General features: G+C 70.7%; 57 protein-coding genes (2 of these 57 cut by a window edge). 46 read left to right on the top strand and 11 right to left on the bottom strand.

All coding sequences use genetic code 11. The features are described 5' to 3' along the window. A protein-coding gene (locus tag AB8O64_RS16140) for a hypothetical protein (protein WP_370419773.1) crosses the window boundary here: on the bottom strand, positions 1 to 185 show its 5' portion. 493 nt of this gene lie to the left of the window's left edge; the window shows 185 of its 678 coding nt (coding positions 1–185); the start codon lies at positions 183 to 185; its stop codon lies off the left edge, out of view. 264 nt (positions 186 to 449) lie between these two features. On the opposite strand from AB8O64_RS16140, the gene AB8O64_RS16135 reads away from it, so the two are divergent. After that, positions 450 to 773: a hypothetical protein gene (locus AB8O64_RS16135; RefSeq protein ID WP_370419772.1), complete on the top strand. Its 324-nt coding sequence runs from the start codon at positions 450 to 452 to the stop codon at positions 771 to 773. An 89-nt stretch (positions 774 to 862) separates the two neighbouring features. Here the strand turns inward: AB8O64_RS16135 and AB8O64_RS16130 are convergent, their stop codons facing one another. From AB8O64_RS16130 to AB8O64_RS16120, 3 genes are read right to left on the bottom strand one after another with little or no spacing between them, the layout of a single operon-like run. Then, positions 863 to 1084, bottom strand: a complete 222-nt coding sequence (locus AB8O64_RS16130; protein ID WP_242626155.1) for a hypothetical protein — start codon at positions 1082 to 1084, stop codon at positions 863 to 865. After that, complete coding sequence (locus AB8O64_RS16125; RefSeq protein ID WP_370419771.1) at positions 1081 to 1782, bottom strand: hypothetical protein; 702 nt, start codon at positions 1780 to 1782, stop codon at positions 1081 to 1083. Before AB8O64_RS16125 ends, AB8O64_RS16130 begins: the two co-directional genes overlap by 4 nt. Before the next feature lie 46 nt (positions 1783 to 1828). Beyond that, on the bottom strand, positions 1829 to 2146 hold the full coding sequence (locus AB8O64_RS16120) for a WhiB family transcriptional regulator (protein ID WP_366683807.1): 318 nt from the start codon (positions 2144 to 2146) through the stop codon (positions 1829 to 1831). A 289-nt stretch (positions 2147 to 2435) separates the two neighbouring features. On the opposite strand from AB8O64_RS16120, the gene AB8O64_RS16115 reads away from it, so the two are divergent. The 8 genes from AB8O64_RS16115 (at position 2436) to AB8O64_RS16080 (ending at position 21035) form a co-directional block, all read left to right on the top strand. Continuing rightward, complete coding sequence (locus AB8O64_RS16115; protein ID WP_370419770.1) at positions 2436 to 2894, top strand: helix-turn-helix domain-containing protein; 459 nt, start codon at positions 2436 to 2438, stop codon at positions 2892 to 2894. Between the two features lie 697 nt (positions 2895 to 3591). Next, complete coding sequence (gene rpsL, locus AB8O64_RS16110; protein WP_003948652.1) at positions 3592 to 3963, top strand: 30S ribosomal protein S12; 372 nt, start codon at positions 3592 to 3594, stop codon at positions 3961 to 3963. Positions 3964 to 3965: 2 nt separating this feature from the next. Next, positions 3966 to 4436: a 30S ribosomal protein S7 gene (gene rpsG, locus AB8O64_RS16105; protein WP_130878978.1), complete on the top strand. Its 471-nt coding sequence runs from the start codon at positions 3966 to 3968 to the stop codon at positions 4434 to 4436. A gap of 38 nt (positions 4437 to 4474) precedes the next feature. After that, positions 4475 to 6598, top strand: a complete 2124-nt coding sequence (gene fusA / locus AB8O64_RS16100; protein ID WP_130878979.1) for an elongation factor G — start codon at positions 4475 to 4477, stop codon at positions 6596 to 6598. Positions 6599 to 6766: 168 nt separating this feature from the next. Beyond that, positions 6767 to 7960 (top strand): elongation factor Tu, encoded by a 1194-nt coding sequence (gene tuf, locus AB8O64_RS16095; RefSeq protein WP_130878980.1) that lies wholly within the window; start codon positions 6767 to 6769, stop codon positions 7958 to 7960. A gap of 202 nt (positions 7961 to 8162) precedes the next feature. After that, positions 8163 to 8936, top strand: coding sequence for a thioesterase II family protein (locus tag AB8O64_RS16090; protein ID WP_370419769.1), 774 nt, complete (start codon positions 8163 to 8165; stop codon positions 8934 to 8936). 299 nt (positions 8937 to 9235) lie between these two features. Then, positions 9236 to 10777: an SDR family NAD(P)-dependent oxidoreductase gene (locus AB8O64_RS16085; protein ID WP_370419768.1), complete on the top strand. Its 1542-nt coding sequence runs from the start codon at positions 9236 to 9238 to the stop codon at positions 10775 to 10777. Beyond that, positions 10770 to 21035, top strand: a complete 10266-nt coding sequence (locus AB8O64_RS16080) for an SDR family NAD(P)-dependent oxidoreductase (RefSeq protein ID WP_370419767.1) — start codon at positions 10770 to 10772, stop codon at positions 21033 to 21035. Before AB8O64_RS16085 ends, AB8O64_RS16080 begins: the two co-directional genes overlap by 8 nt. On the opposite strand, the gene AB8O64_RS16075 is transcribed toward AB8O64_RS16080, so the two are convergent. Both AB8O64_RS16075 and AB8O64_RS16070 read right to left on the bottom strand, forming a co-directional pair. Next, positions 21023 to 22159: an acyltransferase domain-containing protein gene (locus tag AB8O64_RS16075; RefSeq protein WP_370419766.1), complete on the bottom strand. Its 1137-nt coding sequence runs from the start codon at positions 22157 to 22159 to the stop codon at positions 21023 to 21025. The two genes, AB8O64_RS16080 and AB8O64_RS16075, sit on opposite strands and share 13 nt — an antisense overlap. 109 nt (positions 22160 to 22268) lie before the next feature. Then, the gene (locus tag AB8O64_RS16070) at positions 22269 to 24410 is read right to left on the bottom strand and encodes a PIG-L family deacetylase (RefSeq protein ID WP_370419765.1); all 2142 of its coding nucleotides are present in this window, start codon (positions 24408 to 24410) and stop codon (positions 22269 to 22271) included. A 647-nt stretch (positions 24411 to 25057) separates the two neighbouring features. On the opposite strand from AB8O64_RS16070, the gene rpsJ reads away from it, so the two are divergent. The 31 genes from rpsJ to truA all read left to right on the top strand — a co-directional run bounded on the left by rpsJ (position 25058) and on the right by truA (position 42435). Further along, positions 25058 to 25366 carry a 30S ribosomal protein S10 gene (rpsJ, locus tag AB8O64_RS16065; protein WP_003948644.1) on the top strand — a complete coding sequence of 103 codons (309 nt, stop codon included), beginning with the start codon at positions 25058 to 25060 and terminating at the stop codon, positions 25364 to 25366. A gap of 13 nt (positions 25367 to 25379) precedes the next feature. After that, the gene (gene rplC / locus AB8O64_RS16060) at positions 25380 to 26024 is read left to right on the top strand and encodes a 50S ribosomal protein L3 (RefSeq protein WP_086567349.1); all 645 of its coding nucleotides are present in this window, start codon (positions 25380 to 25382) and stop codon (positions 26022 to 26024) included. A gap of 7 nt (positions 26025 to 26031) precedes the next feature. Further along, positions 26032 to 26706 (top strand): 50S ribosomal protein L4, encoded by a 675-nt coding sequence (gene rplD / locus AB8O64_RS16055; RefSeq protein ID WP_130878984.1) that lies wholly within the window; start codon positions 26032 to 26034, stop codon positions 26704 to 26706. After that, the gene (gene rplW, locus AB8O64_RS16050; protein WP_130878985.1) at positions 26706 to 27038 is read left to right on the top strand and encodes a 50S ribosomal protein L23; all 333 of its coding nucleotides are present in this window, start codon (positions 26706 to 26708) and stop codon (positions 27036 to 27038) included. The genes rplD and rplW overlap by 1 nt, the downstream gene beginning before the upstream one ends. Positions 27039 to 27077: 39 nt before the next feature. Then, a complete protein-coding gene (gene rplB, locus AB8O64_RS16045; protein ID WP_130878986.1) occupies positions 27078 to 27914 on the top strand; it encodes a 50S ribosomal protein L2 in 837 nt (278 codons plus the stop codon). A gap of 12 nt (positions 27915 to 27926) precedes the next feature. Further along, positions 27927 to 28208: a 30S ribosomal protein S19 gene (rpsS, locus tag AB8O64_RS16040; RefSeq protein WP_030890751.1), complete on the top strand. Its 282-nt coding sequence runs from the start codon at positions 27927 to 27929 to the stop codon at positions 28206 to 28208. A gap of 41 nt (positions 28209 to 28249) precedes the next feature. Continuing rightward, positions 28250 to 28597, top strand: coding sequence for a 50S ribosomal protein L22 (gene rplV, locus AB8O64_RS16035; RefSeq protein ID WP_370419764.1), 348 nt, complete (start codon positions 28250 to 28252; stop codon positions 28595 to 28597). Next, the gene (rpsC, locus tag AB8O64_RS16030; RefSeq protein WP_130878987.1) at positions 28597 to 29427 is read left to right on the top strand and encodes a 30S ribosomal protein S3; all 831 of its coding nucleotides are present in this window, start codon (positions 28597 to 28599) and stop codon (positions 29425 to 29427) included. Before rplV ends, rpsC begins: the two co-directional genes overlap by 1 nt. 5 nt (positions 29428 to 29432) lie before the next feature. Next, positions 29433 to 29852 carry a 50S ribosomal protein L16 gene (gene rplP, locus AB8O64_RS16025; protein ID WP_130878988.1) on the top strand — a complete coding sequence of 140 codons (420 nt, stop codon included), beginning with the start codon at positions 29433 to 29435 and terminating at the stop codon, positions 29850 to 29852. Then, the gene (rpmC, locus tag AB8O64_RS16020) at positions 29852 to 30076 is read left to right on the top strand and encodes a 50S ribosomal protein L29 (protein ID WP_030368408.1); all 225 of its coding nucleotides are present in this window, start codon (positions 29852 to 29854) and stop codon (positions 30074 to 30076) included. Before rplP ends, rpmC begins: the two co-directional genes overlap by 1 nt. Next, positions 30076 to 30357 carry a 30S ribosomal protein S17 gene (gene rpsQ / locus AB8O64_RS16015; protein ID WP_030026328.1) on the top strand — a complete coding sequence of 94 codons (282 nt, stop codon included), beginning with the start codon at positions 30076 to 30078 and terminating at the stop codon, positions 30355 to 30357. The genes rpmC and rpsQ overlap by 1 nt, the downstream gene beginning before the upstream one ends. A gap of 132 nt (positions 30358 to 30489) precedes the next feature. After that, positions 30490 to 30858 (top strand): 50S ribosomal protein L14, encoded by a 369-nt coding sequence (gene rplN / locus AB8O64_RS16010; protein WP_099199421.1) that lies wholly within the window; start codon positions 30490 to 30492, stop codon positions 30856 to 30858. Between the two features lie 3 nt (positions 30859 to 30861). Beyond that, on the top strand, positions 30862 to 31185 hold the full coding sequence (gene rplX / locus AB8O64_RS16005; protein ID WP_130878989.1) for a 50S ribosomal protein L24: 324 nt from the start codon (positions 30862 to 30864) through the stop codon (positions 31183 to 31185). After that, positions 31185 to 31745, top strand: coding sequence for a 50S ribosomal protein L5 (gene rplE / locus AB8O64_RS16000; protein WP_130878990.1), 561 nt, complete (start codon positions 31185 to 31187; stop codon positions 31743 to 31745). The genes rplX and rplE overlap by 1 nt, the downstream gene beginning before the upstream one ends. 5 nt (positions 31746 to 31750) lie before the next feature. Beyond that, complete coding sequence (locus AB8O64_RS15995) at positions 31751 to 31936, top strand: type Z 30S ribosomal protein S14 (RefSeq protein WP_030368403.1); 186 nt, start codon at positions 31751 to 31753, stop codon at positions 31934 to 31936. 229 nt (positions 31937 to 32165) lie between these two features. Continuing rightward, positions 32166 to 32564 carry a 30S ribosomal protein S8 gene (gene rpsH / locus AB8O64_RS15990; protein WP_087927570.1) on the top strand — a complete coding sequence of 133 codons (399 nt, stop codon included), beginning with the start codon at positions 32166 to 32168 and terminating at the stop codon, positions 32562 to 32564. A 21-nt stretch (positions 32565 to 32585) separates the two neighbouring features. Further along, positions 32586 to 33125 carry a 50S ribosomal protein L6 gene (rplF, locus tag AB8O64_RS15985; protein WP_130878991.1) on the top strand — a complete coding sequence of 180 codons (540 nt, stop codon included), beginning with the start codon at positions 32586 to 32588 and terminating at the stop codon, positions 33123 to 33125. A 3-nt stretch (positions 33126 to 33128) separates the two neighbouring features. Next, on the top strand, positions 33129 to 33512 hold the full coding sequence (gene rplR, locus AB8O64_RS15980) for a 50S ribosomal protein L18 (protein ID WP_130878992.1): 384 nt from the start codon (positions 33129 to 33131) through the stop codon (positions 33510 to 33512). Between the two features lie 46 nt (positions 33513 to 33558). After that, positions 33559 to 34161 (top strand): 30S ribosomal protein S5, encoded by a 603-nt coding sequence (rpsE, locus tag AB8O64_RS15975; RefSeq protein WP_116212431.1) that lies wholly within the window; start codon positions 33559 to 33561, stop codon positions 34159 to 34161. After that, positions 34161 to 34343 carry a 50S ribosomal protein L30 gene (gene rpmD, locus AB8O64_RS15970; protein WP_087927574.1) on the top strand — a complete coding sequence of 61 codons (183 nt, stop codon included), beginning with the start codon at positions 34161 to 34163 and terminating at the stop codon, positions 34341 to 34343. The genes rpsE and rpmD overlap by 1 nt, the downstream gene beginning before the upstream one ends. A 1-nt stretch (position 34344) precedes the next feature. Beyond that, positions 34345 to 34800: a 50S ribosomal protein L15 gene (rplO, locus tag AB8O64_RS15965; protein WP_130878993.1), complete on the top strand. Its 456-nt coding sequence runs from the start codon at positions 34345 to 34347 to the stop codon at positions 34798 to 34800. Positions 34801 to 35003: 203 nt separating this feature from the next. After that, positions 35004 to 36317: a preprotein translocase subunit SecY gene (secY, locus tag AB8O64_RS15960; RefSeq protein ID WP_130878994.1), complete on the top strand. Its 1314-nt coding sequence runs from the start codon at positions 35004 to 35006 to the stop codon at positions 36315 to 36317. After that, positions 36317 to 36967, top strand: a complete 651-nt coding sequence (locus AB8O64_RS15955) for an adenylate kinase (protein ID WP_370419763.1) — start codon at positions 36317 to 36319, stop codon at positions 36965 to 36967. Before secY ends, AB8O64_RS15955 begins: the two co-directional genes overlap by 1 nt. Before the next feature lie 246 nt (positions 36968 to 37213). Beyond that, positions 37214 to 38050, top strand: coding sequence for a type I methionyl aminopeptidase (gene map / locus AB8O64_RS15950; RefSeq protein WP_370419762.1), 837 nt, complete (start codon positions 37214 to 37216; stop codon positions 38048 to 38050). Between the two features lie 218 nt (positions 38051 to 38268). Continuing rightward, entirely contained in the window at positions 38269 to 38490 is a 222-nt protein-coding gene (gene infA / locus AB8O64_RS15945) for a translation initiation factor IF-1 (protein ID WP_003956442.1), read from the top strand. Between the two features lie 60 nt (positions 38491 to 38550). Beyond that, positions 38551 to 38664 carry a 50S ribosomal protein L36 gene (gene rpmJ, locus AB8O64_RS15940; protein WP_003956441.1) on the top strand — a complete coding sequence of 38 codons (114 nt, stop codon included), beginning with the start codon at positions 38551 to 38553 and terminating at the stop codon, positions 38662 to 38664. Positions 38665 to 38844: 180 nt separating this feature from the next. Continuing rightward, entirely contained in the window at positions 38845 to 39225 is a 381-nt protein-coding gene (gene rpsM / locus AB8O64_RS15935) for a 30S ribosomal protein S13 (protein WP_130878997.1), read from the top strand. Between the two features lie 69 nt (positions 39226 to 39294). After that, positions 39295 to 39699 (top strand): 30S ribosomal protein S11, encoded by a 405-nt coding sequence (gene rpsK / locus AB8O64_RS15930; protein WP_003948617.1) that lies wholly within the window; start codon positions 39295 to 39297, stop codon positions 39697 to 39699. Between the two features lie 143 nt (positions 39700 to 39842). Next, on the top strand, positions 39843 to 40865 hold the full coding sequence (locus AB8O64_RS15925; RefSeq protein ID WP_004946635.1) for a DNA-directed RNA polymerase subunit alpha: 1023 nt from the start codon (positions 39843 to 39845) through the stop codon (positions 40863 to 40865). A 168-nt stretch (positions 40866 to 41033) separates the two neighbouring features. After that, positions 41034 to 41498, top strand: a complete 465-nt coding sequence (gene rplQ / locus AB8O64_RS15920) for a 50S ribosomal protein L17 (protein ID WP_130878998.1) — start codon at positions 41034 to 41036, stop codon at positions 41496 to 41498. Positions 41499 to 41580: 82 nt separating this feature from the next. Further along, entirely contained in the window at positions 41581 to 42435 is an 855-nt protein-coding gene (gene truA / locus AB8O64_RS15915; RefSeq protein WP_365372477.1) for a tRNA pseudouridine(38-40) synthase TruA, read from the top strand. Positions 42436 to 42513: 78 nt separating this feature from the next. On the opposite strand, the gene AB8O64_RS15910 is transcribed toward truA, so the two are convergent. Beyond that, the gene (locus AB8O64_RS15910; RefSeq protein WP_370419761.1) at positions 42514 to 44628 is read right to left on the bottom strand and encodes a glycosyltransferase family 4 protein; all 2115 of its coding nucleotides are present in this window, start codon (positions 44626 to 44628) and stop codon (positions 42514 to 42516) included. 151 nt (positions 44629 to 44779) lie between these two features. Then, entirely contained in the window at positions 44780 to 46954 is a 2175-nt protein-coding gene (locus AB8O64_RS15905; RefSeq protein ID WP_370419760.1) for a glycosyltransferase family 4 protein, read from the bottom strand. Positions 46955 to 47165: 211 nt separating this feature from the next. Here AB8O64_RS15905 and AB8O64_RS15900 point away from each other — a divergent pair, with 211 nt between their 5' ends. Next, positions 47166 to 47927 carry a hypothetical protein gene (locus tag AB8O64_RS15900; protein WP_370419759.1) on the top strand — a complete coding sequence of 254 codons (762 nt, stop codon included), beginning with the start codon at positions 47166 to 47168 and terminating at the stop codon, positions 47925 to 47927. A gap of 148 nt (positions 47928 to 48075) precedes the next feature. Beyond that, positions 48076 to 48879, top strand: a complete 804-nt coding sequence (locus AB8O64_RS15895; RefSeq protein WP_370419758.1) for a hypothetical protein — start codon at positions 48076 to 48078, stop codon at positions 48877 to 48879. Between the two features lie 22 nt (positions 48880 to 48901). Here the strand turns inward: AB8O64_RS15895 and AB8O64_RS15890 are convergent, their stop codons facing one another. Next, positions 48902 to 49924 (bottom strand): hypothetical protein, encoded by a 1023-nt coding sequence (locus AB8O64_RS15890; protein WP_370419757.1) that lies wholly within the window; start codon positions 49922 to 49924, stop codon positions 48902 to 48904. A 54-nt stretch (positions 49925 to 49978) separates the two neighbouring features. On the opposite strand from AB8O64_RS15890, the gene AB8O64_RS15885 reads away from it, so the two are divergent. The 4 genes from AB8O64_RS15885 to glmM all read left to right on the top strand — a co-directional run bounded on the left by AB8O64_RS15885 (position 49979) and on the right by glmM (position 54488). Beyond that, positions 49979 to 51598, top strand: a complete 1620-nt coding sequence (locus tag AB8O64_RS15885; protein WP_356449076.1) for an ATP-binding cassette domain-containing protein — start codon at positions 49979 to 49981, stop codon at positions 51596 to 51598. Positions 51599 to 51946: 348 nt separating this feature from the next. Then, positions 51947 to 52393, top strand: a complete 447-nt coding sequence (rplM, locus tag AB8O64_RS15880) for a 50S ribosomal protein L13 (RefSeq protein ID WP_130879005.1) — start codon at positions 51947 to 51949, stop codon at positions 52391 to 52393. 44 nt (positions 52394 to 52437) lie between these two features. Beyond that, entirely contained in the window at positions 52438 to 52950 is a 513-nt protein-coding gene (gene rpsI, locus AB8O64_RS15875; RefSeq protein WP_130879006.1) for a 30S ribosomal protein S9, read from the top strand. A gap of 179 nt (positions 52951 to 53129) precedes the next feature. After that, on the top strand, positions 53130 to 54488 hold the full coding sequence (glmM, locus tag AB8O64_RS15870; RefSeq protein ID WP_370419756.1) for a phosphoglucosamine mutase: 1359 nt from the start codon (positions 53130 to 53132) through the stop codon (positions 54486 to 54488). Between the two features lie 75 nt (positions 54489 to 54563). On the opposite strand, the gene AB8O64_RS15865 is transcribed toward glmM, so the two are convergent. Together AB8O64_RS15865 and coaA are read right to left on the bottom strand one after the other, a co-directional pair. Further along, entirely contained in the window at positions 54564 to 55499 is a 936-nt protein-coding gene (locus AB8O64_RS15865; protein ID WP_370419755.1) for a DUF389 domain-containing protein, read from the bottom strand. Between the two features lie 11 nt (positions 55500 to 55510). Then, positions 55511 to 55852 carry the end of a type I pantothenate kinase gene (gene coaA, locus AB8O64_RS15860; protein ID WP_130879009.1) on the bottom strand. It continues 651 nt past the right edge of the window, so 342 of the gene's 993 nt are visible here — the last part of the coding sequence; the start codon falls outside the window, past its right edge — the gene reads right to left on this strand; its stop codon occupies positions 55511 to 55513.

Below are 55852 nucleotides of genomic sequence, written 5' to 3'. Positions count from 1 at the left end.
GTGTTCACCGGCAGCCCGTCGCCGAAGCCGAGCGTCGCCGAGACCTGGTTGTGGGCATCCTCGAGCCGGACGCGCGCGCCCCGCAGCAGTTCGTGGGCATCTTCCGCCACCTGCATCACATACGCCAGCGTCTCCCCGGCTTCCGTCAGCAGCCGGGCTTCCGCGTTGCGCCGTCGTCCCCACATACCCTCTCCCCACCCCCCATGCGTGCCCCCTGCACGCATGAAACGATCTCATGTTCGGGAGAAGTCGGGCGGGCGATGTCGCGGACTGTCCCCCTGAGGGGACGGAGTGTCAGACCAGCGGGTTAGATTAATGGGCGATCGCGCACACTCCCGGGTATCTCACGACAGATGCACTGGAGGCGTCACGGAGGGGCATATGAGTCGGCCAATAGCACCTGGGGGTGGCATGAGCGAGTCGGTCGTGGGGTGCGGAGGGGTCACGCGGTGAGTGTCCACAGCGAGCGGCTCGCGGAGGTCGTGGCCGCCACCGTGGAGGTGGCCGCCGAGTCCGGGTCCGCCGGAGTCTTCACCGGTGAGGTCGCCCAGGCGCTGGCCGCCGTCGTCGGCAAGGTGGCCGACAGGGCCGTCGATGCCGCCGAGCTCAGTGGGTTTGTCAGTGGGTGGCAGGAAGCCATCGAGGCTGTGGGGGAGGACGCCTCGGCGGGTGCTCAGGTGGTGCGGATGGCCTCGTGGGGCTCCATGGGTGGGGGCGGCTCCTCCGGTGGTAACCCCAGCGGGAACGATTCTTCGCCGCCCCGGGTCCGTTAGGGACGGCCGTACGCAAGGAGCGCCCCGCAGCCTTCTCGGCTGCGGGGCGCTCCTTTATATAGACGCCCTGCGTATATAGGGGACAGGGATCACGCCCGCGCGCGGCGCTCGTGCGCCCTGCGCGTCGCGCGCTCCGCCGCGAAGACGTCCTCCAGGCGGAACAGATGGGTACGGCCCCGGCGGCCCGCCGGGGTCAGGTGTTTGAGCTGGACCCACTTGCGGATGGTGTCCGGGACCACCGCCGCCTCTTCCGCCGCCATCGCCGTCGTCACCAGAGCGGACGCCGGTACGTACATGGGCGCTGTCGTCATCGGGAACCCTCCGTGCTCGTGTCCTCGTCCTCGGCGCCGTCCTGGGCCGCTGTCAGCTCCGCCAGGTCGCCGTCCGTCGCCTCCGCGAGCTGTTGCCACTCCGCGCGGACCCAGGAGTGCCGGTGGCGGGCGTCCGTGCGGCAGGTGCAGACCGGGTCGGCGCAGCGGCAGCCGGGGTTGACGCACAGGACCGTCTCGCGGTGGGGGAAGACGCGCAGGGAGACGGAGTCGCAGTGCAGACAGCGGCCGCTGACGCGGACCGGGGTCTCGGCGTCGCCCAGGGCCAGGGAGCAGCGGCGGGCCATGCGGCGGGCCTCGCCCCGTACGTGTTCGGCGAGCACCGGCTGGGCCGAGACGCGGTCCAGCAGGCCCAGCAGCCGGGTCAGCCGCTGTTCCACCGTGCCGCGCTGCGGGCGCGGGACCCGCAGCTTCTCGCAGACCGCCTCCTCCAGCTCCACCACTCCGTCGGTGATGTCGCGGATGGTGTCCGAGATGAACAGGCGGATGGGGGCACCGGGGGCCGTCGGCCTCCCGCCCCGGCCGCCACCACCGGTGAGGGAGGGGCGGGCGGTGCGGCTGGGGGCGAGCTCCTGGCTCAGCTCGGGGAACTGGCGGAGCAGGATGCCCAGCCATACCCCCGCCGGGTCGGGACGGTCGGAACGGTCGGGACGGTGGGGCCGGTTGGGCTGATCGGGCATGGCTGCTCCCTGTGAGTCATTCCTACGGGCGGGCTGCGGCGAGGTGCTACTCCGGATCGGCGAGGTCCCGCTCCGGGTCCAGGTCCGCCGGGATCCTCACCTCCCTGCCGTTGCGCCACAGGCGCCCCCCGCTCACCCCGTCGAACCAGCTCTCCGCCGGGGCGACGGTCTCCAGGCAGCGGCGGCGTACGGGGCAGATGGCGCAGGCGCGCAGGGCGGGGAGGGCGGGTTTGGGGCGGCGGGCGAAGACCGTCTCGTCCGGGAGGCCGGCGCAGGCGGCGTGGGTGCGCCAGTCGGCCGGGCGGGCGGCGGCGGGGTAGGCGTCCCCGTGGAAGGTGGTGTGGACGAGCGCGGATGCGGGCATGGCAGGTGGTCCCTCTCAGGGCATGGAGGGGTTGCGGAGGCCCCCGTGACCCTTGTTGCGGTTGCGCAATCAACGTTACCGAGCTTGCGTGCGAGAGCGCAACAAACGATCAGGATGTGCTGCTTGCCACGGCTTCGGAGGGGCATTTACTAGTCAACTGGCCAGAAAAGTGCACCGCGGGGTAGCGGGTTGCGCGCTCGCACCGCATTCTGGTTATTGCGCGCGCGATCGGACGGTAGGGTCTGTTGTTGCGGAGGGAGAGCGTGTTATGGGCGAAAAAGGCTCGGATATGGAGCGTTTCGCGAGCTGGGTCGAGGGTCTGATGCGTGAGCGCGGATACGACATCGACAGCCCGCGGGGCGGCGGCAGGTCCCGGCTGGCGGAGGACGCCGGCGTGCATCGGGCCGCGGTGACGCGGCTGCTGCAGCGGCAGAGCCTGCCGGACCTGGAGACGATGCGCGCGCTGGCGCGCGTGCTCGGCGTGGGGCTGCGCGACATGCTGATCGAGTCCGGCAGGGTGACGGCGGACGATCTGCCGCTGCCCGGCGCCGGCCGGAGCGGCGCGGCGGCCTCGGGCCACGGCGCCGGACGGGTGACGCCCGCCGAGGCGGCCGACCTGCTCGGCATCCCCGACAGTCACCGGCGGCAGTTCGTCGAGATGACCGAAATGATCATCGCGGTGGGCGGGGTCCGCCCGGCCGACGCGCAGAGTGGCGGCGTCCAGCGGGGCGTCTCGGCCAGTCGCTGAGCGTCGCTCCCGGCCCCGGTCAAAGGAGTGAGCCAGGTCGGCCGCGTCGGCCAGGCCAGTCGGGTCGGCCCCGACCGGCCACGTCAGCCGTTGGGCGTAGTCGTTTGTCACGATTGACTGATTCAGGGTGATTCAATCCGCCGTATGGTGCCGCCTCGCGTGACCATCCCCGTGTGTCACCCGTCGCATCACCCGTGGGCGCCGCCGGCCGCCCGGCGCGCACCGCTGTGAGCCGTGTCGCGTGCCCGCCCGGCCGGCGCGGTCCCCGGCCCGCCGTCCGGGCGGCGCGCGGCCCCGGAGCGGACCCGGTACCTCCGGTCACGATCGGCCGGGACCTGGCCGGGACCCTTGGGGCGCCTGGGCGGCAGCGGTACGGTGGGGTGCGGTGGACCCGAGCCGCGCGGGCTCCCTGATCGGCGACATACGCTGCACATCAGGGTGTCCTCCGCGTGTGCATTTGTTTTGACCGCAGCCCATGCGGTAGGTACGCTCTGACCTTGTGCCTGGGGTGTCCCTGGGCTCTCGTGCGTGCCTTTTGACCGTACGAGGGGCCCAGACCGTAGCGGTCAGAGACGCCGAAATCTGCACCAACCCGTCGTCCGGCGGGGGTCTGCAGCCTTCGACACACCCGACCGCGTGGGTCGGCGAAACCCCAGGTTAGTTTTATCGTGATCGGCACACAGAAACCGGAGAAACGGTGCCTACGATCCAGCAGCTGGTCCGAAAGGGCCGGCAGGACAAGGTCGAGAAGAACAAGACGCCCGCACTCGAGGGTTCGCCCCAGCGTCGTGGCGTCTGCACGCGTGTTTTCACGACCACCCCGAAGAAGCCGAACTCGGCGCTCCGTAAGGTCGCGCGTGTGCGTCTGACCAGCGGCATCGAGGTCACCGCTTACATTCCGGGTGAGGGCCACAACCTCCAGGAGCACTCCATCGTGCTCGTGCGTGGCGGTCGTGTGAAGGACCTGCCGGGCGTTCGCTACAAGATCATCCGTGGCTCGCTCGACACCCAGGGCGTCAAGAACCGCAAGCAGGCTCGCAGCCGCTACGGCGCCAAGAAGGAGAAGTAAGAATGCCTCGTAAGGGCCCCGCCCCGAAGCGCCCGGTCATCATCGACCCGGTCTACAGCTCTCCTCTTGTCACCTCGCTGATCAACAAGATCCTGTTGAACGGCAAGCGTTCCACCGCCGAGCGCATTGTGTACGGCGCCATGGAAGGCCTGCGCGAGAAGACCGGCAACGACCCGGTCATCACCCTCAAGCGCGCGCTTGAGAACGTGAAGCCGGCCCTCGAGGTCAAGTCCCGCCGTGTCGGTGGCGCCACCTACCAGGTGCCGGTCGAGGTCCGTCCGGGCCGCGCCTCCACCCTGGCGCTGCGCTGGCTCGTCGGTTACTCCCGCGCCCGTCGCGAGAAGACCATGACCGAGCGCCTCATGAACGAGCTCCTGGACGCCTCCAACGGTCTCGGCGCTTCGGTCAAGAAGCGTGAGGACACGCACAAGATGGCCGAGTCCAACAAGGCCTTCGCGCACTACCGCTGGTAGTCGCTACCCACATCGAGACCGAGAGAAGACTGAGCCATATGGCCACCACTTCGCTTGACCTGGCCAAGGTCCGCAACATCGGGATCATGGCCCACATCGACGCGGGCAAGACGACCACCACCGAGCGGATCCTGTTCTACACCGGTGTCTCGTACAAGATCGGTGAAGTCCACGACGGCGCTGCCACGATGGACTGGATGGAGCAGGAGCAGGAGCGCGGCATCACGATCACGTCTGCCGCGACGACCTGCCACTGGCCGCTGAACGACGTCGACCACACGATCAACATCATCGACACGCCGGGCCACGTCGACTTCACCGTCGAGGTGGAGCGTTCGCTGCGCGTCCTCGACGGTGCCGTGACGGTGTTCGACGGCGTCGCCGGTGTTGAGCCGCAGTCCGAGACCGTTTGGCGTCAGGCGGACCGCTACGGCGTGCCGCGTATCTGCTTCGTCAACAAGCTCGACCGCACCGGCGCCGAGTTCCACCGCTGCGTCGACATGATCGTCGACCGCCTCGGTGCGGTGCCGCTGGTCATGCAGCTGCCGATCGGTGCCGAAGCCGACTTCAAGGGCGTGGTCGACCTCGTCCAGATGAAGGCTCTGGTCTGGTCCGCCGAGGCCGCCAAGGGCGAGATGTACGACGTCGTCGACATCCCGGCCACGCACACCGAGGCCGCCGAGGAATGGCGCGGCAAGCTCCTCGAGGGTGTCGCCGAGCACGACGACGCCATGATGGAGCTCTTCCTCGAGGGCCAGGAGCCCACCGAGGAGCAGCTGATGGCGGCCATCCGCCGCATCACGCTGGCCTCGCGTGGCAGCGCCGACTCCGTCACCGTCACCCCGGTGTTCTGTGGCACCGCGTTCAAGAACAAGGGCGTCCAGCCCCTGCTCGACGCGGTCGTGCGCTACCTGCCGTCGCCGCTCGACATCGAGGCTGTTGAGGGCCACGCCGTCAACAACCCCGACGAGGTCGTGAAGCGCAAGCCTTCCGACGACGAGCCGTTCGCCGGTCTTGCCTTCAAGATCATGAGCGACCCGCACCTCGGCAAGCTCACCTTCGTCCGGGTTTACTCGGGCCGCATGGAGACCGGCACCCAGGTGCAGAACTCCGTGAAGGGCAAGAAGGAGCGCATCGGCAAGATCTACCGCATGCACGCGAACAAGCGTGAGGAGATCGAGTCGGTGGGTGCCGGTGACATCGTCGCCGTCATGGGTCTGAAGCAGACCACCACCGGTGAGACCCTCTGTGACGCGGGCAAGCCGGTCATCCTCGAGTCCATGGACTTCCCGGCCCCGGTGATCCAGGTCGCCATCGAGCCGAAGTCCAAGGGCGACCAGGAGAAGCTGGGTGTCGCCATCCAGCGTCTCGCCGAGGAGGACCCGTCCTTCCAGGTCCACACGGACGAGGAGACGGGCCAGACCATCATCGCGGGTATGGGCGAGCTGCACCTCGACGTGCTGGTCGACCGTATGCGCCGTGAGTTCCGCGTCGAGGCGAACGTCGGCAAGCCGCAGGTCGCGTATCGCGAGACGATCCGCAAGGCCGTCGAGCGTATCGACTACACGCACAAGAAGCAGACTGGTGGTTCCGGCCAGTTCGCGAAGGTGCAGATGGCCATCGAGCCCCTCGAGGGCGACGGCTACGAGTTCGAGAACAAGGTCACCGGTGGCCGTATCCCGCGGGAGTACATCCCGTCCGTGGACGCGGGTTGCCAGGAGGCCATGGAGTTCGGCGTGCTGGCCGGCTACCCGCTGACCGGTGTCAAGGTGACGCTGCTCGACGGTGCCTACCACGACGTCGACTCGTCCGAACTCGCCTTCAAGATCGCCGGTTCCATGGCGTTCAAGGAGGGTGCTCGCAAGGCGTCCCCGGCTCTTCTCGAGCCGATGATGTCGGTCGAGGTCACCACCCCCGAGGACTACATGGGTGACGTCATCGGTGACATCAACTCCCGCCGTGGCCAGATCCAGGCCATGGAGGACCGTCACGGCGCCAAGCTCGTCAAGGGCCTGGTTCCGCTGTCGGAGATGTTCGGCTACGTCGGAGACCTCCGCAGCAAGACCTCGGGTCGCGCAAGCTACTCGATGCAGTTCGACTCCTACGCCGAGGTTCCGCGGAACGTCGCCGAGGAGATCATCGCGAAGGCCAAGGGCGAGTAACTCCGCGTCTTCGCACGCGAAGCTCACGCTTTAGGCTTTACACCGACTGTCGGGGCATACCGCAGCAATCCGAAGGAATGCGGCGGATGCCCCGGCGGACGGCACCCCAGCAAAGATCACCTGGCGCCGTTGAAGTAAGGCGTACAGAACCACTCCGTAGGAGGAACAGTGGCGAAGGCGAAGTTCGAGCGGACTAAGCCGCACGTCAACATCGGCACCATCGGTCACGTCGACCACGGTAAGACCACTCTTACCGCGGCGATCACCAAGGTGCTGCACGACGCGTACCCGGACCTGAACCCCTTCACGCCGTTCGACGAGATCGACAAGGCGCCGGAAGAGCGTCAGCGCGGTATCACGATCTCGATCGCTCACGTTGAGTACCAGACCGAGTCGCGTCACTACGCCCACGTCGACTGCCCGGGTCACGCGGACTACATCAAGAACATGATCACCGGTGCCGCCCAGATGGACGGCGCGATCCTCGTGGTCGCCGCGACCGACGGTCCGATGCCGCAGACCAAGGAGCACGTGCTCCTGGCCCGCCAGTCCGGCGTTCCGTACATCGTTGTCGCCCTGAACAAGGCCGACATGGTGGACGACGAGGAGATCATGGAGCTCGTCGAGCTCGAGGTCCGTGAGCTCCTCTCCGAGTACGAGTTCGACGGCGACAACTGCCCCGTCGTCCAGGTCTCGGCTCTCAAGGCGCTCGAGGGCGACAAGGAGTGGGGCGAGAAGCTCCTCGGCCTCATGAAGGCCGTGGACGAGAACATCCCGCAGCCCGAGCGTGACGTCGACAAGCCGTTCCTGATGCCGATCGAGGACGTCTTCACGATCACCGGTCGTGGCACCGTCGTCACCGGTCGTATCGAGCGCGGTGTCCTCAAGGTCAACGAGACCGTCGACATCATCGGCATCAAGACCGAGAAGACCACCACCACGGTCACCGGTATCGAGATGTTCCGCAAGCTGCTCGACGAGGGCCAGGCCGGTGAGAACGTCGGTCTGCTCCTCCGTGGCATCAAGCGCGAGGACGTCGAGCGCGGCCAGTGCATCATCAAGCCCGGTACGGTCACGCCGCACACCGAGTTCGAGGCCACGGCGTACATCCTGTCGAAGGACGAGGGTGGCCGTCACACCCCGTTCTTCAACAACTACCGTCCGCAGTTCTACTTCCGTACGACTGACGTGACCGGTGTTGTGACCCTCAAGGAGGGCACGGAGATGGTCATGCCCGGCGACAACGCCGAGATGACCGTCAACCTGATCCAGCCTGTCGCGATGGAGGAGGGCCTGCGCTTCACCATCCGTGAGGGTGGCCGCACCGTCGGCGCCGGCCAGGTCGTCAAGATCAACAAGTAACAACCCGGCCTCCGGGCCGATTGTTGCCGAAGGATCTGGGCGGGCCCCGCACATCATTTCGATGTGCGGGGCCCGTCTTTTTGGCGTCCGGGCCCGGTCCGGCTTCGTCCGGGCTTCGGCTTTTGTGTCCGGGCCCGGCGCTCTGGCAAGGTGGCGCCGACGTGAGCCGGGGAGCGACCGGCTACGGGATTGGACTGACGCCTTGGCCGGCCGGAGCGAGGACGACGACCTGTGGATCCGGCGTTTCCACCCCTCGCCGGAGGGCGCCGTCCCACTCGTGTGCTTCCCGCACGCGGGCGGGTCGGCGAATGCGTACTTCGCCTTCTCGGAGGCACTCTCCCCGTCGGTGGAGGTGCTGGCCGTGCAGTACCCCGGCCGGCAGGACCGCCGCTGGGAGGCGCCGGGCCGCACCGTCGCCGAGCTGGCGGACGCGGTGACGGACGCGCTCGCGGACCGGCCCGGCCGGCCGGTGGCGCTGTTCGGACACAGCATGGGGGGTGCGATCGCGTTCGAAGTGGCGCGCCGTCTGGAGGCACGCGGCCGGGCCCCCGTCGCGCTCTTCGTCTCCGGCCGACGGGCCCCCTCGGCCCCCTCCCGGCACCGTGAGGCCGTCGGCGCCGAGCCGCCCACGGACGAGGAGATCGTGGCGGAGCTGAAGCGGCTCGGCGGTACGGACGCCGCCGTCCTGGCGGACGCCGCGCTGATGCGGATGCTGCTGCCGGTGGTGCGGGCCGACTACCGGGTGGCGGGCTCCTACCGGGGCGAGCCCGGTGCGATCGTCGGCTGTCCGCTGACCGTGCTGGTCGGCGACCGCGACCCGGAGACCACCATCGAGGAGGCCGGGGCCTGGAGGGCGCACACCACGGGTGCATTCGGGATGCGGGTCTGCCCGGGTGGGCACTTCTTCGTCGAGGCGAACCGGTCCGAGGTCATCGATGTGATCGCGGGCGCGCTCCTGCCGGTCTACGGCACCTGACGTCTCCCCTTTCCCTTCCGCCCCAACGAGTGACATGTCCTCGCGGCCCCGCCCCCGAACGGGCGTGATGACGCCCTCCTCCGGGGCCGGAGAGGCCTGCGGGCGCCGGAATCAGGGGTTTTGCTGAGTGCGTTCTCTGGTCGAATGCAACTGGGGGAGGCTCGGCGTGTCGTGTCCCCCCACGGAGTGGTGAACAGGATTTCAAGGGGGAAATCGTGGGTTCCAGGAGTGTGCGCCCCGCGTCGGGGCGACCGGCTGCGGGCGGGATATCCAAGGGTCGGTCTCGCGGCCAACTATCCGTGTCCCGTGGGGAGTTCCCCGGTGAGGACGCCGGGCTGCCGGAGGCCGCTGCGTACCCCGCCGAGTTCACGTACACCGCCACCTGGCGGCCCGCGCCCCTGACGGCCGGGGGAGACGACACCCCGGCGGGCCCGGTGCTGATCGTGCACACCCCCGCCGGGCGGCCCCTGGCCGACGCGCTCGCCGCGCGGCACGTCGCCGACGACGTCGTCCACGTCGAACTGGGCGCGGTCACCCGGCAGTCGGCCTCCGGCCGCTGGGAGCTCGACGCCACCGCCCCCGACGCGCCGGCCGCCCTGCGCGACACGCTCCCGAGGCCACGCACCGTCTACTTCCTCGGAGGGCTGCGCGACGCCGCCGGGGACGGCCCGGCGGAGCTGGACCGGGCCGAGGAGAGCGGCGTACGGGCACTGTTCCGCTGCGCGAAGCATCTTGTGATCCCGACGGCCGCCACGCGGCGGACCGACTGGAAGATCGTCACCAACGACGCCTGGCCGGTCGCGGGCGGCCGGGTCGCGAACCCGTACGCGGCGGCCCTGGCCGGCCTGGCCCGGGTGCTGGAGAACGAGCACCGGCACTGGAGCGTCCCCGTCGTCGACCTCGGCCTCGACGGCCGCCTCCCCGGGCCTGTGGGTTCTCGCCGGCACGAACTCGCCGCCCTCGTCGCCGCCGAACCGGCCGAACGCGGCGCCCGCGTCGCCCACCGCGACGGCGTCCGCTACCGGCAGGCGCTGCGCCCGGTCACCCTCCCGCCCGCCGACGGTGCCGCGATCCGTACCGGTGGCACGTACGCCGTCGTCGGTGGCGCGGGCGGCATCGGCCTGGAGATGGCCCGCTTCCTGGCCCGTGACCACGGTGCGCGGGTGGCCCTGATCGGCCGCTCACCGCTGGACGGGGACCGGTGCCGCCGGATCGCCGACGCCGACCCCGACGGCTCCCGGCTGCTGTACGTACGGGCCGACGCCTCGGACGAGGACGGGCTACGGGCCGGGCTCGCCCTGATCCACGAGCGGTTCGGGCCCGTGCACGGGGTGTTCCACTCGGCGCTGGACCACACCGCCGACCTGGTCCGCAACCTCGACGACGCCGCGCTGCGGGCCGGCCTCGCCGCGAAGACCGGGGTCAGTGTCGCGCTCGCCTCCGTCTTCCGTGCCGAACCGCTGGACTTCCTGCTGTTCTTCTCCTCCGCGCAGTCCTTCCTCGGCGACCCCGGACTCGCCGGTTACGCCGCCGGATCGACGTTCCAGGACGGCTACGCGCACGCCCTGGACCAGCGGCTGTCGTTCCCCGTGCGCGGCATCAACTGGGGCTACTGGGGCACGGTCGGCGCCGTCGCGGGCGAGGGCTACCGCGAGTGGCTGACCCGCCAGGGCTTCCGTTCCCTCTCGCCGCGCGAGGGCTGGGACACCGTCCTGCGCACCCTGGCCGGGCCCGAGACGCAGGTGCTCGCCCTGCCCGCCGAGGACGTCCTCCTGAAGCGGCTGGGCCTGGGTGGCGGGCTACGGGCCGCGTACGCGCGGCCGTGGTCGCGCCTTGAGTAGCACCACGGACGCCCTGGACGGGCTGAAGTGCACCGTTCTGGTCCGCCACACCGACCCGGTGATGCGGGACCACAAGGCGCACGGCACGAGCGTCCTGCCCGGGGTGACGTTCCTCGACCTGATCCACCGGATCCTGCGCTCCCGGGGCGTGGACACCGGGACTGTCGAACTGCGGCGGGTGCTGTTCCGGCGGGCGGTGACGGCGGGCGAGGAGTTCGACACCCGGCTGGAGTTCGCCTTCACCGCCGACGTGGGCCGCCACCGGATCGTCGTACGCGGGGTGCCGCTGCCGCGCGCCGGTGGCCGGGGCGAGGCCTCCACCGTGCTGGAGGCCGAGCTGTACGCGGGCGAGCCCTTCCCCCGGCACACCGTCGACCTCGCCGCGCTGCGCGCCCGCGCCACGCACACGGCCGACATGGCGGAGCCGTACCGGGTGGCGCGTGACGCCGGGCTTGTGCACGGACCGTTCATGCGGGGGCTCGGCACGCTGTACGTGGCCGGCGACGAACTGCTCGCGGAGCTGTCGGTCGGCCCGCCGGCCCGGGAGTACCTCGGTCATTTCCCTCTGCACCCGGCCTGCCTGGACGCCGCCACGCTCCTGCCCGCGTGGTCCGTCGACCGGCCCGTCCGCCGTCGGTCCGGGGAGGCAGCTGCGGAGGAGCGCGGGCCGTACGTCCCGGTCCGCATCGAGTCCTTCCGCGCCCGTGGGCCCGTCGGCGCGGACAGCCGTGTGCATGTGCGGCTGCCGTTCCGTGGCCCGGATCCCTGCGACCTGGGCCCCTGCGATCTGGATTTCTACGATGCCGACGGTGTGCGGCAGATGTGGCTGCACGGGCTCACGTCGCAGCGGGTCCGCTGCGCGGGGGGAGTGACGGGACGCGAGGGTGCGCTCGATGCGCGGCTGACGGGCGTCCTGCGGGAACTGCTCGGCGTGGGCGCCGCAGAGGTGACCGCGACCGACACGCTCGCCGAACTGGGCATGGACTACCCGGCCATAGCGGCCTTCGCGCGGCGGGCGGCGGAGGAGCTGGGGGCCGAACCGTCCCCCTCCTTTCTCGGCCCCTTCCTCGATGGCGGTGCGACACCGGCCTCGCTGGCTGCCCGGTTGTCCGGGCAGGCGACCGTCACGACGGCTCCCGACCCCGTCCACCTGACCAGGGGGCCCGCCCTGGACCACGCGCTGCTCGGGACGGCCGTCGAACTGCCCGAAGGGCAGCTCTTCACGGCGCGGCTGTCCTTGGCGGACCACCCGTGGCTCGCCGATCACGTGATCGGCGGTTCGGTGCTGTTGCCCGGTACCGCCTTCGTGGACCTCGCCTCGCACCTCGCCCACCGCGTGGCTGTGCCTGTGGTCGAGGAGCTGACCTTGTCCGCCCCTCTCGTTCTGCCCGGACCGCACGCGGCCGTCGCCCTGCGCGTCTCGGTGGACGCCGCCGATGCCACGGGCCGACGGGCGTTCGCCGTCCACTCGCGGCCGGAGGACGCCCCGGGCGGTGCGCCGTGGACGCGGCACGCCACCGGCGTCCTGGCCGCAGCCGAGCGGGAACCGGCCGCCGCACGGCCTTCCACCGGCCCCGCGACATGGCCGCCCGCCGGTGCCCGGGCCGTGCCGGTGGCGGGGACGTACGAGCGGCTGGCCCGGTCGGGACTCGGCTACGGGCCGTCGTTCCAGGGCCTGCGGGCTGTGTGGCGGCAGGGCCGGGACGTGTACGCCGAGGTCGAACTGCCCGGTCCTGCGGGCGACGGCCGGAGCGGGGGCTTCGGGGCGCACCCGGCCCTGTTGGACGCGGCGCTGCACGCGATCGCCTTCGGGGACTTCCTCGCGACGCCCGGCACGCCGTACGTTCCGTTCGCGTGGAGCGGGGTTCGGCTGCGCGCGGCTCCCGGCGTCTCGGGGCTGCGGGTACGGGTGTCCCCGGCGGGGGCCGACGCCGTGTCCCTGGAGGCGACGGACGGCACGGGTGCGCCTGTGGTGACCGTGGAGTCCCTGGCTCTGCGCCCGCTGTCCGCGAGCGGCTCGCTGTTCCAGGTCGAGTGGGTGGAACTGCCCACCGTTGCCGCCGGTCCGGCCGTGCGGCGTTGCGCGGTCCTCGGCGATTCCCCGGCGGTGTCCGCCGCGCTGTCGGCGGCGGGCGTGCGCGTCGTGACCGCCCCCGACCTGGCCGCGCTCGCGGCTTCGGGGACGGTCCCGGAGCTGGTGTTCGTCCCGTGTGCCGGGACGACGGCGCCCGGCGGGGAGGCGGCCCGTGCGGCGGTGCGGTGGGCGCTGGCGCTCGCCCGGACATGGTCGGCCGACGACCGCTTCGCGGGGTCCCGGCTGGTGTTCCTGACCCGGGGTGCGATGGCGGTCGCCGAGGGGGACCGGGTGGACGGCCTGGGGCACGCGGCGGTCTGGGGTCTGCTGCGCTCGGCCCAGTCGGAACACCCGCACCGCTTCGCTGTCGCGGACGTGGAGCGCGACATGACCACGGACACCGTCCGCGCCCTGCTCTCCGCCCTCACCTCGGACGAGCCCCAACTGGCCGTGCGCGCGGGCGTCGTCCACGTGCCGCGGCTGGCCCGTTGGGCTTCGGACGGGGCGGCGGTGGGGGAGGAGCGGGGCGTCGCGGACGCCTCCGCCGCTGCGCCCGGCACGGCCGCGCCCGGCGCCTGGGGGCCCCGGTCGGGAACGGACGTCACCGGGCCCGAGGCGAGTCGCTGCGCGCTGCCGGGCGGGTCGTACGGGACCGCGCCGACGGCCGGGCGCGGGGCGTTCGCCTCTGACGCGCCGGTTACGGCGGGCAGGCCCGTCCCGCCGACGGCGAGTGGCCCTGCGGTCACGCCGGGGGGTGCGTCGTCGGCCGGGCGAGGGGTATTCGTATCCGACACGCCGGGCACGGTGAGCAGGCCCGTCCCGCCGGCTGCGGGCGGTTTCGTCAGCGGCCTGCGCCCGGTCGCGGAGGATGCGAGGGTTGTCGGCGAGCTCGGCGCCGCACCGGGGGGTGTGTCGTCGGCCGGGCGAGGGGCCCTCGCGCCCGGTGCGTCGGTCGTCGTCGGCAGCGCCGTCCCGCCGGCTGCGGGTGGCTTCACCGGCGGTCCGCGCACCGACACGGCGGACGCGGCGGCCGCCGAGGTGGGCAAGCCGCCGTACCGGGCCGCCCTCGGCAGCGCCGTGGCGTGCGTGGCAGCCGCCAGGCCCCCGGGGCCGGGCCCCGTCGCCGCGCTCACCCCCGGCGGGGCTGGCTGGGCCGGAAGCGGCACCGTCGTGATCACCGGCGCGTCCGGTGCGCTCGGCAGGATCGTCGCCCGGCATCTGGTGGTCGAACACGGCGTGCGCGGGCTGCTGTTGCTCAGCCGTCGTGGACCGGGGGCGCCCGGTGCCGAGGGGCTCGTGGCCGAGCTGGCCGGGTTCGGGGCGCACGTCACCACCCTGGCGTGCGACGTCGCCGACCGGGAGGCGCTGGCCGGTGCGCTCGCCCGGGTCCCGGCGGAGCGCCCGCTGACCGCCGTCGTGCACGCCGCCGGTGTGCTCGACGACGCCGTGCTGGGCGCGCTGACCCCCGACCGTCTGGACGCCGTGCTGCGGCCGAAGGCGGACGCGGCGTGGAACCTGCACGAGCTGACCCGCCACCTGGACCTGTCCGCCTTCGTGCTGTTCTCCTCCGTCGCGGGCGTCGTCGGCGGTCCGGGCCAGGCCAACTACGCCGCCGCCAACGCTTTCCTGGACGCGCTGGCCCACCACCGCCGCGCCCGGGGCCTGGCCGGGCTCTCGCTGTCCTGGGGGCTGTGGGAGAGCGCCGACGGCACGGCGCCCGGCATGGGCGGAACCCTCGACGGGGCCGGTCGCCGTCGCCTCGGCCGTACGGGCGTCACCGCGCTCTCCGCCCGCGAGGGCCTGCGGCTGCTCGACGCGGCCGCCGCGTCCGGCCGGGCGCACCTCGTGCCGGTCGCCCTCGACCCGTCAACAGCCGCCGGCCCCGTGCCGCCGCTGCTGCGCGGCCCGGTCCGGGAGCCCGCCCCCGCCGCCCTCGCGCCTGGGGCCGGGCTCCGCGAGACGCTGGCGCGGTGCGTGCGCGACCAGGCCGCAGGCGTGCTCGGCCACGCGGACGCCGGGGCGATCGCGTCGGACCGGCCGTTCGCCGAGCTGGGCTTCGACTCGCTCAGCTCGGTGGAGTTCCGCAACCGGCTGGAACGCGCATTGGGCGCCGGCTGCCCGCGCCTCCCGGCCACGCTGACCTTCGACCACCCCACCCCCGACGCGCTGGTGGAGTACCTGTACGGCGAGCTCGGGAGCAGGGCGACGGTGCCGGACGCCACCGCCGGGCCGAGCCCGGGGACCGACGAGCACGGCCGGGAACCCATCGCCATCGTCGGCATGGCCTGCCGCTACCCCGGAGGTGTCCGCACGCCCGACGACCTCTGGCGGCTCGTCGCCACCGGCACCGACGCCGTCACCGGCTTCCCCGAGGACCGGGGCTGGGACATCGGCGAGGAGGTCACCACCCGGGAAGGCGGGTTCCTTCACGACGCGGCCGGGTTCGACGCCGGGTTCTTCGCCATGTCGCCGCGCGAGGCCCGCGTCACCGACCCGCAGCAGCGGCTCTTCCTCGAAACCGCCTGGGAGGCCGTCGAACGCGCGGGCATCGACCCGCACACCCTGCGCGGCAGCCGCACCGGCGTCTACGCGGGCGTGATGTACCACGACTACCCCGGCGCCGACGCGGCCGGCAGCGTCGTCTCCGGCCGGGTCTCCTACGCCCTGGGCCTTACGGGCCCGGCCCTCACCGTGGACACGGCGTGCTCGTCGTCGCTGGTGGCGCTGCACCTGGCCGTGCAGGCGCTGCGCCGCGGCGAGTGCACGCTCGCGCTGGCCGGCGGGGTCACGGTCATGGCGACGCCGGACACGTTCGTGGAGTTCGGCAGGCAGCGGGGGCTGGCGGCGGACGGGCGCTGCAAGCCCTTCGCGGCCGCGGCCGACGGCACGGGCTGGGCCGAGGGCGTCGGGGTGCTCCTCGTCGAGCGGCTCTCCGACGCGCGCCGCTACGGCCACCGGGTCCTCGCGGTCGTCCGCGGCAGCGCCGTCGACCAGGACGGTGCCAGCAACGGTCTGACCGCGCCCAGCGGCCCGTCCCAGCAGCGCGTCATCCGCGCCGCGCTGGCCGACGCGGGCCTGTCGGCCGACCAGGTCGAGGCGGTCGAGGCGCACGGCACCGGCACCCGGCTCGGCGACCCGATCGAGGCGCAGGCCCTGCTGGCGACCTACGGGCAAGGCCGGGCACCGGGGCGGCCGTTGTGGCTCGGGTCGGTCAAGTCGAACCTCGGCCACAGCCAGGCGGCCGCCGGTGTCGCGGGCGTCGTCAAGACGGTCATGGCCCTGCGCCACGGGGTGCTGCCGCGCACCCTGCACGTCGACGAGCCCACCCCGCACGTCGACTGGTCGGCGGGCGACGTGCGGCTGCTGACGGAACCCGTGCCGTGGCCGGGTGCGGCCGGTGCGCTGCGACGGGCCGCCGTCTCGGCGTTCGGGCTGAGCGGCACGAACGCCCACGTGATCATCGAGGAGGCGGCGGAGACGGAGGAGGAGCCGGAACCGCAGGGCATCTCGCGCGGACCCCTGCCCTGGGTCCTCTCCGCCCGCACCCGCGAGGCCCTCCGCGACCAGGCCGCCCGGCTGCGCGCCTGGGTCCGGGACCGTCCCGCGCTGCGTCCGCTCGATGTGGCGTACGCCCTGGCGACGACCCGTTCCGTCTTCGAGCACCGGGCGGTGGTGCTGGGGTCCGGCCGCGAGGAACTGCTGGCCGGGCTGGCCACGCTGGACACGGTCGTGGCCGGGGCGGCGGGCACCGGCACTGTCGTCGGCACGGCCGTGCCGGACACCCCCCTGACCGCGCTCGCGCGGGCGTATGCCGGTGGTGGCCCGGCACCGGACTGGGCCGCCGCCTTCGCCGGTACGGGCGCGCGGGCCGTCGAGCTGCCCACGTATGCCTTCCAGCGCGAGCGGTACTGGGCCACGCACCCGGTCCCCGGCACCGGCACTGCCCACCCCCTGCTGGGCGCGGCCGTCACGCTCGCCGACACCGACGGACTGCTGCTGACCGGCAGCATCTCACCGCGCACCTATCCCTGGCTCGCCGACCACACCGTGGACGGCACGGTGCTGCTGCCCGGAGCGGCCTTCGTCGAACTGGCCCTCCGGGCCGGGGACGAGGCGGGCTGCGACGTCGTGGAGGAACTGACGCTCCAGACGCCACTGGCCCTCCCCACCGGCGGAGTGCGGCTCCAGGTGACGGTCGGCGGACCCGACGAGAGAGGCCGCCGTCCGCTGGCCGTGCACTCCCGGGCGGAGGACGCGGGCGATCCGGGCGCCTGGGTGCGGCACGCCACCGGAGTGCTGGCCGTCGGCGCACCGACGGCCCCGTCCGCGGTGGGGGAATGGCCGCCGCGGGGCGCCGAGGAGCTGCGGCCCGAGGACGTCTACGCCGCCATGTCCGCGGCCGGACTGGAATACGGACCGGCGTTCCGCGGCGTACGGGCCGTGTGGCGGCACGGCGCCGATCTGCTCGCGGAGGTCGCCCCGCCGTCCGGCACGGAACCGGACGCCACCGCGTACCGCCTGCACCCGGCCCTGCTCGATGCCGCGCTGCACCCGTTGGCCCTGGGGCTGTCCGGAACGGGAACGGACGACGGGCCCGGGGGAAGGCCCCGGCTGCCCTTCGCCTGGCGTGGCCTCGCCTTGCACGCCTCGGGCGCGGGCGCCCTGCGGGTCCGGCTGACGGCCAGGGCGGGCGGGGCGGGCGGGGTGCGGCTGTGCCTCCACGACGCGGCCGGGGCCCCGGTGGCGACGGTGGGCTCCCTCGTCCTGCGCCCCGTACCGGAGGGAGCCCTCACCACGGGCGCCGCCGGGGCGCGGGAGACTCCACTCTTCCGTGTCGAGTGGACCCCCCTCCCGGTCCCGCTTCCGGCGGAACCGGTGGCGCGGAGCGTGCCGTGGGCGGTCCTCGGCCCGGACGGCCCGGCGCTGGCCGAGGTGCTGGAGGCAGGCGGTTCACCAGCACGGGTCCACGAGGACCTCGCCTCACTGACCGCCGAGCCGCCACCCGGAGCGGTGCTCGTCCCCTTCTTCCCCCGCCCCGACGAGGACCTCGCGGCCACCGTCCGCACGGCGGCGCACCGGGCCCTGCCCCTGGCCCAGGGCTGGCTGGCCGACGAACGCTTCGCGCGGTCGCGGCTCGTGCTCGTCACCCGGGGTGCGGCGGGCGCCGGACCGCCCGGCGACCCGGCGCACGCGGCCCTCTGGGGCCTGATCCGCTCCGCCCAGTCCGAACACCCCGACCGCTTCGTCCTCCTGGACCTCCCGGCCCCGACTGTCCCCTCGACCATCCCCTTCGCCGGTCTCCCGGCGGCCCTGGCGTCCGGCGAGCCCCAACTGGCCCTGACGGCCGACGGCGTGCTGCGGGTGCCGCGCCTGGTACGGGTGAACGCCGCGCCATCCGCGCCAGTCACCTGGGATCGCACCGGCACCGTGCTGATCACCGGTGCCACCGGCACCCTCGGCGGGCTCGTCGCCCGGCATCTCGTCCGTACGCACGGCGTGCGGCACCTTCTCCTGGCCGGGCGCCGGGGGCGGAGCGCGCCCGGCATGGCGGAGTTGGCCGACGAGCTGACGCGGCTCGGCGCGGACGTGGCGGTCGTCGCCTGCGATGTCGCCGACCGGGCCGCCGTGCGGGAGCTCCTCGCGGGGGTGCCCGAGGCACACCCGCTGACCGGGGTCGTGCACGCCGCCGGGGTCCTCGACGACGGTGTGTTCGCCTCGCTCACCCCCGGGCGGCTCGACCGAGTCCTGCGGCCGAAGGCCGACGCCGCCGTGCACCTGCACGAGCTGACGCGCGAACTCGGCATCGAGCTGTCCGCCTTCGTGCTGTTCTCCTCCGCCTCCGGGGTGCTGGGCGGGCCCGCCCAGGCCGGCTACGCCGCCGCGAACGCCTTCCTCGACGCCCTCGCCCGCCACCGCCACGCGCAGGGGCTCGCCGCCTCCGCCCTCGCCTGGGGGCTGTGGGAGGAGAACAGCGGCATGACCGGCGGCCTGGACGGGGCCGCCCGCGACCGGATGGCCCGTACCGGGTTCCTGCCGCTGGCCACCGAGGACGGGCTCACGCTCTTCGACACCGCACAGGCGGCCGACGACGCCGCGCTCGTGCCCGTACGGCTGGACGTTCGCACCCTCCGCACCCTCGCCGCGCCCGACGTGCCGCCCCTGCTGCGCGAGCTGGTCGGGCCGCCCGCGCGGGCCGACGGTCCCGCACGGGCGGACCGGCTGGCCGCGCTGTCCGGTGGCGAGCGCGAACGGGCGGTGCTGGACCTCGTCCGTGACCGCACGGCCACCGTCCTCGGCTACGCCTCGCCCGACGCGGTCGAGGTCGCACGCACCTTCCAGGAACTGGGCGTCGGCTCGCTCAACTCGGTCGAGCTGCGCAACCGCCTCGCCACCGACACCGGCCTGCGGCTGCCCGCGACGCTGGTCTTCGACCACCCGACACCCCAGGAACTGAGCCACTACCTGCTCACCCTGCTCCCCGAACCGGAACCGGAACCGGGTCCTGCGCCTCCCGCCGCGCGGGCCGGGCAGGACCCGGAAGAGCCCGTCGCGATCGTGGCGGTGGCGACGGCCGACACATCCGCCCACGACCCGGACTTCTTCGAGGAGCCGGCCGCCGGACGGCCGGCGGAGACCGCCTGGGAGGCGTTCGAGTCGGCCGGCATCCTCCCGGCCAACTGGTCGGACACGGGCGTCTTCGTAGGCCGCAGCCACCGTGTCCAAGGCCCCCACGCGGGCCGGATCTCCGCGGCCTACGGCTTCCAGGGCCCGGCGGTCACGCTCGACACGACCGACGCGCCCGCCCTGACGGCGCCCCACTTGGCGGTCCAGTCCCTGCGCCGCCACGAGAGCGGGCTCGCTCTGGCGGCCGAGGTGACCGACGCGGGCTGCGCGGTGCTCGTCCTGCAACGTCTCTCCGACGCCCGCCGCCACGGCCACCCCGTACTGGCCCTCGTGACGGACAGCGCGGCCGGCCGGGGTGCGACGACCGCAGCGGATCCGCCCGGTGGGCCGGGCCTGGCCGGGCTGATCGCGTCGGTGCGGGCCTTGCGGCAGGGCACGCGCGTCTTTGCGTCCGGCGCGGACGGAACGCACGCCCACCTCGTCCTCGACGAGGCCCCGGCTGATACCGCCCCCGCCATCGCCCCCGGCGGGCGTCCCGGGATGGCGGCGACCGTCTGTGGGGTGTCGGCCAAGTCGCCCGACGCGCTGCGCGCCCAGGCCCGCGCCCTCCGGGCGCACCTGAGGGAACGCCCCGGCCTCGCCCCGGCGACGGTCGCCCACGCCCTGGCCACGACCCGCACGGCCTTCGCCCACCGCGCCGCCCTCGTCACCGAGAGCCGCGCGGAACTCCTCGACGCGCTCACGGCCCTGGCCGACGGCGAGCACAGTGCCGCCCTCGTACGCGGGGAGGTCACCGACCCCACCCCGTCGACCCCGCTGACCATGCGCTTCGCCGCGCACGACGGCCGCAGGCCCGTGTTCGGGCGGGGCCTCTACCGCGCGTTCGGCCCGTACGCCGAGGCGTTCGACACGACGGTCGAGCTGCTGGACGCCTCCCTCGGACGCCCGATGCGGGACGTCGTCTGGTACGAGCCGGTGCTGCTGGAAAAGCCCGAGTACGGCCACCCGGCGCTCTTCGCCGTCCAGGTCGCGACGTTCCGGCTGCTGGAACACCTGGGGCTGCGGCCGGACCGGCTCACCGGCACCGCGGCCGGCGCCGTGGCCGCCGCCCACGCCGCCGGCGTGCTCGATCTGCCCGACGCGGCCGCGCTGGTCGTGGCCCACGGACGGCTGGTGGCCGGTACGCCGCGGGAGGAGTTCGCGCGGGTGGCCGGGCGTCTGACCTACCGGCCGCCGGCGATCCCCCTGCTGTCCGGCACGGGCCGGGCCGTGGCCGACGAGGAGCCGGCCTCGCCCGCCTACTGGCTCCGCCGGACCGGCGAGGCCGCCCCGCCCGCGGCCGACGTTCTGCAACTCGGCCCGTACGGCCCGCACTTCGGCCCGAACGGGCCCGTGGACGCCGCCTCACAGACACGCGCGCTGGCCGAGACCCTCGGCCGGGCGTACGTCCGGGGGCTGCCGCTGAACCGGGACGCGCTGTGCGGCGGGGGCGGCCGGGGCGTGAGCCCGTACCTCGACCTGCCGACGTACGCCTTCCAGCGGACACGTCACGACGGCTGACGCGCGAACAGGGCGGGCATCACCGCTGCCTGGTAGGGCGTCAGCTCGTGGAGGCGGGCACGGGCCGGGCCGGTGCGTCCCAGGGCGCGCAGCGCGTCACGGGAGGCGCGCAGCGCATCGAGTTCCGCGTTGCGGCGCAGCGAGGGCAGGGCCAGGCCCCTGTGGCCGGCGTGCTCCAGGCACTGCCGGATCGGCTCGGTCAGCACGGGGTGCGCGCTGATCTCCAGGAAGACACCGTGTCCGGCGCAGCTCAGCTGCCGGATCGCCGGGGCGAACCGCACCGGTTCACGCAGGTTGTCGACCCAGTAGGAGGCCGTCAGCTCCGGGCCCTCGATCCTGCGGAGGGTCACCGTGGAGTACATGGGGACGGCCGCCCGGCGGGGCCGGACGCCGGACAGCGCGGCCCGCAGGTCGTCGCGCAGCTCGTCGACGCAGGGGCTGTGGGAGGGCGCGGTGTCCGGGATCCGCCGGGCGTGCACGTCGGTGGCCTCCAGCCGGGCGAGGACCGCGTCGACGCAGTCGTGGCCGCCGGCCAGGACCGTCGTCGTCGGGCTGCCGTACCCGGCGACGACGGCCTTCCCGCCGGTCTCCGCGATCAGTGCCGCGGCCTCGGCGGCGGGCAGCTCCACCACGGCCATCGTGCCCCTGCCGCTGATCCGCTGGAGCAGCGCGCTGCGCCGGCACTGGACGGTCGCGGCGTCCTCCAAGGTCAGGGCGCCGGCGACGTGGGCCGCGGCGACCTCGCCCATGCTCTGGCCCACCACGGCGTCGGGCACCACGCCCCAGGACCGCCAGAGCGAGGCGAGCGCCACCTGCACGGTGAACAGCGTGGGCTGGAGGACGTCGGTGCGCCGCATCAGGGGCCGGGCGTCGTCGCGGGTGAGCCGGTCCACGACCGACCAGCCGGTGTGCGGGGCGATCGCGGCGTCACAGCGCTCCACGGCCGCCCGGAACACCGCCTCAGCCCGCAGCAGGTCCCGGCCCATGCCGGCCCACTGGTGCCCCTGCCCGGCGAAGGCGAAGACGAGCTTTCCGTCACGCAGCACGCCGTCACCCCGCCCGCCGTCACCCTGCCCGGCTTGCTCGCGCGCGCCCACGGCCACCGGATCGAGCGACATGGTCATCTCCGCACACCTCTCGTCCGTGCGCCCGGCAGGCCGGCGCACGGACGAGAACTCCGGCCGGCCCCCGGAGGTCACCCTCGGCCCGGGGCGCGGTCGTGTGCGGCGCCGGTCAGGCGCCCGCGGCGGGGCCCGCGCGCCAGACCCACGGGGTGGCGCCCGGGCCGAGGGCCACCGCGCACAGTTGCTGTCCCGCGTCCGTGAGCAGCGAGGGCGTGCCCACGGGGACAAGGGAGCCCGCCGGGCGCCGTGGTTCGGAGCCGGGGTCCGCCGCGTCCTGGAGCTGTATCTGGCCGTTCACGGCCCGGCCCAGCACCATGACCGTGTCCTTGCCGCGGGCGGCCACGGACTGCGCGACGATCGGCCCGTAACCCGCGAAGTTCTCCAGACCGGTGCCGCTGACCTGCTCGGCGGCGGACACCTGCTGCCCGCCCCCGCCGCCGGGGACGAAGCGGTAGACCACCGGCTCCCGGGCCGCCGGGGTGCGGTAGACGACGTTCAGCCCGCCGTCGGGGCCGACGGCCGCCGCGGGCTGGTCACCGGGCTGGGGCAGGCCGGTCAGCGGCTGGTGGCGGACCGGCCCGGAGGGGGTGTCCTGGGCCCAGTGGTGCACGGTGTCGCGGCCCGCGCCGAAGACGTGCACACGCTTGTCCCGGTCCAGCACGACGGTCAGGCCGTCCTGGATCTCCTGGCCGTGCAGGCTCTGCCACTTCCCCCACCGGCCGTCGGGCTCGCGGACCCGGCTGGAGAGGCCCTTGCCGGCGTTGCGGACGAAGAGGTGGACCCGCCCGTCGGGGGTGGCGATCGCGGCCGGCATGCCGACGCGGCGGCCCCGGTCGGGCTTGCGCTCGGGGTTGCCGAGGCCACTCCAGGCCTTGAAGGCCCCGCCGGGCTCGCGCTGCTCCAGGACGGCGATCTCGCGGGTGTTGGCCCGGCTGTCGAGGGCGGAGAAGCGCAGCGCGAACAGCAGTCGGCGCCCGGCGCTGTCCTTGACCGAGGCGAGGGCGGGCGCGAGGGGGCCGCCGCCGAGGTTCTGCGGCGCGCCCCAGCGGCCGCTGCCGGGGGAGGACTCCACCCAGCGCACGGCCTGGGTGCCCAGCACGCCGTACGCCTCCAGGCGCCCGGCCCGGTCGGTGTCGGCCACGGGCATCGCGCCGGGGTAGCGGTAGTGGGTGGAGCGGATCCAGCCCTTGCGGTTCTTCAGCGGGCGGTCGCCGCCCTGGCCGTAGTCTCCGCAGCCGGCGGCGTTGGAGCATTCCCAGGACGGGTCCCCGCCGTACGCCTGGACCAGGCGGTGCTTGGCGTCCACGACGTCCTGCGGCAGATTGTGCGGCCAGCGCTGGTTGTAGTAGCCGCGGAAGGCGGTGGTGGTGAAGCGGGGCGCCCGGCCGTCGCGCTTGATGGTGTCGGCCGCCCACTGGGACATGGCCTTCCAGGAGAACAGCGCGGTCGGCGTGTGGTCGCGGTGGTCCGAGCACGCCCCGTAGTCGTTGTCCTTGGGGTGGGTGGCGTCGTGGACCTGGTAGTCGGGGTCGGGGTCCAGGGTGTGGATCACCGTCGGCTTGAACCGGTCCATGATCGCGGCCAGTGCGTCCACCAGCGTGTCGTGCCGGTAGGTGCTGACCGTGGTGCAGGGCGAGCCGGTGGAGACCAGGCTCTGCATGGCGGCGCGCGGGTCCTCCCACAGGTGCGGGATGCGCACGTTGTTCGCCGACTGCATGGCGATGTTCAGGAAGATCAGCCGGACCGTGTGCTTCCCGTCACTCAGCTCGTTGGCCTCGGCCTTCACGCCCCCGGGGAGGTCCATGACGGACTTCTTCCAGGCCGAGAACTTGTCCATGCCGATCATCTCGGCGTACGCCTGCCGCAGCCCCTGGTGCCGGGCGGAGGCGTAGGCGGCCTTGTCCGGCTTGGTCTTCGGCATCCCCTCGATCCAGTTCCGCCCGACCGCCTCGCCGGCCGTCACGTACACCGAGACGACGGGCACCCCGGCTCCGGCGATGTTCTCGGCGTCGGGGTTCATGAAGTACAGGTCGTCGTCGGGGTGCGCCATGATCTGCAGGAGCAGGGCGTGCTTGCCGTCGTCGAACGATTGTGTTGCCCTGGGGTCGACCGCCCGGGTGGGCTTCGAGCCGCCGGGCCGGTTCTTCCCGGAGTCGCCGCCGCTGCAGCCCACCGCGGTGACCAGCGTGGCCGCCGCCGCACCGGTGAGCGCGGCCCTGCGGGAGATGGCCCAGCGCGGTGAGATGTTCAACTCCGTGACTCCGTCCCGTCGTGCAGCGCCTGGTCCCCGGCTGCCCCAGCGTGTTAGGGGACGGCGAGGGAATCGCGTCGGTTGCCCAAGACCCGACAATGCCTGTTAACGGATTGGGCAAGATTCGGGTCGAGCGGCCGGTGCCGGAAGATACGGACGAGCCGGACGAGCCCGGACGAGGCAGTCGGGGCGGCGGGAAACTCAAGGCCCATAGTGTCCCGTATGTCGGCGGGGTGGTTTGACAACTGAGCCGGTCGGGGTACCTTCTTCGGCTGCGATTGGCGCACCTTCCCGCACGTATGGCACACTGTTCAGGTTGCTCGGTTGAGTGCCAATGCTGCGCGCCTCCCGCCGGGAGGACTGGAAGCGAGTCCCGCAGTACTCGTCACCGCACGCTCCTGCTGTTTCAGTAGGGGTACGGGGTGGAAGTACGGGAATCTTCCGGGAAGTGTCAGCGTGGCCCCGGCCAGGCGCTCGGTGGGTGCCCTTCCCCCACAGCCCCCTTCATCAGGGAATTTCCTTCGGGAGATTTTACTGGAAGGGGCGCGACACGCCCGACCGCGTGGGTCGGAGAAGGGTGGCGCTTCAGCAGAGGCGCAGCACACCGAGTCCCAGAGCGTTACGAGAGACAGGACTACGAAGTAGCCATGGCGGGACAGAAGATCCGCATCCGGCTCAAGGCCTACGACCACGAGGTCATCGACAGCTCGGCGAAGAAGATCGTCGAGACGGTGACGCGTACTGGTGCGTCGGTCGCGGGCCCGGTGCCGCTGCCCACTGAGAAGAACGTGTACTGCGTCATCAAGTCGCCGCACAAGTACAAGGACTCGCGCGAGCACTTCGAGATGCGCACGCACAAGCGCCTCATCGACATCCTCGACCCCACGCCGAAGACGGTTGACTCGCTCATGCGCCTCGACCTGCCGGCGGGCGTCGACATCGAGATCAAGCTCTGAGGTGACGCGCGAGATGGCTAAGAACATTAAGGGCGTCCTGGGCGAGAAGCTCGGCATGACCCAGGTCTGGGACGAGAACAACCGGGTTGTCCCGGTGACCGTCGTCAAGGCTGGGCCCTGCGTCGTCACCCAGGTCCGCACCAACGACAGCGACGGCTACGAGTCGGTCCAGATCGCCTTCGGCGAGATCGACCCGCGCAAGGTGAACAAGCCCCTCAAGGGTCACTTCGCCAAGGCCGACGTCACCCCGCGCCGCCACCTGGTGGAGCTGCGTACCGCTGACGCCAGCGAGTACACGCTCGGCCAGGAGATCACCGCTGCCGTGTTCGAGTCGGGCGTCAAGGTCGACGTCACCGGCAAGAGCAAGGGCAAGGGCTTCGCCGGTGTCATGAAGCGTCACAACTTCAAGGGCCTCGGCGCCGGTCACGGCACCCAGCGCAAGCACCGCTCCCCCGGTTCCATCGGTGGCTGCGCCACCCCGGGCCGTGTCTTCAAGGGTCTGCGCATGGCAGGCCGTATGGGCAACGAGCGGGTCACCACCCAGAACCTGACCGTCCACGCCGTTGACGCGGAGAAGGGCCTGCTCCTCATCAAGGGCGCGGTTCCTGGTCCGAACGGCGGCCTCGTCCTGGTCCGTACCGCGGCCAAGGGGGCCTGAGGTAACGATGAGCACCATTGACATCCTTTCGCCGGCAGGCGACAAGGCCGGGACCGTCGAGCTCCCCACGGAGATCTTCGACGCGAAGGTCAGCGTTCCGCTGATCCACCAGGTCGTCGTCGCCCAGCTGGCCGCTGCCCGTCAGGGCACGCACAAGACGAAGACTCGTGGCGAGGTCCGCGGCGGTGGCAAGAAGCCTTACCGCCAGAAGGGCACCGGCCGCGCGCGCCAGGGCTCGACCCGCGCCCCGCAGTTCGCCGGTGGTGGCGTCGTGCACGGTCCCGTGCCGCGTGACTACTCGCAGCGGACCCCGAAGAAGATGAAGGCCGCCGCCCTGCGCGGTGCCCTCACCGACCGGGCCCGCAACAGCCGCATCCACGTCGTCACCGGCGTGGTCGAGGGCGAGGTCTCCACCAAGGCCGCCAAGACGCTGTTCGGCAAGATCTCGGAGCGCAAGAACCTGCTCCTGGTCGTCGACCGCGCCGACGAGGCCGCGTGGCTGTCCGCCCGCAACCTGCCCCAGGTGCACATCCTGGAGCCGGGCCAGCTGAACACGTACGACGTGCTCGTCTCCGACGACGTGGTCTTCACGCAGGCTGCCTTCGAGCGCTTCGTGGCGGGCCCCGCCGCGGCCGCCAAGGCCACCGCTTCCGAGGCTGAGCTCGAAGGGAGCGACGCCTGATGAGCGAGCAGACTGCAGCGGTCATCACCAGCAAGACCTACACGGACCCCCGTGACATCCTGGTCAAGCCGGTGGTCTCCGAGAAGAGCTACGCGCTGCTGGACGAGAACAAGTACACGTTCATCGTCGACCCGCGCGCCAACAAGACCCAGATCAAGCAGGCCGTCGAGGCGGTCTTCTCGGTCAAGGTCACCGGGGTCAACACGATCAACCGCCAGGGCAAGCGCAAGCGCACCCGCACCGGTTTCGGCAAGCGCGCCAACACCAAGCGCGCCATCGTGACCCTTGCCGAGGGCGACCGTATCGACATCTTCGGCGGCCCGGTCTCCTAACGGAGTCCGAGTCGTCCGGAATCGGACGAGGACTGAGAAATGGGTATCCGCAAGTACAAGCCGACGACCCCGGGCCGTCGTGGCTCCAGCGTCGCCGACTTTGTCGAGATCACGCGGTCCACGCCGGAGAAGTCGCTGGTCCGCCCCCTGCACAGCAAGGGCGGCCGTAACAACGCCGGTCGTGTGACCGTTCGCCACCAGGGCGGTGGCCACAAGCGCGCCTACCGAGTGATCGACTTCCGTCGTCACGACAAGGACGGCGTGCCGGCCAAGGTCGCGCACATCGAGTACGACCCCAACCGCACCGCGCGCATCGCGCTCCTGCACTACGCAGACGGCGAGAAGCGCTACATCATCGCCCCGGCCAAGCTCGGCCAGGGTGACCGGATTGAGAACGGCCCTGGCGCCGACATCAAGCCGGGCAACAACCTCCCGCTGCGCAACATCCCGGTCGGTACCACGATCCACGCGATCGAGCTCCGTCCCGGTGGTGGCGCCAAGTTCGCCCGCTCCGCCGGTTCGTCCGTGCAGCTGCTGGCGAAGGAGGGCGCTTACGCCCACCTGCGCATGCCGTCCGGCGAGGTCCGCCTGGTCGACGTCCGCTGCCGCGCCACTGTTGGCGAGGTCGGCAACGCCGAGCAGTCGAACATCAACTGGGGCAAGGCCGGCCGTATGCGCTGGAAGGGCGTTCGCCCGACCGTCCGCGGTGTCGCGATGAACCCGGTTGACCACCCGCACGGTGGTGGTGAAGGCAAGACTTCCGGTGGTCGCCACCCGGTCTCGCCGTGGGGTCAGAAGGAGGGTCGTACTCGTTCGCCGAAGAAGGCGTCCAACAAGTACATCGTCCGCCGCCGCAAGACGAACAAGAAGCGCTAGGAGCGGGTTTAGATGCCGCGTAGTCTCAAGAAGGGGCCCTTCGTCGACGACCACCTCATCAAGAAGGTGGACGCTCAGAACGAAGCAGGTACCCACAACGTCATCAAGACCTGGTCCCGTCGCTCCATGATCGTGCCGGCCATGCTCGGCCACACGCTCGCGGTGCACAACGGCAAGACGCATGTCCCGGTGTTCGTCACCGAGTCCATGGTCGGCCACAAGCTCGGCGAGTTTGCGCCGACCCGCACCTTCCGCGGCCACGTCAAGGACGACCGCAAGTCGAAGCGCCGCTAAGGCGGGGTGCGAAGACTATGAACGACACCGAAGGGACAACCATGGAAGCCAGGGCCCAGGCGCGGTACATCCGCGTCACGCCCATGAAGGCCCGCCGCGTGGTGGACCTTATCCGTGGCATGGATGCCACGGAGGCTCAGGCGGTCCTGCGTTTCGCCCCGCAGGCCGCCAGCGTGCCGGTCGGCAAGGTGCTTGACAGCGCCCTTGCCAACGCCGCGCACAACTACGACCACACGGACGCCTCCTCGCTGGTCATCAGCGAGGCGTACGTCGACGAGGGCCCGACCCTGAAGCGGTTCCGTCCGCGTGCCCAGGGCCGTGCCTACCGGATCCGCAAGCGGACCAGCCACATCACCGTGGTCGTCAGCAGCAAGGAAGGAACCCGGTAATGGGCCAGAAGGTAAACCCGCACGGGTTCCGGCTCGGCATCACCACCGACTTCAAGTCGCGCTGGTACGCCGACAAGCTGTACAAGGACTACGTCAAGGAAGACGTTGCCATTCGTCGCATGATGACGAAGGGCATGGAGCGCGCCGGTATCTCGAAGGTTGAGATCGAGCGCACCCGCGACCGCGTCCGCGTCGACATCCACACCGCTCGTCCGGGCATCGTCATCGGCCGCCGTGGCGCCGAGGCCGACCGCATCCGCGGCGAGCTGGAGAAGCTGACCGGCAAGCAGGTCCAGCTGAACATCCTCGAGGTCAAGAACCCCGAGGTGGACGCTCAGCTGGTGGCCCAGGCCGTCGCCGAGCAGCTCTCCTCCCGCGTCTCCTTCCGTCGCGCCATGCGTAAGAGCATGCAGTCGACCATGAAGGCCGGCGCCAAGGGCATCAAGATCCAGTGCGGTGGCCGTCTCGGCGGCGCCGAGATGTCCCGCTCGGAGTTCTACCGCGAGGGCCGTGTGCCCCTGCACACGCTCCGCGCGAACGTGGACTACGGCTTCTTCGAGGCCAAGACGACCTTCGGTCGTATTGGTGTGAAGGTCTGGATCTACAAGGGCGACGTCAAGAACATCGCCGAGGTCCGCGCCGAGAACGCTGCCGCCCGTGCGGGCAACCGCCCGTCGCGCGGTGGCGCCCAGGACCGTCCGGCCCGTGGTGGCCGTGGCGGCGAGCGTGGCGGCCGCGGCCGCAAGCCGCAGCAGAGCGCTGCCGCCGAGGCCCCCAAGGCCGACGCGACCGCCGCTGCTCCGGCAGAGACCACCGGAACGGAGGCCTGACCGACATGCTGATCCCTCGCAGGGTCAAGCACCGCAAGCAGCACCACCCGAAGCGGTCGGGTATGGCCAAGGGCGGCACGGAGCTGGCGTTCGGCGAGTACGGCATCCAGGCCGTCACGCCGGCGTACGTCACCAACCGCCAGATCGAGTCCGCTCGTATCGCCATGACCCGTCACATCAAGCGTGGCGGCAAGGTGTGGATCAACATCTACCCGGACCGTCCGCTGACGAAGAAGCCTGCCGAGACCCGCATGGGTTCCGGTAAGGGTTCGCCGGAGTGGTGGATCGCGAACGTCAAGCCCGGTCGGGTGATGTTCGAACTGTCCTACCCGAACGAGAAGACTGCTCGTGAGGCGCTCACCCGCGCTGCTCACAAGCTTCCGATGAAGTGCCGGATTGTTCGGCGCGAGGCAGGTGAGTCGTGATGGCCGCTGGTATCAAGGCGACCGAGCTGCGTGAGCTGAACGACGAGGACCTCGTCGCGAAGCTCCGTGAGGCCAAGGAAGAGCTGTTCAACCTCCGCTTCCAGGCGGCGACCGGGCAGCTCGAGAACCACGGTCGGCTCAAGTCCGTCCGTAAGGACATCGCCCGGATCTACACCCTGATGCGCGAGCGCGAGCTGGGCATCGAGACGGTGGAGAGCGCCTGATGAGCGAGAAGAATGTGACTGAGACGAACGAGCGCGGCTTCCGCAAGACCCGTGAGGGTCTCGTCGTCAGCGACAAGATGGACAAGACCGTCGTCGTCGCCGTCGAGGACCGCGTCAAGCACGCGCTGTACGGCAAGGTCATCCGCCGTACGAACAAGCTCAAGGCGCACGACGAGCAGAACGCTGCCGGCGTCGGCGACCGCGTCCTCATCATGGAGACGCGTCCGCTGTCGGCGAGCAAGCGCTGGCGCATCGTCGAGATCCTCGAGAAGGCCAAGTAAGGAAATTCCCGCAAGGGAATTCCAAAGAAACCGTCTGAGGGGTTTCCCTCGGATAAGTTCCGCCAGGCTCGGCGTGGGGCTTCGGGCAACTGAAGCCCCCGCCGGGAACCGGCAGACGATCAGGAGATAGACGTGATCCAGCAGGAGTCGCGACTTCGCGTCGCCGACAACACTGGTGCCAAGGAGATCCTTTGCATCCGTGTTCTCGGTGGCTCGGGTCGCCGCTACGCGGGCATCGGTGACGTCATCGTCGCCACCGTCAAGGATGCGATCCCCGGTGGCAACGTGAAGAAGGGTGACGTCGTCAAGGCCGTCATCGTTCGCACCGTCAAGGAGCGCCGCCGTCCCGACGGCTCGTACATCCGTTTCGACGAGAACGCCGCTGTCGTTCTCAAGAACGACGGTGACCCCCGCGGCACCCGTATCTTCGGCCCGGTGGGCCGAGAGCTGCGCGAGAAGAAGTTCATGAAGATCGTCTCGCTCGCGCCGGAGGTGCTGTAACCGATGAAGATCAAGAAGGGCGACCTGGTTCAGGTCATCACCGGCAAGGACAAGGGCAAGCAGGGCAAGGTCATCGTGGCCATGCCCCGTGAGAACCGCGTCCTGGTCGAGGGTGTCAACCGGGTCAAGAAGCACACCAAGGCCGGCCAGACCGCTCGTGGTTCGCAGACCGGCGGCATTGTGACGACCGAGGCCCCCATCCACGTGAGCAACGTTCAGCTCGTCGTGGAGAAGGACGGCAAGAAGGTCGTCACTCGTGTCGGTTACCGCTTCGACGACGAGGGCAACAAGATCCGCGTTGCCAAGCGCACCGGTGAGGACATCTGATGACTGCCACCACCAACGCACCGCGTCTCAAGCAGCGCTACCGCGACGAGATCTCCGCGAAGCTCCGTGAGGAGTTCTCGTACGAGAACGTCATGCAGGTCCCCGGCCTGACCAAGATCGTGGTCAACATGGGTGTGGGCGACGCCGCCCGCGACTCCAAGCTGATCGACGGCGCGATTCGCGACCTCACCACGATCACGGGCCAGAAGCCGGCCGTGACCAAGGCCCGCAAGTCGATCGCGCAGTTCAAGCTGCGTGAGGGGCAGCCGATCGGCTGCCACGTCACCCTCCGCGGTGACCGCATGTGGGAGTTCCTGGACCGTACGCTGTCGCTCGCGCTGCCGCGCATCCGCGACTTCCGTGGTCTGTCCCCGAAGCAGTTCGACGGTCGGGGCAACTACACCTTCGGTCTCACGGAGCAGGTCATGTTCCACGAGATCGACCAGGACAAGATCGACCGCGTCCGGGGTATGGACATCACCGTGGTCACCACGGCGACCAACGACGACGAGGGCCGCGCCCTCCTTCGTCACCTCGGCTTCCCCTTCAAGGAGGCGTAAGCGAGATGGCGAAGAAGTCTCTTATTGCCAAGGCTGCCCGCAAGCCGAAGTTCGGTGTGCGCGCGTACACCCGCTGCCAGCGCTGCGGCCGCCCGCACTCCGTTTACCGCAAGTTCGGCCTCTGCCGCGTGTGCCTTCGTGAGATGGCTCACCGTGGCGAGCTGCCGGGCGTGACCAAGAGCTCCTGGTAACACCCCACTTGGGGTGTCCAGGGCTCTCGGTAAGCATCCTGGATGGCGGTCGCCCGACCTGATCTTGTCGCGTTGCGTTTTCGCTCGCGTACAGTAGAAGGGTTGGGCGCCCGCCGCCCATGACCGTCTTACTACGCCGTAGGTCCCCGCGCCGCACCCGTCCCGACTCTGCTCGGGGAGAGGGATGGCGCAGATAGGAAACCACGGCGAGAGAGGCCGAAGGCCAAACATGACCATGACCGATCCGATCGCAGACATGCTGACGCGTCTGCGAAACGCTAACTCGGCATACCACGACTCCGTGTCGATGCCGCACAGCAAGATCAAGTCGCACATCGCGGAGATCCTCCAGCAGGAGGGCTACATCACCGGCTGGAAGGTCGAGGACGCCGAGGTCGGCAAGTCCCTGACCCTCGAGCTGAAGTTCGGCCCGAACCGCGAGCGCTCGATCGCCGGCATCAAGCGCATCTCGAAGCCGGGCCTGCGGGTCTACGCAAAGTCCACCAACCTGCCGAAGGTCCTCGGCGGCCTGGGCGTGGCGATCATCTCCACGTCCCACGGTCTCCTGACCGGCCAGCAGGCCAGCAAGAAGGGCGTGGGTGGGGAAGTCCTCGCCTACGTCTGGTAATCGGGAACGGAGGAAAAGCCAATGTCGCGTATTGGACGGCTGCCCATCCAGGTTCCCGCTGGTGTGGACGTCACCATCGATGGCCGTACGGTGCACGTGAAGGGCCCCAAGGGTTCCCTCGCGCACGCCGTGTCCGCGCCCATCGAGATCGCTAAGGCCGAGGACGGCACTCTTGTCGTCACTCGTCCGAACGACGAGCGTCAGAACAAGGCCCTGCACGGCCTGTCCCGCACGCTGGTGGCGAACATGATCACCGGCGTGACCCAGGGCTACAGCAAGGCTCTTGAGATCAGCGGTGTCGGTTACCGCGTCCAGGCGAAGGGCTCCAACCTGGAGTTCGCCCTGGGCTACAGCCACCCGATCCTGATCGAGGCCCCCGAGGGCATCACCTTCAAGGTGGAGTCCCCGACCAAGCTCAGCGTCGAGGGCATCGACAAGCAGAAGGTCGGCGAGGTCGCCGCCAACATCCGCAAGCTTCGCAAGCCTGACCCTTACAAGGCCAAGGGCGTGAAGTATGCGGGTGAGGTCATCCGCCGCAAGGTCGGAAAGGCTGGTAAGTAAGCCATGGCATACGGTGTGAAGATCGCTAAGGGCGACGCCTACAAGCGTGCCGCCATTAAGCGTCGCCACATCCGCGTTCGTAAGCGGATTTCCGGCACGCCCGAGCGTCCCCGCCTCGTGGTGACGCGCTCGAACCGCCACATGGTGGCCCAGGTCATCGACGACATCGCGGGCCACACGCTCGCGTCGGCGTCGACCCTGGACTCGTCCATCCGTGGCGGCGAGGGTGACAAGAGCGCCCTGGCCAAGCAGGTCGGCGCGCTTGTCGCCGAGCGTGCGAAGGCCGCCGGCGTCGAGGCCGTCGTGTTCGACCGCGGTGGCAACCAGTACGCCGGGCGCATTGCCGCTCTGGCGGACGCCGCCCGCGAAGCCGGGCTGAAGTTCTAAGCCCCGGTTCCGGAGCTAGCGGACGTAACAGAGAGAGGTAAATCCAATGGCTGGACCCCAGCGCCGCGGAAGCGGTGCCGGTGGCGGCGAGCGGCGGGACCGGAAGGGTCGCGACGGTGGCGCTGCCGCCGAGAAGACCGCGTACGTTGAGCGCGTTGTCGCGATCAACCGCGTCGCCAAGGTTGTCAAGGGTGGTCGCCGCTTCAGCTTCACCGCGCTGGTCGTGGTGGGCGACGGTGACGGCACCGTAGGTGTCGGATACGGCAAGGCCAAGGAAGTTCCCGCGGCCATCGCCAAGGGCGTGGAAGAGGCCAAGAAGAACTTCTTCAAGGTCCCGCGCATCCAGGGCACCATCCCGCACCCCATCCAGGGCGAGAAGGCCGCGGGCGTCGTCCTGCTCAAGCCTGCTTCCCCCGGTACCGGTGTTATCGCCGGTGGCCCGGTGCGTGCGGTGCTCGAGTGCGCCGGCGTCCACGACATCCTGTCGAAGTCGCTCGGTTCTTCGAACCCGATCAACATCGTGCACGCCACGGTGACCGCGCTTCAGGGCCTTCAGCGCCCCGAGGAGATCGCGGCCCGTCGTGGCCTGCCGCTGGAAGACGTCGCCCCCGCCGCACTGCTGCGGGCGCGTGCCGGGGCGGGTGCGTAATGGCTCGCCTCAAGGTCACGCAGGTTAAGTCCTACATCGGTAGCAAGCAGAACCACCGCGACACCCTGCGTTCGCTCGGGCTCAAGCGCCTGAACGACGTGGTTGTCAAGGAGGACCGTCCCGAGATCCGCGGCATGGTGCAGACCGTCCGCCACCTCGTGACGGTTGAGGAGGTCGACTGACATGGCGGAGCAGAACCCGCTGAAGGTCCACAACCTCCGGCCCGCCCCGGGCGCCAAGACCGCCAAGACCCGTGTGGGTCGTGGTGAGGCGTCCAAGGGTAAGACCGCAGGTCGTGGTACCAAGGGCACCAAGGCCCGTTACCAGGTTCCGCAGCGCTTCGAGGGCGGGCAGATGCCCCTCCACATGCGTCTGCCGAAGCTCAAGGGCTTCAAGAACCCGTTCCGCGTCGAGTTCCAGGTGGTGAACCTGGACAAGCTGGCCGCGCTCTACCCGCAGGGTGGCGAGGTCACGGTGGCCGATCTGGTCGCCAAGGGCGCGGTTCGTAAGAACCAGCTCGTGAAGGTGCTCGGCACCGGCGAGATCTCCGTGGCGCTGCAGGTGACGGTTGACGCCGTCTCCGGCTCCGCCCAGGAGAAGATTGTCGCCGCTGGCGGCACCGTCACCGAGCTCGTCTGAGCTCGTTGATCTGACAACCGGGGATGTCCCAAAAGGGGCATCCCCGGTTGGTCGTTCCAAGGGGGGCACGGTCGCCGGTAAGGTGGCGTGCACTGTTACAGTCCGCGCGGCCATGAGTCCGTGCGGATTTTGACTGATATGTATTCGTCGATCCTCAAGACCGTCACCTCTCGCGCGGCTGCGTGAGGGGCGCAGGAGGCACCGTGCTCACCGCGTTCGCCCGGGCGTTCAAGACGCCCGACCTGCGCAAGAAGCTGCTGTTCACGCTGGGCATCATGGTGCTCTTCCGGCTCGGGGCGCACGTACCCGTTCCCGGCGTCGACTACCAGAACGTTCAGACGTGCATGGACCAGGCCAAGAGCGGTCAGGGCCTCTTCGGCCTCGTGAACATGTTCAGCGGTGGCGCGCTGCTGCAAATCACGATCTTCGCGCTCGGGATCATGCCGTACATCACGGCGAGCATCATCCTGCAGTTGCTCACCGTCGTCATTCCACGTCTGGAAGCCCTCAAGAAGGAGGGCCAGACCGGCCAGGCCAAGATCACGCAGTACACGCGTTATCTGACCGTCGCCCTCGCGATCCTGCAGGGCACCGGCCTGGTGGCCACCGCCAGCAACGGCGCGCTCTTCGGCAACTGCACCGTGGGCAACCAGATCGTGCCGGACAAGTCGATCTTCGCCACGGCCGTCATGGTCATCACGATGACCGCGGGCACCGCGCTGATCATGTGGCTCGGTGAGCTCATCACCGACCGCGGCATCGGCAACGGCATGTCGATCCTGATGTTCACGTCCATCGCCGCCGGCTTCCCGGGCGCCCTCTGGGCGATCAAGATGCAGGGCAACCTGATGGGCGGCTGGCTGGAGTTCGGCCTGGTCATCCTGTGCGGTCTGGCGATGGTCGGCCTCGTCGTCTTCGTCGAGCAGGCCCAGCGCAGGATCCCCGTTCAGTACGCCAAGCGCATGATCGGCCGTCGTTCCTACGGCGGCACGTCCACCTACATTCCGCTCAAGGTCAACCAGGCGGGCGTGATCCCGGTCATCTTCGCCTCGTCGCTGCTGTACATCCCGGCCCTGCTGGTGCAGTTCACCAACTCCAAGGCGGGCTGGGCGAACTGGGTCCAGGCCAACCTGGTCAAGGGTGACCACCCGATCTACATGGCCACGTACTTCCTGCTGATCGTCTTCTTCGCGTTCTTCTATGTCGCCATCTCCTTCAACCCCGAAGAAGTTGCCGACAATATGAAGAAGTATGGTGGGTTCATCCCGGGTATCCGGGCAGGACGTCCCACCGCGGAGTACCTGAGCTACGTGCTGAATCGCATCACGTGGCCCGGCTCTCTCTACCTGGGCCTGATCGCCCTCGTGCCGACCGTGGCTCTGGTCACACTTAACGCGGACCAGAACTTCCCGTTCGGTGGAACCAGCATCCTGATCATCGTCGGTGTTGGCCTGGAGACTGTGAAGCAGATCGAGAGCCAGCTTCAGCAGCGCAATTACGAAGGGTTCCTCCGCTGATGCGAATCGTCCTCGTCGGGCCGCCCGGCGCCGGCAAGGGAACGCAGGCCGCGTACCTTGCCAAGAACCTCGCGATCCCGCACATCTCGACGGGCGACCTCTTCCGGGCGAACATCAGCCAGGGCACACCGCTCGGGCAGAAGGCCCAGGAGTACATGCGCGCCGGCCAGCTCGTGCCGGACGAGGTCACCATCGGCATGGCCAAGGACCGCATGGAGCAGGCCGACGCCGCCGACGGCTTCCTGCTGGACGGCTTCCCGCGCAACCTGGCCCAGGCCGAGGCGCTGGACGGGATCCTGAAGGCCGACGGGCTGAAGCTCGACGCCGTCCTGGACCTGGAGGTCCCGGAGGACGAGGTCGTCAAGCGGATCGCCGGTCGCCGGATCTGCCGCAACGAGAGCAGCCACGTCTTCCACGCGATCTACAACCCGCCGAAGACCGAGGGTGTCTGCGACGCCTGCGGCGGCGAGCTGTACCAGCGCGAGGACGACAGCGAAGAGACCGTCCGCAAGCGCCTCGAGGTCTACCACAGCGAGACCGAGCCGATCATCGACTACTACAAGGCCCAGGGCCTCGTGGTGACGATCTCGGCGCTCGGCAAGGTCGCCGAGGTCACCCAGCGGGCCATGGCCGCGCTGGACCGCGACTGACCTCGCCGGTCACACCAGCAGTCTCATACGGCCGCGATGCCCGCACGGGCATCGCGGCCGTATTGTGTATGGGGCGGTCACGCCCCGCGCAGGACCGAGGACGCCCCGGGCTCGCCGGACCTCCTCCGACGCGCTCACGCCCTCGGGGCAGAGCCTGACGACGGTCCCGTGGGCCACCGTCACCAGATGCGTGGCGGCGAAAAGCCGCCGAGGTCCCATCCGTCGTTCAGAAAGGCGCCAGCCGTCATGGTCGAGATCAAGACCCCGGACCAGATCGCGAAGATGCGCGAGGCGGGGCTGGTCGTCGCCGCCATCCACGCCGCCACCCGGGAGGCGGCCGTACCCGGCGCCACGACCAAGGACCTGGACGAGGTGGCCCGCAAGGTGATCGCCGAGCACGGTGCGAAGTCGAACTTCCTGGGCTACGGCGGTTTCCCCGCCACGATCTGCACCTCGGTGAACGAGGTCGTCGTGCACGGCATCCCGGACTCCAAGACCGTCCTCAAGGACGGCGACATCATCTCCATCGACGCCGGCGCCATCATCGACGGCTGGCACGGTGACGCCGCCTTCACGGCCTTCGTGGGCACCGGGCACGCCCCGGAGCTGTTGGAGCTCTCCCGGGTGACCGAGGAGTCCATGTGGGCCGGTATCGCCGCCGTGAAGAACGGCAACCGCCTGGTGGACATCTCCCGGGCCATCGAGGGCTACATCCGCCGCCAGCCCCGCCCGGCGTCGGGGAAGTACGGGATCATCGAGGACTACGGCGGGCACGGCATCGGCAGCGAGATGCACATGGACCCGCACCTGCTGAACTACGTCTCCCGCAAGCGCGGCAAGGGCCCGAAGCTGGTCCCCGGCTTCTGCATCGCCATCGAGCCCATGGTCAGCCTCGGCACGGCCCGTACGCACGTCCTCGAGGACGACTGGACGGTCCTGACGGACGACGGCACCTGGTCCTCGCACTGGGAGCACTCCGTGGCGCTCACCGAGGAGGGCCCGCTGGTCCTCACGGCGGTCGACGGCGGCAAGGCGAAGCTCGCCGAGTACGGCGTCGTGGCGGCGCCCGACCCGCTGGCGTAGAGCCGGGTATGCGCCGGTCCCGCGGGAGCGGTCTCGCTCTGGTGAGCGAGGCCTGAGCCAGCTTAAGGATCTTTGCGGCGGGGCAATGGACCTGGATTAGTCTTTCCGGTTGCCCTGACGTAGACTGATGCGTCGGCTCTCGTGTATCCCCATGCCTGCGTCCGTATAGGTATGGGCTCAGGAGAGTCGATCAAGGTAGCCGATTCGAAAGGCGAAGCGTGGCCAAGAAGCAAGGTGCCATCGAGATCGAGGGCACCGTGATCGAGTCTCTGCCGAACGCGATGTTCAAGGTAGAGCTCCAGAACGGTCACAAGGTCCTCGCGCACATCAGCGGCAAGATGCGGATGCACTACATCCGCATCCTCCCGGATGACCGGGTCGTCGTGGAGCTGTCTCCCTACGACCTGACGCGTGGCCGGATCGTCTACCGCTACAAGTAGATCTTGTCGACGCCCCCCTTCGGTGGGGTGACGGCACTGACCCGGAGAACCTCACATCCCATGAAGGTCAAGCCGAGCGTCAAGAAGATCTGCGACAAGTGCAAGGTGATCCGCCGTCACGGCCGGGTCATGGTCATCTGCGACAACCTGCGCCACAAGCAGCGCCAGGGCTGACGCAGAACCTGCACCTCGCAGTACTTCGCGCGACGCAAGCGAATTTTTGTACATACGCAGACACCCGACCCCCGCGTGATCACGCGAGGGGACGACACCCCCGGCGGAGGCCGGGGACCCGGCTCGTAACTCTTACGGGAACGGTGCTGCGGAAGACCTCCGACACACAGGAGCCAATCAATGGCACGCCTTTCCGGCGTTGACCTTCCGCGCGACAAGCGCGTTGAGGTCGCCCTCACCTACGTCTTCGGCATCGGGCGCACCCAGTCGCAGAAGGCGCTGGAAGCGACCGGCGTCAACCCCAACACCCGCGTTCGTGACCTGGCCGAAGAGGACCTGGTCAAGCTCCGCGAGTACGTGGACGCGAACCTCAAGACCGAGGGTGACCTCCGTCGCGAGATCCAGGCCGACATCCGCCGCAAGGTCGAGATCGGCTGCTACCAGGGTCTGCGCCACCGTCGTGGCCTGCCCGTCCACGGTCAGCGCACCAGCACGAACGCTCGTACCCGCAAGGGCCCGCGTCGCGCGATCGCCGGCAAGAAGAAGCCGGGCAAGAAGTAGTCCTCAGCGGACGCTCATCAGCGGTCTTCGCTGTAGGACCGATCACCTCCACTCCACAGGAGTAAAGACATGCCTCCTAAGGGCCGTCAGGGTGCAGCCAAGAAGGTGCGCCGCAAGGAAAAGAAGAACGTCGCTCACGGGCACGCCCACATCAAGAGCACGTTCAACAACACCATCGTCTCGATCACGGACCCCACGGGCAACGTGATCTCCTGGGCCTCCGCCGGCCACGTCGGCTTCAAGGGCTCGCGCAAGTCCACTCCGTTCGCCGCGCAGATGGCCGCCGAGTCGGCTGCCCGTCGCGCGCAGGAGCACGGCATGCGCAAGGTCGACGTCTTCGTCAAGGGTCCGGGTTCCGGTCGTGAGACCGCCATCCGTTCGCTGCAGGCGACCGGCCTCGAGGTTGGCTCCATCCAGGACGTCACCCCGACCCCGCACAACGGCTGCCGTCCGCCCAAGCGTCGCCGCGTCTGATCCGACGGGCCGCGAGGCCCGCTGATCATCTTCGCGCCGCTTGACACGGCACACGGGCGGTACGGCTCCTTCGAGCCGTGCCGCCCGTACCCTTGGACCTAGGCATCAAATAGTGGGTGCCTAAGACTGGAAGGCAACATCTCATGCTGATCGCTCAGCGCCCCTCGCTGACCGAAGAGGTCGTCGACGAGTTCCGCTCCCGGTTCGTGATCGAGCCGCTGGAGCCGGGCTTCGGCTACACCCTCGGCAACTCCCTGCGTCGTACGCTCCTCTCCTCGATCCCGGGTGCGGCGGTCACGTCCATCCGCATCGACGGTGTCCTGCACGAGTTCACCACCGTGCCGGGCGTCAAGGAAGACGTCACCGACCTCATCCTCAACATCAAGCAGCTGGTCGTCTCCTCGGAGCACGACGAGCCGGTCGTGATGTACCTGCGCAAGCAGGGCCCCGGCCTGGTCACCGCTGCTGACATCGCCCCCCCGGCCGGCGTCGAGGTGCACAACCCCGACCTGGTCCTGGCGACCCTGAACGCCAAGGGCAAGCTGGAGATGGAGCTGACCGTCGAGCGCGGTCGCGGCTACGTCTCCGCCGTCCAGAACAAGCAGGTGGGCCAGGAGATCGGCCGTATCCCGGTCGACTCCATCTACTCGCCGGTTCTCAAGGTCACCTACAAGGTCGAGGCGACCCGTGTCGAGCAGCGCACCGACTTCGACAAGCTGATCGTCGACGTCGAGACCAAGCAGGCCATGCGCCCGCGTGACGCCATGGCGTCCGCCGGTAAGACCCTGGTCGAGCTGTTCGGTCTGGCCCGCGAGCTCAACATCGACGCCGAGGGCATCGACATGGGCCCGTCCCCCACGGACGCCGCTCTTGCCGCCGACCTGGCGCTGCCGATCGAGGAGCTCGAGCTCACGGTCCGCTCGTACAACTGCCTCAAGCGTGAGGGCATCCACTCCGTGGGTGAGCTCGTCGCCCGCTCCGAGGCCGACCTGCTCGACATCCGCAACTTCGGTGCGAAGTCGATCGACGAGGTCAAGGCGAAGCTGGCCGGCATGGGCCTGGCCCTCAAGGACAGCCCGCCCGGATTCGACCCGACCGCCGCTGCCGACGCCTTTGGCGCCGACGACGACGCGGACGCGGGTTTCGTCGAGACCGAGCAGTACTGATCCTGACCCGTCCGGCGGCTGAGGCCTTGTCCTCAATCGCCGGACGGGCTTGATTCGGCCGGGGCAGGTACGCCTGCCCCGGCGCACCAAGACTTCTGGTGGGCAACCGTCCACCGGACCTGACATCGGTACCTGATACGGCCGGTGCAGAGAACAAGGAGAAACACCATGCCGCGTCCCGCAAAGGGTGCCCGTCTGGGCGGCAGCGCCGCGCACGAGAAGCTGCTCCTGGCGAACCTTGCCAAGTCGCTCTTCGAGCACGGCCGCATCACCACCACCGAGGCCAAGGCCCGTCGCCTTCGTCCGGTCGCCGAGCGTCTGATCACCAAGGCGAAGAAGGGCGACATCCACAACCGTCGCCAGGTGCTGCAGACGATCACGGACAAGAGCATCGTCCACGTGCTCTTCACCGAGATCGCCCCGCGTTTCGCCGAGCGTCCGGGTGGTTACACCCGTATCACGAAGATCGGCAACCGTCGTGGCGACAACGCCCCGATGGCCGTGATCGAGCTCGTCGAGGGCGAGATCGCCAAGAAGGCGACCGTCGCCGAGGCCGAGGCCGCCACCAAGCGTGCGGTCAAGGAGTCCGAGGCTGCTGCCGAGGCTCCGGCCGAGGAGTCCAAGGACGCCTGACGCATTTGATGCGTGTGTACGGACGGGTCCGCTCCCTCTTGCCAGGGGGCGGGCCCGTCCCGCATTTCTGAGAGGAACTCTGGTGAGTGACGAGGCGGAGCCCGGTTTCGTCCGGGTGCGGCTGGACCTGTCGTACGACGGCAAGGACTTCTCCGGCTGGGCCAAGCAGCGCGCGGGACAGCGCACGGTGCAGGGCGAGATCGAGAACGCGCTCCGGACGGTGACCCGTTCCGACGTGACCTACGAGCTGACGGTCGCCGGCCGTACGGACTCGGGTGTGCACGCGCGCGGGCAGGTCGCGCACGTCGATCTGCCGGTCGAGGTGTGGGCCGAGCACGAGGAGAAGCTGCTGCGCCGGCTCGCCGGCCGACTCTCGCACGATGTGCGGGTGTGGAAGGTCGCGGAGGCACCGGCCGGTTTCAACGCCCGCTTCTCGGCGGTCTGGCGGCGGTACGCCTATCGGGTGGTCGACCACATCGGTGGTGTCGATCCGCTGTTGCGCGGTCATGTCCTGTGGCACGACTGGCCGTTGGACGTCGAGGCGATGAACGCCGCCTCGCAGGCGCTGCTCGGTGAGCACGACTTCGCCGCGTACTGCAGGAAGCGTGAGGGGGCGACGACCATCCGTACGCTCCAGCAGCTGAGTTGGGAGCGCGACGCGTCCGGTGTCGTCACCGCGACCGTACGGGCGGACGCCTTCTGTCACAACATGGTGCGTTCGCTGGTGGGCGCGCTGCTGTTCGTCGGCGACGGGCACCGGCCGGTGGAGTGGCCCGGCAAGGTGCTGGCCGCGCGGGTGCGGGATTCCGCGGTGCATGTGGTGCGGCCGCACGGGCTGACGCTGGAGGAGGTCGGGTATCCGGCCGACTCTGCGCTTGCCGCGCGTAACCGGGAAGCGCGCAACAAGCGGACGCTGCCTGGTGGGGGTTGCTGCTAGGGAGTCGGGGCTCCGCCCCGGGCCCCGGTCCTCAATCGCCGGACGGGCTGTTTTGTCGCCCGTCCGGCCGGCCCCTTCTTAATCCCCGTCCGGCGCTGGGCAGCTGACTGCCAAATCGCTGTTGACCGTGAAGTACGGGCGGACGCCGTCCACGGTCGGGTAGAGGTCCGTCTTGTTGCGGTCGACGATGTCGCCGACGAGTCGGGCGATCTTGATGGGTTCGCCGTCCGGGGTCAGCCGCAGGGCCAGGTCCCAGACGGTGTTCTCGCCGACCGCGCGGGCGGCGCGCAGCCGGTCGTAGGGCAGGGCGACGGTGAAGGCCGTCTTGTCCACGACGATCGCCTCCGCCGTCACCGGCTCGGCACCTTCGACGCGCGGTGTGCCGACGACGATCGGGTTGCTCTCCGAGGTGAACTCGACGCCGTGCAGGGTTCCTTCGACCATCAGCGCGGCACCGCCCTGGCGCACCGCGCGGGCCTCCGCGTGCCGGGTGCGGTGCCAGGCGCGCAGCGCGAGGTAGCCGTCGACGGTCGGGTAGGGGATCCACCAGGTGAACGGGGTGCCGGGCAGCGGTTCCAGCTCCACCAGGCCGCGGCCTTCGGCGAGATGGGAGACGACCCGGCGGCGGGCGCCGTCCTCGCCCCGGACGACGTGCAGGTCCCAGCGGCCTTCTCCGAGGCGCAGTTCGCGGCGGTCGAGGACGGCCGTCCAGGGGCCGGTCGCGGTGGTCGGCTGCCGGAGGGGGACGCTGACGGGCTTGCCCTCCTTGCGGCGAGTGACCGTCAGGGAGAGGTTGTCGCCGGAGAGGCCCTTGCGGTCGACGGAGACGTGGATGTTGCCGTCGGCGTCGACGCGGCAGGAGGCGGTGCAGCGCAGCGGCTTGCGGACGATTTCCTTGAGGGCCGCCTTCACCGTGGGCTTGGCGGGCTTGGCCACGGTGCGGCGCAGCGGGCGGATGATCTTCCCGGCGGTGCGGCGCAGCATTTTCGCCAGCGGTACGGGTGCGGACGCGGCCTCGTCCGTGGTCGTGCGGGCCGTGGTGGTGGCGGTGGTGTCGCCGCCCAGGCTCGCGATCAGCTCCTCGTACTGCCGGGCGATGGAGTCCGGGTGGTAGCGCTCGGCGGAGACGCGGGCGGCGCGGCCCATGGCGCGGCGGAGTTCGTCGTCCTCGATGAGTTTGAGGAGGCCCTTGGCGATGCCGTCGGCGTCGCCGACGGGGACGAGGAGGCCGTCGGTGCCGTCGTTGATGATCTCGCCGGGCCCGTGCGGGCAGTCGGTGGCGACGACGGGGACACCGCAGTTCATCGCCTCGACGATCGTCATGCCGAAGGACTCCTCGCGGGAGGTCACGGCGGCGATGGAGCCCTTGGCCCACTCGGTCTCGATGGGGGAGTGGGCGCCCATGAGCGTGATGTGCTCGTTCAGGCCGAGCGTGTCGATCTGCTCGCGCAGCTTGGCCTGCTGGGGGCCGCGGCCGTAGATGCGCAGGCGCCAGTCGGGGTGGGCGGCGGCGACGGTGGCCCAGGCCTTGACCAGCAGGTCGTAGCGCTTGACGGGGATGAGGCGGCCCGCGGCGACGACCAGCTTGGCGCTGCCGTCGGAGGGCTCGACCTCGGACGCCGGGACGCCGTTCGGCAGGGCGATCAGCTTGGTCCTGATCCCCGGGAACTGCTCGCGGTGGGTGGTCGCGTCGGCCTCGGAGACGGCGGTGTGCGCGTCGAGGTGCGGGATGGCGCGGTCCTGGGCGGCGCGGATGTTCGGCTCGTGGGTGCCGTAGATCCGGTGCTCCTGGCCGATCCGCAGATAGCGGTCCTGCCCGAACTCGGCGAGGTACATCACCAGGCCGGGCCGGGTGGCGATCACGACGTCGGCGTCGGTGCGGGCGAGGTGCTCGGCGACGCGCTTGTCGGTGAGGGCGCTGAAGTGGGCGCCCTTGGCCTCGACGGGCGGGACGTGTGCGCTGTCCTGCTGGAGCAGCGGGTTGTCCCGGTCGGCGCCGGTCTCGGCCCGGGTGTCGACGAGGTGGACGAGCTTGACCTTGCCGTGCAGGGGGAGCTTGGGCGTGCCACCGGTTCTGTGGATCGACACGATCTCCACGTCGTGCCGGGCGGCGAGCGCGCCGGCGACGTTGAACGTGGAGCGGATGGTGCCGCCGATGCCGTAGGCGTTCTGCAAAAGGAAAGAGATCTTCATGGCGGTGTGTGCGCGGCGCGTCGCGGCGTCGCGTCCGTCCTTCCCCCTGGCCTGGGTGTCCGAGTCGTCCCCTCTTGACCGGATCGCTCGGTAGCTGCGGTCCGATCCGCCGGTTAAGACCGTTGGGAGGGGTATCGGTTGCCTGCGCAGCCTACATTGTGGCTTGCGTCACATCCCGGACGTCAAGGGTGAGGTCGTTCTCGGGGTCGAACACCGGTCGAACGGCGACCGGTCCGCGCTCGGGATGGGTGAGGGTGCGGGCCGGGTGGACGTCGGTGCGCTTGCGGTCCACGCTGTCGCCGACGAGCCGCCCGACGGGCACGAGCGGCGCGCCCGGGGCGGGCCGCAGCCGCAGCTGCCAGACGTCCCGCGCGGTGCCGCGCCGGGTGAGGAGCCGCTCGTAGGGCAGGGTGCAGCGCAGCCGCCGGCCGTCCAGGGCGGTGACCGGGACCTCGACGTCGTACGCGCTGTCCTCCGGCGACACGGCGACCAGGGTGGTGGCCTGCGGGTCGAGGACGGCGGCGTCGCCGTACAGGAGGGCGGTCACGGTGAGGGAGTCCTCGCCGACGGCGATCCGCTCCAGTTCGGCGTGGGCCGGGCGCAGCCAGGTGCGCAGGGTCAGGGAGCCCGCGGCGGTGGTGTAGGGGACCCAGGCGGAGACCTGTCCGTCGTCGGTCAGCGGCAGGGTCAGCAGCCGGGCCTGCTCGACGAGGGCTGCGCCGACGCGGGCGCGCTTGCCGTCGTCGGCCCGCTCGACGTGGAAGTCCCAGCGGCCCTCGGCGAGCCGGGTGCCGGCCCGGTCGAGGACGGCCGTCAGCGGGCCCTTGCCGTAGCCGGGGTGGGCGAGCGGCAGCACGATGCGCTCGCCGGCCCCGGTGCCGTCGGTGCCGCGCAGCCGGCCGACGAGGGTCAGCCACTCGCCGGTGACCCCGGCGCGGGGCAGCCGCACGGCGAGGCCGCCGTCCGCGGTCGCGCGGGCGGACGCCTTGGGCCGCAGCGCCTTGAGCGGCGCGGGCGTGGGGACGGCGACCGGGGCGGGGGCCGCGGGCGCGGGCTTGCGGCGCAGCGGGCGGACGAGGCGGGCGGCGGTGCGGCGCAGGCTGCTCGCCGGGGTCGCGGCGGGGGCCGGCTTGGCGGCCTTGGCCGCCGGGGCCGCGGGTGCGGGCGCCTGGGGCAGCAGCTCGGGGCGGAGCGTACGGACGATCTCCTCGAACCGCTCGGCGATGCGCGCGGGCGCGTACCGCTGGGCGGACTCGCGGGCGGCGCGGCCCATGGCGCGGCGGAGTTCGTCGTCCTCGATGAGCTTGAGGAGGCCCTTGGCGATGCCGTCGGCGTCGCCGACGGGGACGAGGAGGCCGTCGGTGCCGTCGTTGATGATCTCGCCGGGCCCGTGCGGGCAGTCCGTGGCGACGACCGGGACACCGCAGTGCATGGCCTCGACGATCGTCATGCCGAACGATTCGTAGTCCGAGGTGACGGCGGCGATGGAGCCCTTGGCCCACTCGGTCTCGATGGGGGAGTGGGGGCCCATGAGCTGGATGTGCTCGTTCAGGCCGAGCTCGTCGATCTGCGTGCGGAGCGCGGCGCGCTCGGGGCCGCGGCCGTAGATGCGCAGGGTCCAGTCGGGGCGCTCGGCGGCCACCTTGGCGAAGGCCTCGACGAGCAGGCTGTAGCGCTTGACGGGGATGAGCCGCCCGGCGGCGACGACCAGCTTGGTGTCGCTCTCGGAGGGCTCGACCGCGCCGGCGGGCACGCCGTTGGGCAGCGCGACGATGTGCGTGCGGGCGTCCGGGAAGTGCTCGCGGTGGGTGACGGCGTCGGCCTCGGAGACGGTGGTGTGCGCGTCGAGGCGGGGGATGGCGCGGTCCTGGGCGGCACGGATGCTCGGCGCGTGGGAGCCGTGGATGAGGTGCTCCTGGCCGATACGCAGGAAGCCGCGGTCGGTGGCGCACTCGGTGAGATAGACCAGCAGCCCGGGCCGGGTGGCGATCACGACGTCCGCGTCGGTGGCCTCCAGGTACTGCGAGACGCGCAGATCGGCGAGGCGGGTGAACGCCTTGACCGAGCCCTCGGGGTGCGGCAGCAGCGCGCTCGGCTCCTGCTGGAGTTCGTTGTCGCTCTCGCAGCCCGCCGCGTCCTTGCGGATGTCGATCAGCGAGGTCAGCCTGACCTTGCCGCTGACGGGCAGCTGGGGCGTGTCGGCCCCGCGGTAGACCGAGACGATCTCGACGTCGTGGCGGGCGGCGAGCGCGCCGGCGAGGTTGGCGGTCGCGCGGATGGTGCCGCCGATGCCGTAGGCGTTGTGAATCAGAAACGCGATCTTCATGAGCGTACGGAAGCGCGCCACCCCCCGGGCGCCGCGCGGGCCCCTCTCCCTGGCGATCCCTGCGGAACTGGTCTACCGCTCGGTACGGTGCGCGATGAGTACGCCCGTTAGTACGAGTGACCGAACTGTAGATGTATAGGTAAAGGACCTGCAAGCGCCGATAGCGGGCATACGGCGCTTTTCGCCACGAACACAAGGGGTTGGGATCGTGATGCGGACTGTGGTGCGTCTGGTGGGGGCCGTCGCGGCGGTGGCCGCGCTGGGAATGACGACCGCGTGCGGCGGTTCGGACGACGGCGGGGGCGGCGGCGACAGGACTGCCAGGACCCTCGGCGACGACCGCGCCACCACCAAGGGCCCCGGCTCCGGGGCCAAGGCGCTCGACAAGGCGCGGGTGGCCTCGGCCGTCCTGGAATCGGCGGACGCCAAGGGATACGCCGTCACCAGGATGTCGAAGGAGGAGTTCACCAGCGCGAAGGCCCCCAAGGCCAAGCGGGCCGAGTGCCAGCCGCTCGCGGCCCTCCTCGGCTCCTCCCCGGACCCGGCGCCCACCGCCTGGGCCGTCAGCACCTTCGGCGTGCAGGACTCCAAGGCCGGGGCCATGGGCGGCATGGGCATGCTGGAAGTGTCCTCGTACGAGGGGGACGGCGCCGAGAGAACGCTCGCGAACCTCGGCGAAGCCGTCCGGGACTGCAAGGACGGCTTCGAGATGACCACCGGCGCGGGCACCCGGCAGACGTTCGGCGCGGTCGAGCGCCTCGACGCGCCGAAGCTGGGCGACGAGGCCGTCGCCTACCGCGCCGTGGACAAGGCCTCCGGCGCGCCGAGTCTCTACACGGTGGTGCGCAGCGGGGCCAACGTTTCCATGATCTTCGCCGCGAACATGATGGACCCGGCCAAGGCCACGATGGACCCCAACCTGGTGAAGGCGCAGGTCGCCAAGGTGGAGAGGACCGCCAAGGCGACGGGCTGAACCTCCGGGGCGCCGCGCGCCCGGCCGCGCCGCGCCCCGCCCGCGCCCCTTCACCGTCCGTCCGTGCGTGAGACCGCCTCGCGGCGGGTAATCGAGCACCGGGCGTGGCGTCGTCGTGGGCCCGGCGGGCGCTGGGAGGCTGGGTGACGTGAAAGCGAAGGTGGCGGCCTCCGTGGCCGCGGTGGCAGTCCTGTCGGCACTGGCCCTGACGGCCGGGTGCACCGCCGGCGCGCCCGACCGCGTCGACGACAAAGAGGCCAACGGGGACCGGCGGGACACCGGGCGGGTGCTCAGCACCGACCAGCTCCGACACGCCGAGCTCGGGCCGAAAGAGGTCCCCGGCTTCCAGATCGAGCGCGCGTCGATAGGGACGGCCGGGCACGGCAGGCCCAGGACGGACAGCGCGCCCTGCCGGCCGCTGGTGGCCCTCCTCGGCTCCAGACCGCAGCCCGCCCCCGCCGCCTCGGTGGTCAACACCTTCGCCAAGGCGGGCGACGGCCACCACTTCGACGGCCTGCTGGGCACGATCCGCGTCTCGGCCTACGACCGGGACGGCGCCGCCGCCACGCTCAAGCAGCTGCGCCTGGCCGCCGCAGCCTGCGCGGACGGCTTCGGGATGACGACCGGGGAGGGCGAGCAGCAGACCTTCAAGGCGGTCGAGACGCTGGAGCCGCCGTCCCTGGGGGACGAGGCGGTCGCCTACCGCCTGGCCAACGCGGCGGAGAAGGCACCCAGCCTCGTCACCGTCGTACGGACCGGCAGCAATCTCTCGCTGTTCTTCGCGACGAGCCTGTCCGACCCGGAGGGCGTGGAGATCCCCCGGGAGCTGGTGGAGGCGCAGGTCGGGAAGATCGAAAAGCTGGCGAACGCGGAGCGGGTGCCCACCGCGCCGCCCTCGCCCTCCACCCTCGTGGCGCCGGAGGGCGGCGAGGCGGGGGACAGCGTCGAGTAGGGCGCGGGAAAGGGCGCCCGCGTCAGGCGCTCTTGTTCGAGTCGCCCGAGTCGCCTGATCCGGACTTGGCCGACTTGGACGACTTCGGCGACGGCGACTTCACCGAGGCCGCGGCCTGGGCGTTGGCGCGGGCCATGATGCGCCGGAAGGTGTAGCCCGACACGTCCCGCCCGGCGGTGCGCGCCTTGGTGTCGTCCGAGTCGACGGCCTTGCCGCTGGTGTACCCGGCGACGGTGAAGTACGCGTAGCGGCCCTCGGCGTTGGCCGTCAGCCGGCAGGCGGTGCCCTTGCAGAAGCTCGGGCCGTCGTCGTCGGGCAGTGCGGCGATGTTGCCGGTGGACTGCGACTTCGCCTTGTCGGCCGCTTCCTTGGTGTCGAAGACGGCGACACCGACGGTGACGGCGACCCCGTCCCGGACGTAGGTGGCGCGCAGCACCTTGCGGCAGCCGTTGTCGCTGAGCACGGAGCCCAGCCCGCCCTGGGCGGCGGAGGCGCAGTCGCTGGTGGTGTCGGTGGCCACCTTCTTGTACGTGCGCTTGTTGAGCGACGGCTTGGAGTGCGGGAAGAGCGACTTCGTGGTGAGCGGCGCCTTGTCCTTCTCCGCGCTGGCGATGAACTCCCGCGGATTGGGCGGGGGCGGCGGCGCCACGGGCGAGAACGACGGCTCTGGCGAGGATCCGGCGCCGGGGACCTTCCCGGCGGACTGCGGCTTCTTGCCCGACTCCTTGCCGGAGCTCGCCACGGCCGTCGCCACGATCCCGGCCACCGCGCCGGCGGCCAGCACCCCACCGCCGAGCAGCAGCCACTTGCGGCGCCGCCCGCGGGCCTCCGTGGTGGCGGCGAGCGCCGCCCAGTCCGGCGTCGACGGATCCCCGAGCGGGGGCGGCGCGCCGTAGGGGTTCGGTATCTGCCCGCCCGGCGGCAGCTGTCCGCCCGGTGGCCCCTGCGGATCCGGTGTGAAGTTCGGCGGCGGCGGACCCCATCCAGGAGTCGGCGGCTGAGATCCCCCGGGGGCCTCGTGCGGCCCTCCCTGCCCAAAGCTCATGGCGTGCATCGTAAACCGGTTGGTCGCCGCCCCGGGAGCGGCGAGAATTCGGGCATGGGACATGTGGAAGCGGGACATCTGGAGTACTACCTTCCGGACGGCAGGGTGCTGCTCGGAGATGTGTCGTTCCGGGTCGGGGAAGGCGCGGCGGTCGCCCTCGTCGGGGCGAACGGCGCGGGCAAGACCACGCTGCTGCGGCTGATCGCGGGCGAGCTGCAGCCGCACGGCGGATCGGTGACGGTCACCGGCGGACTGGGTGTGATGCCGCAGTTCGTGGGGTCCGTGCGGGACGAGCGGACCGTGCGTGACCTGCTGGTGTCCGTGGCCGGGCCGAGCATCCGGAAGGCCGCGGCGGCCGTCGACGAGGCCGAGCACGCGATCATGACGCGTGACGACGAGGCCGCGCAGATGGCCTACGCCCAGGCCCTCTCCGACTGGGCCGAGGTGCGGGGCTACGAGGCCGAGACCACCTGGGACATGTGCACCATGGCCGCCCTCGGCGTCCCCTACGACCAGGCGCAGTGGCGCCAGGTGCGCACCCTCTCCGGCGGCGAGCAGAAGCGGCTGGTGCTGGAGTCGCTGCTGCGCGGCAGCGACGAGGTGCTGCTGCTGGACGAGCCGGACAACTATCTGGACGTGCCCGGCAAGCGCTGGCTGGAGGAGAAGCTGCGCGAGACGAAGAAGACCGTGCTCTTCGTCAGCCACGACCGGGAGCTGCTGGCCCGCTCCGCCGAGAAGATCATCAGCGTCGAGCCGGGCCCGGCCGGGTCGGACGTATGGGTGCACGGCGGGGGCTTCGGCACGTACCACGAGGCCCGCAAGGAGCGCTTCGCGCGCTTCGAGGAGCTGCGCCGGCGCTGGGACGAGAAGCACGCGCAGCTGAAGAAGCTGGTGCTCAGCCTCCGCCAGGCCGCCTCCATCAGCCATGAGCTGGCCTCCCGCTACGCCGCCGCGCAGACCCGGCTGCGGAAGTTCGAGGAGGCGGGGCCCCCGCCGGAGCCGCCGCGCGAGCAGGACATCCGGATGCGGCTGCGCGGCGGCCGCACCGGCGTGCGCGCGGTGACCTGCGAGCAGCTGGAGCTGACCGGCCTCATGAAGCCGTTCGACCTGGAGATCTTCTACGGCGAGCGGGTCGCGGTCCTCGGTTCGAACGGCTCCGGCAAGTCGCACTTCCTGCGGCTGCTGGCCGGGGAGCACGTGCAGCACACCGGCACCTGGAAGCTGGGCGCCCGGGTCGTGGCCGGCCACTTCGCCCAGACCCACGCCCACCCCGAGCTGCTCGGCCGCACGCTGGTCGACATCCTGTGGACGGAGAACGCCAAGGATCGCGGCGCCGCGATGTCCGTGCTGCGCCGGTACGAGCTGGAGAAGCAGGGCGACCAGCAATTCGAACGGCTCTCCGGCGGCCAGCAGGCCCGCTTCCAGATCCTGCTGCTGGAGCTGTCCGGCACCACGGCCCTGCTCCTGGACGAGCCGACCGACAACCTCGACCTGGAGAGCGCGGAGGCCCTCCAGGAGGGCCTGGAGTCCTACGACGGCACCGTGCTCTCCGTCACGCACGACCGCTGGTTCGCCCGCTCCTTCGACCGCTTCCTGGTCTTCGGGGCGGACGGGGTGGTCCGCGAGGTCTCGGAGCCGGTGTGGGACGAGGGGCGCGTGGCGCGCAAGCGCTAGCCGCGCCCTCGATCGCCGGACGGGCCGCGAAACCAGCCCGTCCGGCGCTTGAGGACCGGGGTCCGGGACGGAGCCCCGGTACAGGAAGGCGGGCACTAGCGTGCGGGCACCGCACGGCGCAAGCCACCGGGGGCATGTTTTGACCCGGATGGGGGCCGGACGGTAGTCTGCCAGTTCGTTATGCGTATTGGCTTGGTCGTTCTCACGCGAGGGGCCCTTACGCTTGTCCACCGGGCCGATGACCAGCGGCAGGTACTCGGGTTGCGTCCCCGGGTGCGGCCAAGGCTGTCGTGATCGTCCGGGTGGCCTTGTCAGGACCCACTCACACACGAAGCGAAGGCTACGACCGTGCGTACGTTCAGCCCCAAGCCCGGCGATGTCCAGCGCCAGTGGCACATCATTGACGCGCAGGACGTTGTCCTGGGTCGTCTGGCCACTCAGGCCGCCAACCTCCTCCGCGGCAAGCACAAGCCCGTGTACGCGCCGCACATGGACATGGGTGACTTCGTCATCATCATCAACGCCGACAAGGTTCACCTGTCCGGCAACAAGAAGACCCAGAAGATGGCCTACCGCCACTCTGGCTTCCCGGGCGGTCTGCGTTCGGTTCGTTACGACGAGCTGCTCGACAAGAACCCCGAGAAGGCCGTCGAGAAGGCCATCAAGGGCATGGTTCCCAAGAACTCCCTCGGCCGTCAGATGCTCTCGAAGCTGAAGGTGTACTCGGGCAGCGAGCACCCGCACGCCGCGCAGCAGCCGGTTCCGTTCGAGATCACCCAGGTCAAGCAGGGCTAGTCCCGGCCACCGCCGAACCAGACAGAAAGCATCTGAGGAGAATCGTGGCTGAGACCACCGCCGAGACGCCCATCGAGGACATCACCGAGGAGTTCGCGGGCGACGCGACCTTCGAGTCCGAGGAGACCGAGTACACCAGCGAGTCCCTCGCGTCCCGCTTCGGCGACCCGCAGCCGGCCGCCGGCCTGGGCCGTCGCAAGAACGCCATCGCCCGCGTCCGGATCGTTCCGGGCACCGGCAAGTGGAAGATCAACGGTCGCACCCTTGAGGACTACTTCCCCAACAAGGTGCACCAGCAGGAAGTCAACGAGCCCTTCAAGGTGCTCGAGCTCGACGACCGCTACGACGTCATCGCCCGCATCTCGGGTGGCGGCGTGTCCGGCCAGGCCGGCGCCCTGCGCCTCGGCGTGGCCCGTGCGCTCAACGAGGCGGACGTGGACAACAACCGCGGCCCGCTGAAGAAGGCCGGCTTCCTCTCGCGCGACGACCGTGCGGTCGAGCGCAAGAAGGCCGGTCTCAAGAAGGCCCGCAAGGCTCCGCAGTACAGCAAGCGCTAAACAAGCGGCTTCGCTGCTTCTGCTCGAACGCCCCGGCGGCACGATCCGTGCCGCCGGGGCGTTCGGCTATCGGCGGCCCGGGGCGTATACCTGGATGCAATGCCCCGGTCCCGGACCCGACACCTCATCTGCGGGGGCGACACCCCCTCCCCCCACCCGCGTTTTTACGGAGGACACCAGTGGGACGACTCTTCGGTACGGACGGTGTGCGCGGTGTCGCCAACGCCGACCTGACGGCGGAGCTGGCGCTCGGCCTGTCGGTCGCCGCGGCGCATGTGCTCGCCGAGGCGGGCACGTTCGAAGGCCATCGGCCGGTGGCCGTGGTCGGCCGTGATCCGCGCGCGTCCGGGGAGTTCCTGGAGGCCGCCGTGGTGGCCGGGCTCGCCAGCGCGGGCGTCGACGTCCTGCGGGTGGGCGTGCTGCCCACGCCGGCCGTCGCCTATCTGACCGGCGCGCTCGGCGCCGACCTCGGCGTGATGCTCTCCGCCAGCCACAACGCCATGCCCGACAACGGCATCAAGTTCTTCGCCCGCGGCGGTCACAAGCTCGCCGACGAGCTGGAGGACCGCATCGAGCGGACCTACCGCGCGCACGCCTCCGGTGAGCCCTGGGACCGCCCCACCGGTGCCGGCGTCGGCCGCGTCCGCGAATACGACCAGGGCTTCGACAACTACGTCGCGCACCTGATCGGCGTGCTGCCCAACCGCCTGGACGGCCTCAAGGTCGTCATCGACGGCGCCCACGGTGCCGCCTCCCGCGTCTCCCCCGAGGCCTTCGCGCGCGCCGGCGCCGAGGTGATCACCATCGGCACCGACCCCGACGGCCTCAACATCAACCACGAGTGCGGCTCCACGCACCTGGGCAAGCTGCGCGCCGCCGTCGTCGAGCACGGCGCCGACCTGGGCGTGGCCCACGACGGTGACGCCGACCGCTGCCTCGCGGTCGACGCGTCCGGCGCGGAGGTCGACGGCGACCAGATCCTCGCCGTGCTCGCCCTCGCCATGCGCGAGGCCGGCATGCTGCGGAAGAACACCGTGGTCGCCACCGTCATGTCCAACCTGGGCTTCAAGCTGGCCATGGAGCGCGAGGGCGTCGACCTCGTCCAGACCTCGGTCGGCGACCGGTACGTCCTGGAGGAGATGAAGGCGAACGGCTTCGCCCTGGGCGGCGAGCAGTCCGGCCATGTCATCGTCCTCGACCACGCCACCACCGGTGACGGCACCCTGACCGGCCTGATGCTGGCCGCCCGGGTCGCCGCCACGGGCCGCTCGCTGGCGGAGCTGGCCGGGGTCATGGAGCGACTGCCGCAGATCCTGATCAACGTCCGCGACGTCGACAAGTCCCGCGTGGGCTCCTCGCCCGAGCTGGCCGCCGCCGTCAACGACGCCGAGCGCGAGCTGGGTGCCACGGGCCGGGTGCTGCTGCGTTCGTCCGGCACGGAGCCGCTGGTGCGGGTCATGGTCGAGGCCGCGGACATCGAGCAGGCGCGGAAGGTGGCTCAGAACCTGGCCGACGTGGTCAAGTCGGCTTTGGGTTAGCAGGTACCCGGGGCTCTGCCCCGGACCCCGGTCCTCAAGCGCCGGACGGGCTGCAAATCAGCCCGTCCGGCGCTTTCATGCCGCGGAGCGCCGTCGCTGGTTCGCCCAGAACAACCGCTGAGCGACCAGCGTCAGCGTCCCCGCCACGATGATCCCCAGCAGGTTCAGCGCCAGCTGCACCGCCGAGCCGCGGGTCTCCGACCAGTCGCCGTAGGACAGGGCGACCGCGGCGTTGGCTGCCGCGGGCACGGTCGTGACCGAGATGGCCACGCCGATCAGCGCGCCCGACTTCGCCGAGGTCAGCGACAGTATTCCGGCGATGCCGGCCAGGAACGCCACGACGAAGGAGAAGGCGTCCGGCTGCCAGATGAACGAGGTCTGCGGGCGGTCCGCGAGGAACTTCGCCTCGTGGAAGAGCCCCACCCAGTCCATCAGCAGGCTGAAGCCGCCGGTCAGCGCCATCGCCACGGGGAAGCCCACCAGCAGCGCCAGCATCGAGCGCCAGGCCAGGCGGGGCGCCCGGCGGACGATCGCCGTGCAGAGCCCGGCCAGCGGGCCGAACTCCGGGCCGACCGCCATCGCGCCCACGATCAGGATCGCGCTGTCCATGATCACGCCGCAGGCGGCGAGCATCGTCGCGACGGTCAGGAACACCAGGAAGGTGACGCTGAGCGTCGACTCCTCGTGCGTCTCGTCGACCAGCGACTCCCAGACCACCGCGTCCGCGCCGTCGCCGGGCGCCTCCTCCTCGGCCTCCTCGGCGCGCCGGGAAAGCATCAGCCCCACGTCGTCGACCGAGATCGAGCCGACGTCCGGCAGCCCGGTCGCCCGCAGCCGCTCCAGCAGCCCGTCGGCCGCCTCGCGGGCCACGTCGCACAGCACGATGTCGCCCTGCGGATGACGTGCCGCCCTGGCGAGTACGGCCACATGGGTGACGCCGATGGTCCGCTCCAGCAGCTCGACGATCTCGTCGGTGCGGTCGGGCGGGGTGATCATCCGCAGATGCAGCATGAGTGTCTTTTCTAGAGTTTCCGCAGGGAGAGCCGCTGCACCTTGTGGTCGGGCCCCTTGCGCAGGATCAGATTCGACCGCCCCCGGGTGGGAGCCACATTCTCCAGCAGATTGGGCTTGTTGATGGTGCGCCAGTTCCGCCGGGCGTAGTCCAGGGCCTCCTCCTCGGAGACCTGGGTGTACCTGCGGAAGTAGGAGTCGGGGTCCTGGAAGGCCGTCGCGCGCAGCTTCCGGAAGCGCTCGTAGTACCAGCGCTCGATGTCATCGGCCCGCGCGTCCACGTAGACGCTGAAGTCGAAGAAGTCGGCCAGCCCGACGCGGGTGCGGCCGTCGCTGCCGGGCAGCGCCGGCTG

Origin of the sequence: Streptomyces sp. QH1-20, from assembly GCF_041283565.1 — a bacterium.
Classification (GTDB): domain Bacteria; phylum Actinomycetota; class Actinomycetes; order Streptomycetales; family Streptomycetaceae; genus Streptomyces; species Streptomyces syringius.
The sequence above is the reverse complement of the archived record's forward strand: the minus strand, read 5'-3'. Positions and strand labels throughout refer to the sequence as shown.

Excerpts from the sequence above, each read along its gene's own strand:
- AB8O64_RS16130 (WP_242626155.1), bottom strand. The coding sequence starts at position 1,084 with ATGACGACAGCGCCCATGTACGTACCGGCGTCCGCTCTGGTGACGACG.
- AB8O64_RS16125 (WP_370419771.1), bottom strand. The coding sequence starts at position 1,782 with ATGCCCGATCAGCCCAACCGGCCCCACCGTCCCGACCGTTCCGACCGT.
- AB8O64_RS16120 (WP_366683807.1), bottom strand. The coding sequence starts at position 2,146 with ATGCCCGCATCCGCGCTCGTCCACACCACCTTCCACGGGGACGCCTAC.
- AB8O64_RS16115 (WP_370419770.1), top strand. The coding sequence starts at position 2,436 with ATGGAGCGTTTCGCGAGCTGGGTCGAGGGTCTGATGCGTGAGCGCGGA.
- rpsG (WP_130878978.1), top strand. The coding sequence starts at position 3,966 with ATGCCTCGTAAGGGCCCCGCCCCGAAGCGCCCGGTCATCATCGACCCG.
- fusA (WP_130878979.1), top strand. The coding sequence starts at position 4,475 with ATGGCCACCACTTCGCTTGACCTGGCCAAGGTCCGCAACATCGGGATC.
- AB8O64_RS16075 (WP_370419766.1), bottom strand. The coding sequence starts at position 22,159 with ATGACCATGTCGCTCGATCCGGTGGCCGTGGGCGCGCGCGAGCAAGCC.
- rpsJ (WP_003948644.1), top strand. The coding sequence starts at position 25,058 with ATGGCGGGACAGAAGATCCGCATCCGGCTCAAGGCCTACGACCACGAG.
- rplC (WP_086567349.1), top strand. The coding sequence starts at position 25,380 with ATGGCTAAGAACATTAAGGGCGTCCTGGGCGAGAAGCTCGGCATGACC.
- rplD (WP_130878984.1), top strand. The coding sequence starts at position 26,032 with ATGAGCACCATTGACATCCTTTCGCCGGCAGGCGACAAGGCCGGGACC.
- rplW (WP_130878985.1), top strand. The coding sequence starts at position 26,706 with ATGAGCGAGCAGACTGCAGCGGTCATCACCAGCAAGACCTACACGGAC.
- rplB (WP_130878986.1), top strand. The coding sequence starts at position 27,078 with ATGGGTATCCGCAAGTACAAGCCGACGACCCCGGGCCGTCGTGGCTCC.
- rpsS (WP_030890751.1), top strand. The coding sequence starts at position 27,927 with ATGCCGCGTAGTCTCAAGAAGGGGCCCTTCGTCGACGACCACCTCATC.
- rplV (WP_370419764.1), top strand. The coding sequence starts at position 28,250 with ATGGAAGCCAGGGCCCAGGCGCGGTACATCCGCGTCACGCCCATGAAG.
- rpsC (WP_130878987.1), top strand. The coding sequence starts at position 28,597 with ATGGGCCAGAAGGTAAACCCGCACGGGTTCCGGCTCGGCATCACCACC.
- rplP (WP_130878988.1), top strand. The coding sequence starts at position 29,433 with ATGCTGATCCCTCGCAGGGTCAAGCACCGCAAGCAGCACCACCCGAAG.
- rpmC (WP_030368408.1), top strand. The coding sequence starts at position 29,852 with ATGGCCGCTGGTATCAAGGCGACCGAGCTGCGTGAGCTGAACGACGAG.
- rpsQ (WP_030026328.1), top strand. The coding sequence starts at position 30,076 with ATGAGCGAGAAGAATGTGACTGAGACGAACGAGCGCGGCTTCCGCAAG.
- rplX (WP_130878989.1), top strand. The coding sequence starts at position 30,862 with ATGAAGATCAAGAAGGGCGACCTGGTTCAGGTCATCACCGGCAAGGAC.
- rplE (WP_130878990.1), top strand. The coding sequence starts at position 31,185 with ATGACTGCCACCACCAACGCACCGCGTCTCAAGCAGCGCTACCGCGAC.
- AB8O64_RS15995 (WP_030368403.1), top strand. The coding sequence starts at position 31,751 with ATGGCGAAGAAGTCTCTTATTGCCAAGGCTGCCCGCAAGCCGAAGTTC.
- rpsH (WP_087927570.1), top strand. The coding sequence starts at position 32,166 with ATGACCATGACCGATCCGATCGCAGACATGCTGACGCGTCTGCGAAAC.
- rplF (WP_130878991.1), top strand. The coding sequence starts at position 32,586 with ATGTCGCGTATTGGACGGCTGCCCATCCAGGTTCCCGCTGGTGTGGAC.
- rplR (WP_130878992.1), top strand. The coding sequence starts at position 33,129 with ATGGCATACGGTGTGAAGATCGCTAAGGGCGACGCCTACAAGCGTGCC.
- rpsE (WP_116212431.1), top strand. The coding sequence starts at position 33,559 with ATGGCTGGACCCCAGCGCCGCGGAAGCGGTGCCGGTGGCGGCGAGCGG.
- rpmD (WP_087927574.1), top strand. The coding sequence starts at position 34,161 with ATGGCTCGCCTCAAGGTCACGCAGGTTAAGTCCTACATCGGTAGCAAG.
- rplO (WP_130878993.1), top strand. The coding sequence starts at position 34,345 with ATGGCGGAGCAGAACCCGCTGAAGGTCCACAACCTCCGGCCCGCCCCG.
- AB8O64_RS15955 (WP_370419763.1), top strand. The coding sequence starts at position 36,317 with ATGCGAATCGTCCTCGTCGGGCCGCCCGGCGCCGGCAAGGGAACGCAG.
- map (WP_370419762.1), top strand. The coding sequence starts at position 37,214 with ATGGTCGAGATCAAGACCCCGGACCAGATCGCGAAGATGCGCGAGGCG.
- rpmJ (WP_003956441.1), top strand. The coding sequence starts at position 38,551 with ATGAAGGTCAAGCCGAGCGTCAAGAAGATCTGCGACAAGTGCAAGGTG.
- rpsM (WP_130878997.1), top strand. The coding sequence starts at position 38,845 with ATGGCACGCCTTTCCGGCGTTGACCTTCCGCGCGACAAGCGCGTTGAG.
- rpsK (WP_003948617.1), top strand. The coding sequence starts at position 39,295 with ATGCCTCCTAAGGGCCGTCAGGGTGCAGCCAAGAAGGTGCGCCGCAAG.
- AB8O64_RS15925 (WP_004946635.1), top strand. The coding sequence starts at position 39,843 with ATGCTGATCGCTCAGCGCCCCTCGCTGACCGAAGAGGTCGTCGACGAG.
- rplQ (WP_130878998.1), top strand. The coding sequence starts at position 41,034 with ATGCCGCGTCCCGCAAAGGGTGCCCGTCTGGGCGGCAGCGCCGCGCAC.
- AB8O64_RS15910 (WP_370419761.1), bottom strand. The coding sequence starts at position 44,628 with ATGAAGATCTCTTTCCTTTTGCAGAACGCCTACGGCATCGGCGGCACC.
- AB8O64_RS15905 (WP_370419760.1), bottom strand. The coding sequence starts at position 46,954 with ATGAAGATCGCGTTTCTGATTCACAACGCCTACGGCATCGGCGGCACC.
- AB8O64_RS15900 (WP_370419759.1), top strand. The coding sequence starts at position 47,166 with ATGCGGACTGTGGTGCGTCTGGTGGGGGCCGTCGCGGCGGTGGCCGCG.
- AB8O64_RS15890 (WP_370419757.1), bottom strand. The coding sequence starts at position 49,924 with ATGAGCTTTGGGCAGGGAGGGCCGCACGAGGCCCCCGGGGGATCTCAG.
- AB8O64_RS15885 (WP_356449076.1), top strand. The coding sequence starts at position 49,979 with ATGGGACATGTGGAAGCGGGACATCTGGAGTACTACCTTCCGGACGGC.
- AB8O64_RS15865 (WP_370419755.1), bottom strand. The coding sequence starts at position 55,499 with ATGCTGCATCTGCGGATGATCACCCCGCCCGACCGCACCGACGAGATC.